This is a genomic window from Klebsiella sp. CN_Kp091 (genome assembly GCF_040065095.1).
Taxonomy (GTDB): Bacteria; Pseudomonadota; Gammaproteobacteria; order Enterobacterales; family Enterobacteriaceae; genus Klebsiella; species Klebsiella aerogenes.
In genome coordinates, this window is sequence record NZ_JBEAIO010000044.1 from 1 (window position 1) to 57,671 (window position 57,671).

Sequence of the window (57,671 nt, forward strand, 5' to 3'; positions counted from 1 at the left end):
GGAGGCCGGGTGGCTTCAAAATCCCCGGTGGCGCTGTCGCTTACCGGGGCTACAGAGTTGTGCGATTTGGTAGCCCGGATGAGCGCAGCGCAATCCGGGAAGGCCAGGTGGCTTCAAAATCCCCGGTGGCGCTGTCGCTTACCGGGGCTACGGCGCTGTGCGATTTGGTAGCCCGGATGAGCGCAGCGCAATCCGGGGACCTGCTCGTTTAGCGGCGAACCGGCGCGTCGCCGGCGACATAGTACGCTGCGGTGCTGCGCGGTAACGGCTGACGCCCGCGAATGGCATCGGCCATCTTCTCGCCAATCATGATTGTGGTGGCGTTCAGGTTGCCGGTAATAATCTGCGGCATAATCGACGCGTCGACGACTCTCAACCCTTCCATGCCGTGGACGCGGCCTTCGCCGTCGACCACCGCCATGTCGTCGTACCCCATTTTACAGGTGCCGCACGGGTGGAACGCGGTCTCGGCGTGATTACGCACAAACTCATCTAACTCCGCATCGCTTTGGCACTCAACGCCAGGGCTGATTTCGCGTCCGCGATACTTATCCAGCGCCGGCTGGTTCATGATTTCGCGGGTAATACGGATGGCGTCGCGGAACTCCTGCCAGTCCTGTTCGCTCGACATATAGTTAAACAGGATTGCCGGATGGGCATGCGGGTCGCGCGATTTCAGACGCACATGGCCGCGGCTTGGTGAACGCATCGAGCCAACGTGGCACTGGAAACCATGCTCTTTAACCGCATTGGATCCATTGTAGTTAATCGCCACCGGCAGGAAGTGGTACTGAATATTCGGCCAGGCGAATTCCTCGCGGCTGCGGATAAATCCGCCCGCTTCAAACTGGTTGCTGGCGCCGATCCCGGTGCCGCCGAACAGCCATTCCGCGCCGATTTTCGGCTGATTCCACCACTGTAGCGCCGGATACAGCGACACCGGCTCTTTGCACTCGTACTGCAGATACATCTCAAGATGGTCCTGCAGATTTTCACCGACGCCGGGCAGGGCGTGGACCAGCGGAATATCAAACTGGCGCAGGAGTTCTGGGTTACCGACCCCGGAACGCTGCAGAATTTGCGGCGAGGCGATGGCGCCGGCGCACAGCAGCACTTCTTTATTGGCCATTGCTTTCGACGGCGCGCTGCTGTCGCCTTCCAGCCACTCGACGCCGACGGCGCGTTTGCCGTCAAAAATAATGTGATCGGTCATGGCGTGGGTGCGGATGGTCAGGTTCGCGCGGCTGCGGGCCTGATCGAGATAGCCGCGGGCGGTGCTGGCGCGGCGTCCCTGCGGCGTCACGGTGCGATCCATCGGGCCAAACCCTTCCTGCTGATAACCGTTGAGATCGTCAGTACGCGGATAGCCCGCCTGCACGCCGGCTTCCACCATCGCATGGAACAGTGGATTATTATTCTGTTTCGGCGTAGCGACGCTCACCGGGCCGTCGCCGCCGTGATAGTCGTTAGGGCCGATGTCGCGGGTTTCCGCTTTCCGGTAATAGGGCAGGCAGTCGAGGTAGCTCCAGTGTTCCAGCCCCGGCGCGGCGGCCCAGTTATCAAGATCCATGGCGTTGCCGCGGATGTAACACATGCCGTTAATCAGCGAGGATCCACCGAGCCCTTTACCGCGTCCGCACTCCATGCGGCGGTTGTTCATATAGGGTTCCGGTTCGGTCTCATAGGCCCAGTTGTAGCGTTTGCCCTGCAGCGGGAAAGCCAGCGCGGCAGGCATCTGGGTGCGGAAATCAAAGCGGTAATCCGGACCGCCCGCTTCCAGCAGCAGGACGGTGGTGTTGGGATCTTCCGTTAAACGCGTCGCGAGGACGTTGCCAGCGGAGCCGGCGCCAATAATGATGTAGTCAAACTGCAAAAATGACCTCCTGGTTAAAATATGGATTGAAACTGACCCATCTCAACCTGGATGGATTTCACTTGGGTATAGCTCTGTAGCGTCATCACGCCGTTTTCTCGGCCAATGCCGGAGTGCTTATAGCCGCCGACCGGCATTTCCGCCGGCGATTCTCCCCAGCTGTTGATCCAGCAAATACCGGCTTCCAACTGGTGGATGATGCGGTGAGCGCGGTTCAGATCCGGCGTGACGACGCCAGCGGCAAGGCCGTACTCGGTGGCGTTGGCGCGACGAATCACTTCCGCTTCGTCGTCATAGCTGAGAATCGACATCACCGGTCCGAAGATCTCTTCGCGTACGATAGTCATGTCATCGGTGCAGTCGGTGAAGACCGTCGGGGCGACCCATGCGCCATTATCGAAGCCTTCGCCTTTCAGCACATCGCCGCCGCACAGCAGGCGAGCGCCTTCGCTTTTGCCGCTCTCGATATAGCGCAGTACATTCTGGCGATGCGGGAAGCTGACCAGCGGGCCGAAGTTGGTATCGTCGGCAAACAGGTCGCCGGCGCGGATACGGCCCACGCGCTGCAGGATCTTGTGTTCAAATTCGGCTTTAAACTTCGCGGGCACAAACACGCGGGTGCCGTTGGTGCAGACCTGACCGGAGCTGTAGAAATTGGCCATCATGGCGATATCGGCGGCGAGGTCGAGGTTGGCATCTTCCGCGATAATCAGCGGTGATTTACCGCCCAGCTCCATGGTCACCTCTTTTAAAGAAGAGGCGGCGGAGTTGGCCATGACTTTTTTGCCGCTGGCGACGCCGCCGGTGAAGGAGATTTTGGCGATATCCGGATGCTCGGTCAGGTACTGGCCGGTTTCGGCGCCGATCCCCGGCAGGACGTTGAAGACCCCTTCCGGCAGACCCGCTTCGCGGTAGATTTCCGCCAGCTTCAGCGCGGTGAGCGGAGTGACTTCGCTCGGTTTAAAGATCATCGCGTTACCGGCGGCCAGCGCCGGGGCCGATTTCCACAGCGCTATCTGGATCGGGTAGTTCCAGGCGCCAATACCGGCGACTACGCCAAGCGGCTCGCGGCGGGTGTAAACAAAAGAACTGTCGCGCAGCGGGATCTGGCTGCCTTCCAGCGCCGGGATCAATCCGGCGTAGTACTCCAGCACATCGGCGCCGGTCACGATATCGACGGCGGCGGTTTCGCTCAGCGGTTTGCCGGTATCAAGCGTCTCCAGACGCGCCAGCTCATCGTTACGTTCGCGCAGGATATCAACCGCTTTACGCAGGATCCGCGAGCGCGCCATCGCGCTCATCGCCGCCCACACTTTTTGCCCCTGTTGGGCGCTTTTTACCGCGCGGTCGACGTCTTCACGCCCGGCGGCCTGGACGGTTGCCAGCACTTCCCCAGTGGCAGGGTTGATGGTCTCGAAAGTTTTACCGCTGGTGGCGGCGACAAACTTGCCGTGAATATAAAGCTGCTGTTCGGCCATTCGGGACATGGTTTCCTCCATTATTGCGAAGTCGGTGGCAGATACTGCCTGATGAAATGATCCGCGAGCGCCTCAGCGCGGGCTTTGTCGAGCGGTTTACCGCTTAACGCCGCACGCAGCCACAGGCCATCGATTAGCGCCGCCAGGCCATAGCCCGCTTCCTGCGCCTGCTCGCGCGGCAGCTGGCGCTGAAACTCATACACGATGTTCGACAACAAACGCTTGCTGCTGACCTGCTGCAGGCGGTAGAGCATCGGCTGGTGCATACTGCTGGCCCAGAAGGCGAGCCAGGCCTTCATCGCCGCGCCGCTTATCTGGCTGTCATCGAAATTGCCGGCGACGATGGCCCGCAGACGCCGTTCAGCGCTGGCGCCGGGTAGCGCCCGCAGCCGCTGTAACACCGCATGGCGTAGCTGGCCGGTGATGTCGCGCATCGTCGCTTCCAGCAGTCCGTTTTTATCCTTGAAATAGTGGCTGATGATGCCCGTCGATACGCCCGCCCGGCGGGCGATCTGCGCGATGGTGGCGTCATGCATGCCGACCTCATTAATCGCCGCCAGCGTGGCGTCGATCAGCTGCCGCTGACGTATCGATTGCATCCCCAGTTTTGGCATTTCCCGGACTCCATTCATCAGATTTGTTTATCTATTAAAGCGGTTTTTGATTGGACGTTCAATATAAAATGTGTCTTAATTGTTGCCAATTTGCTTTTTAATAGTTGCAATAAATGTAAGGAGAATGGATGACAGACCTTTCGCCGAGCAGAGAAAAGGACAAAATCAATCCGGTGGTTTTTTACACTTCCGCAGGACTGATTTTGTTGTTTTCCCTGATGACTATCTTCTTCAGCGATTTTTCCGCGGCCTGGATTGGCCGTACCCTGAACTGGGTTTCTAAAACCTTCGGCTGGTATTATTTACTCGCCGCCACGCTGTATATCGTGTTCGTCGTCTGTATTGCCTGTTCGCGATTCGGTTCGGTGAAGCTGGGGCCGGAACACTCGAAGCCGGAGTTCAGCGTGCTGAGCTGGGCGGCGATGCTGTTTGCCGCCGGTATCGGCATCGACCTGATGTTTTTCTCGGTCGCCGAACCGGTCACGCAGTATATGCAGCCGCCGGAAGGGGCGGGACAGACCATGGAAGCGGCACGCCAGGCGATGGTGTGGACGCTATTCCACTACGGCCTCACCGGCTGGTCGATGTACGCCCTGATGGGAATGGCGCTGGGATACTTTAGCTATCGTTATAATTTGCCGCTCACCATCCGCTCCGCGCTCTATCCTATCTTCGGGAAAAAGATTAATGGCCCCATCGGCCACAGCGTCGATATCGCCGCGGTGATCGGTACGATTTTCGGCATCGCCACTACCCTCGGTATCGGCGTGGTGCAGCTCAATTACGGTCTGAGCGTGCTGTTCCATATTCCTGATTCATTGGGCGCAAAGGCGGCGCTGATTGTATTGTCGGTGATTATCGCCACCATTTCGGTGACCTCTGGCGTGGATAAGGGCATTCGCATCCTTTCCGAGCTCAACGTGGTACTGGCGCTGGGGCTGATCTTATTCATTCTGTTTATGGGCGATACCGAGTTCCTGCTCAATGCGCTGGTGTTGAACGTCGGGGATTACGTCAATCGCTTTATGGGAATGACGCTAAACAGCTTCGCCTTCGACCGCCCGGTTGAATGGATGAATAACTGGACGTTATTCTTCTGGGCCTGGTGGGTGGCGTGGTCGCCGTTTGTCGGCTTGTTCCTGGCGCGTATTTCGCGCGGGCGCACCATTCGCCAGTTTGTGGTCGGTACCTTAATTATTCCGTTCACTTTCACCCTGCTGTGGCTGTCGGTATTCGGCAATAGCGCGCTGTATGAAATTATTCACGGCAATGCGGATTTTGCCGCCGAGGCCATCGCTCACCCGGAGCGCGGTTTCTATAACCTGCTGGCGCAGTACCCGGCGTTTACCTTTAGTGCTTCGGTCGCCACCATTACCGGCCTGCTGTTTTACGTCACCTCAGCGGACTCCGGCGCGCTGGTGCTCGGCAACTTCACTTCGAAGCTGAAGGATATTAATAGCGATGCGCCGAACTGGCTGCGCATTTTCTGGTCGGTGGTGATTGGCCTGTTGACCCTCGGTATGTTGATGACTAACGGCATCTCCGCGCTACAGAACGCGACGGTGATCATGGGGCTACCGTTCAGCTTTGTGATTTTCTTCGTGATGGCGGGATTATATAAGTCATTGAAGGTGGAAGATTATCGCCGCGAAAGCGCCAATCGCGACACTGCGCCGCGCCCGCTGGGCGTGCAGGATCGTCTGAGCTGGAAAAAGCGCTTGTCACGCTTAATGAACTATCCCGGCACGCGCTATACCCGCCAGATGATGGAGACGGTGTGCTTCCCGGCGATGGAAGAGGTGGCGCAGGAGTTGAAGCTGCGCGGCGCTTACGTTGAGCTGAAAAGCCTGCCGCCGGAAGAGGGCGATAACCTTGGTCACCTCGATCTGCTGGTGCATATGGGCGACGAACAAAACTTCGTCTACCAGATTTGGCCGCAGCAGTACTCGATTCCCGGTTTTACCTACCGGGCGCGCAGCGGCAAATCGACCTACTACCGTCTTGAGACTTTCCTGCTGGAAGGAAGCCAGGGTAACGACCTGATGGATTACAGCAAAGAGCAGGTTATCACCGATATTCTCGACCAGTACGAGCGACACCTGAACTTTATTCATCTACACAGGGAAGCGCCGGGGAATAGCGTTACCTTCCCTGGAATGTAAAACTTTCTTTTACCAGGGCGTCATGTAATAAATGACGCCCTTTTTTGCAATCTAATACATTGTCAATTTACAGCTTTAATTATTAAATAGCCATTTAATGTACTATTTGTGCTTAATTAAATTTTTATCTTTGTGTTATTACTGGTTGTCATATAGTCATGGGTGGATATCTACGCTTAAATATCGTTATTTGCAAATAATGGAATGAAATAATGAGTCCTGTAGGATTGTTTCCTGGGGCGACAACGATATCCTGTTTTAAACTCGCATAAACCGCACTATTAAAAATAACAATCATTACATGAGAAATATAATGGAAAAATATTCAAGGATTATTATTCGTGGGCCCTTCTATGCGATGATGGCCGCGGTTATCTTCTGTTTTTCCAGAGGTTTTTTCCTCTACTGGATGATCAAAAGGGATCCTGTAGCGACCCGCGCCAGTATCGTGACTTACTACCCTAAAACGCCAAACGATCGTGGTGAGGTGAGTATTGTATTAACGTATAGCTTTAGTGCTAAAGGTAAAATTTATAGCAAGGCCAATCAGTTTATGACTATTAATACGGTGGATCTCGATAAGGTTTACGTGGGAAAAGAGGTGCCTGTGATCTATTATCGAGCTAATCCGAAATTCAGTAAGTTAGATTATTATCATCATGAGTTAAGGCATAGATGATCATCTTTGGGGGAAAAAAATCAGAAACCAGGTAGACCCGGTTTCTGTTGTAGTATTATAGATAATACACTGCCGATGATTATTTCGCCGCCAGCTCCCGGCGAATGATTTCCGCCCCGGCGCTTAGCGCATGAAGCTTACCGTTGGCGACCTGACGCGATAACGGCGCCATGCCGCAGTTGGTTGATGGATAGAGCTTGTCGGCGTCGACGAACTGCAGGGCTTTGCGTAGCGTGCTGGCCACCTCCTCTGGCGTCTCAATGGCGTTGGTCGCCACATCGATTGCTCCGACCATCACTTTCTTGCCGCGGATGAGCTCCAGCAGGTCCATCGGTACGCGCGAGTTGTGGCACTCCAGCGAAATAATATCGATAGAGGAGGTCTGGAGTTTCGGGAACGCCTCTTCATACTGGCGCCATTCGGAGCCGAGCGTTTTTTTCCAGTCGGTATTGGCCTTAATACCGTAGCCATAGCAGATATGCACGGCGGTTTCGCATTTCAGACCTTCAACGGCTCTTTCCAGCGCGGCGATTCCCCATTCATTGACTTCATCAAAAAAGACGTTAAATGCGGGTTCATCAAACTGAATAATATCTACCCCGGCGGCTTCTAATTCCCGCGCTTCCTGGTTGAGAATTTTGGCAAATTCCCACGCCAGTTTTTCACGGCTTTTATAGTGATTGTCATACAGGGTATCGATCATCGTCATTGGCCCAGGCAGAGCCCATTTAATCGGTTTGTTGGTGAGTTGACGCAGGTATTTTGCATCTTCCACAAATACCGGCTGCTGGCGTTCGACGGCGCTGACTACGGTCGGCACGCTGGCGTCATAGCGGTTGCGAATTCTCACCGTTTGCCGTTTCTCAAAATCGACGCCGCTGAGATGTTCAATAAAGGTGGTGACAAAGTGCTGACGCGTCTGCTCGCCATCACTGACGATATCAATGCCTGCGCGCAGCTGATCGTCCAGGGATAAACGCAGCGCATCGCGTTTGCCTAGTACTAACTCTTCATTCTGTAATTTCCACGGTGACCACAGCGTCTCGGGCTGCGCCAGCCAGGTTGGTTTCGGTAAACTGCCTGCGGTGGATGTCGGGAGCAATGTTTTCATACAGGTGACCTTTATTTTTTTATGATTTAGAGAGCGTAATGAGCTGACCATTGCTCAAGAATATGCTGGTACGGCTTAATAAACTGTTGTTCGGTAAATTTGCCCTGTTCAATCGCCAGGCGGCTGCGCTCTTCGCGGTCATAAACAATCCGGGTCAACGAATGATCCTGATTATTCAGGTTCGGCTGATAGCACTGCCCGGCCGCGGAGTTAGCGTTATAAATTTCCGGGCGATAAATCTTCTGGAAGGTTTCCATGGTGCTAATGGTACTAGCAAGCTCAAGGTTGCTGTAATCGCTGAGCAGATCGCCCGCGCAGAAGAAGGCCAGCGGCGCTACGCTATTGGTCGGCATAAAGTAACGCACCTGCAGGCCCATCTTATTGAAATAGGCCTCGGTCAGCGCCACGCCATCCTGCTGGTACTCGACGCCGAGAATAGGGTGCTGATTACCGGTCCGGCGGTAGGTATGCTTATTGGATACGCTCAGGCAGATGACCGGCGACTTTTTAAAACATTCATGGTATTCGGCAGAGCGTATGAAATGTTTGAAAATATTGCCATGCAGAACGCCATAATTTTCCGGCACGCTGAATGTGGCTTTATCTTTATTATATTCCGGCAGTAATACGCTAAAATCATAATCGCGCACATAAGAGGAAAAGTTATTCCCAACAATACCTTCGATTCGCGCGTTGGTGGCTTTATCAATAATATTGGTTTGCAGAATCTCAATCACCGGGAATGCCGCATTGTGGCCGTTATCGGTAATATTCATCTCGACCGAAATAATATCGAGTTCGACGGAGTAACGGTCGCCGTGCGGATTATCCCACTGCACCAGGTTATTAAAGCGATTATCAATCATTGCCAGCGCATTGCGCAGGTTCTGCTGACGGTTTTCGCCCCGCGCCAGGTTGGCAAAATTGGTGGTAATACGCGTATTTTCCGCCGGGTTATAGTGTTCATCAAAACGACTACGTTTAATCGTAAAGGTAAAGTCTGTCATCGTCTCTTTCCACCCTGGGTTCTGATATAAAAATGCAGGTATTTCACATTCCCAGAATGACCTTGCGATTTATCTGGATTTATTATTCAGTAGCATTCATATTGTCTGCAGTTGCTGAAGACTATTTTTGCCAGAGTCATTGAGTGAGTGAAAGAGAGTTAATTTCAATACTGCATGAGCCATCTTCATGATCCGTCATGTACTCTGCGTAGATGTGCAAGACGGCTGAAGAAAACGCCCCGGCTTGTGCATCGTTAGCCGGGGCAAGACCGGTTTTACCAGCAGACAAACCCACCGTCGACCACCAGATCCACGCCGGTGCAGAATGAGGCGGCGTCGCTGGCGAGGAATAGCGCCGGGCCGGCCATCTCTTCTACCTTCGCCATGCGCTGCATCGGGGTCTGGCTTTCAAACTCGCGGGTCTGATGCACCATCTCCGGGCGGGTATTCATCGGCGTGGCGGTATAGCCTGGGCTGATGGCGTTGACGCGGATCCCTTTATCAACCCACTCCATGGCCAGGCTTTTCGACAGATGAATAACGCCGGCTTTCGAACAGTTGTAATGCGCCTGATCGAGGCCGCGGTTCACGATAATCCCCGACATCGAGGCGATATTGATAATCGACCCGCCGCCAGACTCCTGCATTAATTCCGCTTCTGCTTTGCAGGAGTTCCATACGCCGGTGAGGTTGATATCGATAACCCGCTGCCACTGCTCGCTTTCCATCTTCAGAGCCGGATTGGCGTTGGCGATCCCGGCGGCGTTGACGGCGATATCGAGGCGGCCAAAGCGGCTTTTTGCCAGCGCAACGCCGGCGCGCAGGTCGGCAAGCTGGCGGACATCGCCGGTATAAGAACAGGCCTGACCGCCGATGGATTCAATATGGCTGACCGTTTCCGCCAGCCCGCCGTCGTCGCGAAGATCAAAACAGACCACCCGCGCGCCGGCGCTGGCGAGCGCGCAGGCGATGGTTTGGCCGATGCCGCTGCCGGCGCCGGTCACGAAAGCGACGCGCTCCTGCAGGTTAAACAGCTGCTGTGCAAAGTCTTTGCCGATCATAGTGATTACTCTCTTCAATATAGTGTCGAACCTCGGGAGCCCGGTTTCCCGGATGGCGGCGCGTAGCGCCTTATCCGGGCTACCGCGTTCAGGACATAATCAAACCGCCATCGATATTGATGGTCTGCCCGGTGAGGTAACGTGCATCGTCGGAGGCGAGGAAGGCCACCAACCCGGCCACGTCTTCCGGCTTACCGGCACGCTTCATCGGGATCCCTTCGACCCATTCCGCCATCAGTTCGCCCTTGCCGTAGCGCTTCTGCTCGGTGCTGAGAATTTCTCCCCACACGCGATCGTTGTAATCCCACATTTCGCTTTCGATGATGCCGGGGCAGAAGGCGTTGACGGTGATGTTCCACGGCGCCAGCTCGTGCGCCAGGCTTTGGGTAATACCGATCACGCCCATTTTGCTGGCGGCGTAGTGCGGCGTGTAGATAAAGCCCTGACGCCCCTGGCCGGAAGAGGTGTTAATCAGGCTGCCGTGATTCTGTTTCACCATATATTTAGCGGCCTCGCGGCAGCACAGCCACACGCCGGTAGTATTAACCGCGAGCACTTTTTCAAAATCGGCTTTTGGCATCCGATCGTAGTAATCAATGGTGATCACCCCGGCGTTCTGAATGGAGACGTCAATGGTGCCGAAGCGCGCGGCGGCCTGCTCATACAGGGCCTGCACCTGCGCTTCGTCGGTCACATCGACCTGCAGCGATAAAATATCCGCCTGATAGCGCTGACGCAGGATTTCGGCGGTCTCGTGAACGCGCTCGGCGTTGGAGACCATCACCAGATTAGCGCCGTCGCGGGCAAAGCGCTCCGCAATACCTGCGCCGATGCCGCGGCAAGCGCCGGTGATAACCACCGTTTTATTATGGAAATCTCGTTGCATATTTTTTCCCTTTCGATAAGCCGGGCGCCAGGCCCGGCGGAATACGTGTATACGGTTGCCGATTAGCTGGAGGTGGCGCCGTTCGGCGGGATGGCGGCCAGCTTCTCTTCATGGCGGCGCATCAGGATGACTTTGTTCTGCAGCTTCTGCTGGAACTGGTCGACGACAACGGCGGTGACGATCACCAGGCCCTTAATGACCATCTGCCAGAAGTCGCTAACGCCCATCATCACCATGCCGTCGGCGAGGAAGACGATCACGAAGGCGCCGATAATCGAGCCGGTCACCCGACCGCGGCCTCCTGCCAGCGCGGTTCCGCCGAGCACGGTGGCGCCGATGGCGTCCATCTCAAACATGTTGCCGGTCATCGGGTGGGCGGTTTGTAGCTGAGAGGCGACGATCAAGCCGACGAAGGCGGCGCACAGACCAGAGAAGGCATAGACGAAAATTTTGGCTTTGACGATCGGCACGCCGGCGAGGCGAGCGGCGGATTCGTTGCCGCCGATAGCGTAGATGTAGCGGCCAAGCGGCGTTTTAGTCGTCAGCCAGTAGCCCAGTACCAGGAAGCCGATCATCAACCAGATCGGCAGATAAACCCCAAGCAGGGTACCGGAGCCCAGCGTGGCGAAACCGGTGTTGCCCAGCGCCTCCATACCGTTGAGGTTCGGGTAGGTGCTGCCGTTGTTAAACAGCAGGGCGGAGCCGCGGGCGACGTACATCATCCCTAAGGTACAGATAAACGGCGCGACGCCGAAGCGGGTAATCACCGCGCCGTTAACCAGCCCTACCAGCACGCCGAAGACCGCGACGCAAAGGATCACTTCAGGGACGTTAAAGAAGATGATGTCGCCGTTCCATAGCGGTAGCCCGTTGGTCAGCAGCGCGCCCGCGACCATCCCGCAGATACCCGCCACTGCGCCGACGGACAGGTCAATGCCGCCGGTGAGGATCACCAGCGTCATACCGATGGCCAACAGGCCGGTAATCGCCACGTGCTGGGTCATGATCAGCAGGTTAGAGGCGGTCAGGAAGTTCGGTACCATCACGCTGAAGAATGCGATCACCAGCAGCAGGGCGATGAAGGTTCTGGCCTTCAGCAGGTACATATAAATCATATATTTCTGGTTCATGATGGATTCCAGCCTGATTAATCTTGAGGTGTTGAAGCCGCGATTAACTTTTCGCGGGTCACCGCATGGCGCGGTAAATCGGCGGTAATGCGGCCATCGGCCATCACCAGGATGCGGTCGGCCAGCGCCATCACTTCATCCAGCTCCGAAGAGGAGAACATGACCGCCAGCCCCTGCTGGGCCATTTTGCCGATCAGGTGATAGACGTCGGTTTTCGCGCCGACGTCGATACCGCGCGTCGGTTCATCAAGGAACACCACCTGCGGCTGGGTCATCAGCGCCTTACCCAACACCACTTTTTGTTGGTTGCCGCCGCTCAACGAGGTGATGGGCAAATTGGCGTCGCTCACTTTGATCGCCAGTTGCTGAATCATCTCTTTTACGCAGGACTCTTCTTTCTGCGGATTCAGCCACCGCCAGGCGCGGCGAAACCCCTGCAGACTAAAATCAGAGAGCGTCATGTTGGATTGAATTGACATCATCTGCACCACGCCTTCGCCCTGACGGTCTTCCGGCACCAGCGCCAGCCCCTTTTTCAGGCGGTGTTGAAAGCGCGATTTGCCGATGTTTTCGCCGTTAAGATGTACCTCGCCGCTCTGACAGGGCATCAGGCCGACCAGCCCTTTAAACAGCTCGGTGCGCCCGGCGCCAAGCAGGCCGTAAATGCCGATCACTTCGCCTTTGCTGAGGGTGAAGGTGACATCATTGAGTTTGTAGCCGCCGCTCGGATGCAGCGCGGTCAGCCCCTTGACGTCAAGCACCGCGTTGCCTTTTGGCGCGGGCTGATAATCAAAGTGCTTTTTCTTATCGCCGACCATCTGTTCGATGATCCACGGCACGCTGGCGTCGCTGACGTTGCGCTCGCTGATAAAGCGACCGTCGCGGAAAATGGTGATATTGTCGCCAATCTCCATCAGCTCTTCGAGGCGATGCGAAATATAGATAATGGTGACGCCGCGGCGCTTAAGCTGCTCGATGACCTTAAACAGCACTTTGACCTCGGACTGGCTCAGCGCCGAGGTGGGTTCATCCATAATCAGCACGCGGGTGTCTTTCGATAGCGCACGGGCGATTTCAACCAGCTGTTGATGGCCAATCCCCAGTTCGCCCAGTTGCGTGTAGGGATCGACGTCGAGCTCCAGCCGCTCCAGCAGCGATTTGGCTAACGCATATTGATATTTTTCGTTGATGCGTCCTTTCTGAAAGAATTCATTAGCCATGAATATGTTGTCCATCACATTCATATTGGGGAATAAATTCAGTTCCTGGAAAATAATGCTGATGCCGACTTTCTCTGCCTGATGGGTAGAGTTTAAAGTCACCGCCTCGCCATCGAGAATAATTTGACCGGAGGAGGGCGTTTCAACGCCGGCAAGCATTTTCATCATGGTGGATTTACCCGCACCATTTTCTCCGATCAGAACGTTAACCTTATTTCGATAGACCCGGTAGTTCACGTTATCCAGCGCGGTCACGCCGGGATAAATGCGCGAAAGGCCGCGGGTTTCGATAATCACTTCAGATTCGACTGGTTGGGGAGCGACGATATCTTGCGGCGTCATATTATTGACCTCCCGGATGAACGATTTTCGCCGGCGTGATTTCTGGAATAGTTTGTGGAATATCCCAGGCCGAGAAGACGCCATACACTTCTATGTTGTCGCCGGTTTTCAGGTTGGCCGCCTGAATCATCTTGACCGCCTGACTGTTAATATTTTTGCTGTATTCGCCAAACAGCACTTGGTCGTTAAAGTCCTGGTAGCTGGCGCCGCGGTAACCGTCGCGCAGCAAGGTGCCGCGCAGGGTAGGGCCAATCTGCACCATCACATTACCGATACTGCCATCGGCGAGGGTCATCTTGCCGCTGCGCGAGGCGCTATCCAGCTTGCTGACGGCGCCCGCCACCTTAACGTAAAAGATGCACGGGTTTTCGTCCTGGGCGCGGTAGCCCAGCGCTTTGCAGGCGCTATCGATATCTTTTTGCGCCTTCAGCGCGCTCATCAACTCCGCCGCCGGGCGGGCGTTGGCGACCACCTGCGGCACGATGCTCTGCTGCCAGGTTTTATCGATGTTCGCCATATGCGGATTGGGCGGGGATTTCAGGTCTGCCAGCTCCTGCTGCGAGACGATGCGGCAGCCGCCCAGCGCCAGAACGGCCAGCGCGAGACAGGTTTTCTTGTACATAATGCTCTCCTCTGCGCCCCCGCAGGGGCGCAACCACCCGAACTCAGGACTTGATGTTGAAGTCCTGAACTTTATCTGCGTTATCCTGGGTAATCAGAATGCCGCGGAACATCACGCGCTGCTTCGCCGGCTTCTCTCCTTTTTGCAGGTAGTTATCCAGATCGGTAACGCCCTGGGCGGCGATGGCCTGCGCCTGGAGCATCACGGTCGCCTGCAGTGTGCCCGCCTTCACCGCATCGCGTTCGTCGTTGCTACCGTCGATACCGACGACGATCACATCGTTACGATTGGCCGCTTTTAGCGCCGCGATGGCGCCAAGAGCCACCGGGCCGTTGCCGCAGATCACTCCTTTGACATCCGGGTGAGCCTGGAGAATGCTATCCATAATGCGTTTGCCGTCGATCAGGGTGCCTTTGGCATCCTGTTTTGCCACGCTGACCATATCCGGGTACTGGTCAATCACCTGGTGGAAGGATTTAGAACGGGTGACGCAGTTATTATCGGCGAGGTTGCAGGTCAGTTCGGCGTATTTGCCTTTTTCCGCCATTTTCTCAACAAATACGTTGGCGACTTCTGAACCCGCCTGGAAGTTATTGTGGGTAATCTGTTCCAGCGCGACATCATCAACCGGAATTTCACGGTTAATTAATACCACCGGAATACCCGCTTTTTTGGCTTTTTCAATGGCGGCGACGCTGGCGGTGGAGTCGGCGTTATCGAGAATAATTCCCTGCACCTTTTTACCAATGGCGGTATCGATCAGCTCATTTTGCTTTTTCACATCTTCGCCATGCGAGAGCACGGTCGTTTTATAGCCGAGGGCCTGCGCTTTTTCGCTGGCGCCTTTGGCTTCCGAGGCGTAATAAGGGTTATCCAGCGAGTTAACCATTATCATAATGGTGCCTTTTTCGGCGCTATGCGCGGCAAAGGAAAAGGCGGTCAGGGTCGCAGCGGTTAAAAGAGTTAAACGTAATTTCATGACTCTGTTCCTGTATTTTTATATTCGAACAAATGATCCCTGAGCGGGCAGGGTTTACGGTCTGAAATTTCCCCAGAATAAATTCGGGGGTTGCGATACATCGTTATGGGCCGGGGTTCTCCTGTAGTGGGTTAATAAGGTTCGTCGCCCAATCTGACGCCGATGGGCATCAGGCCGGCGAATCCGGTTTCCATAATGTTCTGTTTACCGCATGGCGCCACTCCTGCCAGCGCTGCTGTAGGCGCTGGTGGCGGGCCATGTCGGGTTGAAAAGCGCTGTGTTCGGTTAAGAAGGCTTGCAGGTCGGCGGTTTCACCCGGAGTGAGGGCTTTTCGCGCCAGCAACGCCGCGCCGATGGCGGACAGCTCCGGGATATCGCTGCGCATCACCGGGCAGCCGAGCAGGTCGGCCTGGTATTGCATCAGCCAGTCGTTGTTGGTTGGGCCGCCGTCGACCATTAACGCCGTCAGGGTGAATTCAGCGTGCTGGCGCATCGCTGCCACCACGTCGGCGATTTGATAGGTAATTGATTCCAGCGCCGCGCGGATCAGGTGCGCGCGCTTGACGCCGCGGCTCAGACCGCAGATCACCCCGCGGGCGCTGTCGTCCCACCAGGGGGCGCCGAGCCCGGTCAGCGCCGGTACGAAGTAGACCCCTAAAGTCGAATCGACAGAGGTGGGCAGGGTATTCAGCTCATGGGCCAGATCGGCGGCGGAGAGTTCGCTCAGTCCGGTGCTGTCCGCCATCCATGCTACCGCATCGCCGGTATGGGGAATGTTGCCTTCCAGCCCCCACACCAGCTGGTCGCCATCGTGCCAGGCGACGGTGGTCGCCAGAGCGGCAATATCGCACTGGGCCGATTTGACCGGCGCCATCACCGAGGAGCCGGTGCCGTAGGTGGCTTTCACACAGCCAGCTTCGCCAAGCGCGTGGCCGAATAGCGCGGCGTGTGAGTCGCCGATCATCGCCATCACCGGGATACCGTCGGGGATCGCCGTTAGCCCTTTGGTGTAGCCAAACAGACCGCTCGACGGTTTAATCTCCGGCAGCGCCGCGCGCGGAATACCAAACAGCGTCAGCATCTCGTCATCCCACTCGCCGCGGTGCAGATTCAGCAATTGGGTGCGGGCGGCGTTGGAGTAATCGCAGAAGAAGGATTGTCCGCCGGTCAAATTCCACAGTAGCCAGCTGTCGATAGTGCCGAGGCAAATCTCGCCGCGTTCGGCAAGCTGATAGCCGTCGGGAGTGGCGTCCAGCAGCCAGCGCATTTTAGAGGCGGAAAACAGCGGCGCAATCGGCAGGCCGGTGGCGTGCTTAATGCGCTGTTCCTGACGATCGCGACGCAGGGTGTCGCAGAACGCGGCGCTGCGGGTGCATTGCCAGGTGATGGCGGCGTTAATCGGTTCACCGCTGGCGCGATACCAGCCGATGGCGGTTTCTCGTTGATTGCTGATAGCCAGCGCCGCGACGTTTTCCGCGCCAACGTGAGCCACCGCTTTGGCGATCACCGCCAGCGAGGCCGCCACCAGCGCCTCGCCGGATTGTTCCACCCAACCTTCGCGAGGGGTTTGGATCGCCAGCGGCTGCGAGAACTTGACGCTAACTTTGCCTTTGCCGTCCAGCACCACGGCTTTCGCGTTGGTGGTGCCTTCATCCAGCGCAATGATGAACTCTTTGGCTGTCGCCTGCATATGATGCTCTCCTCGGTCACACATTGTCCTGGAACGGCGGAGAATGGTTTATCTCCGGCCATTGCATGCGTCTACGCAGGCCATGATGTGACATATCGTTATCGCTTTTTAATCACTGAATATATATTCGATAGTGATTATTTATTTGATACCTTAAGCCACAAACCCAGTGATGGGCTACCTGAAAAATCATCAATTGTGCTGGCAATCACATTTCACAGATTGGGAATATGACACGAAGGCGGGGAGGGTGGTTGTTTAATGCATTGAATTATAATGAGTTATTTTGCAATCCCTGTTGCTGAAAAACAGCCTCAGGGATTGTCGAGGCGGGAAACTGCGGTGGGTTAGTCGCTAACCAGTAGTCTGGCGGTGGGGTAATCGGTGATTAAAACGTCGATATAGCCGCCGGTAAGCGCGCCTTTAATTGCCGCGACTTTGTCGGTGCCGCCGGCCAGCGCGACCACGTTCGGGCATTTTTTGACTTTCTCCAGCGCCATGCCGATCACTGGATCTTCATCATCACGCAACACCGGCTGGCCGTATTTGTCGTAGTAGTGCAGGCAGATATCGCCAACCGCGCCGCGCGCCGCCAGCACCTGCAGCATATCTTCGTGATAATAGTTACCCGACGTTTTCAGCAACTGGGAAGGTTCGAGAATGCCAATGCCGACAATGGCGATATCGACCTCGTCAAAGCGGGAAACCACGTCGGCGACATCTTTACTGGCCAGCAGGCGGTTGCGCTCTTCCATGGAGCCTTCGATGCTCTGCGACGGCAGCAGCCAGGCATCGCAGTTAAGACGCTGGGCCAGCGTCTGGGTGAGGATCGTCGCCTGCACGTTGCCGTTGGGCCCGACGCCGCCAAGCAGCTGGATGACGCCGCTGGCCTTCAGATTTTGTGCGTGGACCTCATCAACCATCGCGCGGATGGTCGAGCTCCATGAAGAGACGCCAATTAGATCTTTTGGCCGCAGGCGGGTTTCCAGGTAGTGCGCGGCGGCCGAACCTATCGCCCGCTTGATGGTATGGTCGCTGGCCTCTTCTTCGGTATCGACCACCACCGCCTGTTTAAGCCCGTAGCGATCCTCAAGCCCCTTTTCAAGATTGAGGAAAATATTCGATGGCTGCACGACGCTGATTTTCACGACGCCCTCTTTTTGGCAGCGGGTAATCGCGCGAGAGACAAATGACTGAGATAGCGAGAGAAGTTGGGCGATATCAGACTGCTTTCGTCCTTCCAGATAGTAAAGCGTGGCAATCTTCACCAATAGCCGTTGTTCATCCTGCTTAGCCATATTTATCCTCGAAAATCATTTATCGCCTTTCTTCAGGCGTTTAGCTGCAGCCATTATCGTAGTGACTTTTATCATACGCGAAAAAAAATCACACTTAAGTGTGATGGTGGTCAAATTTTTGCCACTCATCAAAATCGACTATGGACAAAAACAAAACAGCCAGGTCATAATCGAATAAGGAATCATCATTGAATATATATTCAAGGTGGCTTTGAGTCAACGAGTTTATCCGGGCTTCGCCTGGAGCGGGAGGCAGAATGTTCCTGAGTACGGCGCTGTGGTGGAAGGTTAACCACCGGCATGGGGATATCTGGTTTTTTTAGTCCCTGACGGAATAAATATTCCATATTGAAAATAAATTCAGAGGTATTAAATGAATCCCTACAGATTTGATGTCCAGGCGCTTGAGCGCAAAGCGCGCGCCGTGCGCCGCCACATTGTCCGCTTAAACGCCCATAGTCCGGCGGGCGGGCACACCGGGGCCGACCTGTCGCAGGTCGAGCTGTTAACCGCGCTCTACTTCCGTGTGCTCAATGCGGCGCCCGATCGTCTTGACGACCCGCAGCGCGATATCTATATCCAGTCGAAAGGCCATGCGGTGGGCTGCTACTACTGCGTACTGGCGGAAGCGGGTTTCTTCCCGATCGAATGGCTGGAGACCTACCAGCACGCGAACTCGCACCTTCCCGGCCATCCGGTGCGGCAGAAAACGCCGGGCATTGAGCTAAACACCGGCGCGCTGGGCCACGGTTTGCCCGTTGCGGTGGGGCTGGCGCTGGCCGCAAAGAAAAGCAATAGCTCCCGCCGCATCTTTTTAATCACCGGCGACGGCGAACTGGCGGAAGGCAGTAACTGGGAGGCGGCGCTGGCGGCGGCCCATTATGGCCTCGATAACCTGGTCATTATTAATGATAAGAACAATCTTCAGCTGGCTGGGCCAACCCGCGAAATTATGAATACCGATCCGCTGGCCGATAAATGGCGCGCCTTCGGCATGGAGGTCAGCGAATGCGAGGGTAACGATATGGCCTCGGTGGTCGCGGCTATCGAAGGGCTGCAGCAGAACGGTAAACCTAACGTCATTATTGCCAACACCACGAAGGGCGCGGGCATCTCCTTTATCCAGGGGCGCCCGGAGTGGCATCACCGGGTGCCGAAAGGCGAGGAAATCGCACTGGCGCTGGAGGAACTGAAAGATGAGTAATGCAGAACACCTGGCGAACGTGATGGTCGAGGCGTTTATCGCCGCGGCGGAAAAGGGCGTCGATCTGGTGCCGGTGGTCGCGGACTCCACCTCAACGGCCAAGATCGCTCCTTTTATTAAGCAGTTTCCCGGACGGCTGGTTAACGTCGGTATCGCCGAGCAGAGCATGGTCGGCACCGCCGCGGGGCTGGCGCTCGGCGGTAAAGTGGCGGTGACCTGTAACGCCGCGCCGTTCCTTGTCTCCCGCGCTAACGAGCAGATTAAAGTCGATGTCTGCTACAACAACACCAACGTCAAGCTGTTTGGCCTTAACGCCGGGGCCAGCTATGGCCCACTGGCCAGTACCCACCATGCCATAGATGATTTGGCGATAATGCGTGGTTTCGGCAATATCCAGATTTTCGCCCCCTCTACGCCGCGCGAATGTCGGCAGATTATCGACTACGCCCTGGCGTATCAGGGGCCGGTTTATATCCGCCTTGACGGCAAGGCGCTGCCGGAGTTGCATGACGAAGCGTACCGTTTTGTGCCCGGCGCGGTACTGACCCTGCGCGAAGGCGAAGCGGTGGCGCTGGTAGCGACCGGTTCAACGGTGCACGAAGCGGTGGAGGCGGCGCAGCAGCTTGCCGACCTCGGCATTGAGGCGAAAGTGGTCAGCGTGCCGTCGATTCGTCCCTGCGATACCACGGCGCTGCTGGCGGCGCTGCAGTCATGCCGTTCAGTTATTACCGTCGAAGAACATAACGTCAACGGCGGGCTGGGGAGCCTGGTCGCCGAAGTGCTGGCGGAAGCGGGCGCGGGGATTGCCTTGCAGCGTCTGGGGATCCCGGATGGCGAGTATGCGGCGGCCGCCGATCGCGGCTGGTTGCGTCAGTATCACGGTTTTGATGCGGCGTCGATTGTCGCGCGGGTACAGAAAATAGCGCAGTGTTGAAAAAAACGCCCTCCCGGCGGGGAGGGCGTCAGACACTAATATTATCAGAAGTGGGTGTTGACGCTCATATACCAGGTACGGCCGGATTCGTTATAGGTCTCAGCGCCAGCGCCGTACATACTCCCTTTGTCGCCGCCGGTCGTTTGGGCGTTACCCGCGCGCCAGTGGCGCTTGTCGAAGACGTTATCCACGCCGCCGGTCAGGCTGACGTTTTTGGTCACGTCCCAGGTCGCGCTCAGGCCGAGAATGCTATACGGGCTGACCTCGTTCTTCTCGCTGCCGGTGACCGGCTGGCCTTTGTAGTTGTACTTCTTCGGTTCCTGCTTGCCGTACCAGGTGAAGGTCGATTGCACAGAAACGTCCTGATAAACCTGCCAGCTCAGCGTCGAGTTCAGCGTGTATTCCGGAATAATCGACAGGCGATCGCCGGTCTCTTTGTTCTTACTCTGCAGCATGTAGGTGATGTTGTTGGTCCAGTTCACCGTCTCGCTGACCGGCACGTTCAACGTGCCTTCCAGCCCTTCAACTACCGCTTTCGGCACGTTTTCCCATTGGTACAGGTCGGTCCCTTTAGTATTGCGATAAACTGGGGCATATCCCGCTTCAATCTTGTTGCGGTAATCGTTACGGAACCAGGTAACCCCCGCCAGCCAGCCGTCGCGTTTGAACTCGAGGCCGATCTCTTTGTTGATGCTGGTCTCTGCTTTTAAATCGTCATTCCCTTGCAGGTAGCAGCCTGCTTGGCTGGCGTAGCAGCCCTGACCTTTACTGTAGAGAATATAGTTGGGGTTGGTTTGATACAGGCTCGGCGCTTTATAGGCGCGGGCGATACCCATTTTCAGGGTAAAGTCGTCGCCCAGGCCCTGCGACAGGTTCAGCGACGGGCTCCAGTTATTACCGACAATACTGTGGTGATCGAAACGCAGCGCCGGCGTCAGCATGGTGGTATCGGTCACTTCCATGTTGTTCTCGGCGAACAGCGAGAAGATTTCCGCTTTCGAATACGGGCTGCGGCCGGTGCTGTCATAGCCCGGGATTTCACCGCCGGAGAGTTCCTGGGTATTAGAGGCGTTGTCCTTCATGCGCTGCTGGTTCCATTCGGTACCCAGCGTCAGATTCTGGTTAACCCACAGGTCGAACGGAATATTGACTTCGCTGTGCAGCATCACGTCGGAGAGATCGATATCCGAGAACTGGTTGCTGCTGAAGATCCCCTCGGTGCCGCCCGCCAGGCCTTCGCCTTTACGCGAGTTGCGGGTGTGTTCGTACTGCGCCCAGTTGCTGGTTGTCACGCCGTTATCCCAGCCGCCGTTCCAGGTCACGGAGTAAGTATTGCGATAGAGACGGTTGGTCTCTTTACCGTAGTTCTCTTTCACCAGATCGTTGCTGTTGGTGTTTTGCGTATCACCGGCGTACAGGTTGCCCTGGCGGCTATAGCCAGCTTCAAACTCCAGCGACTGCATCGGCGCGAAATCCCAGCGCACCACGCCGTTGATGTTTTTGTTTTCTACCCCTTCACGCCCGGCGGGCAGGGTATCGGCGTAAATGCCGGTACGTTCAGACTGGTGGCCCTGGTTGATATCCCAGGCGTCAGCTTGGGTTTTATCGAGGTTACCGTACATGCGGAAGCTGAAATCGCCGCCCAGCGGGCCGCTGAGGCTAAAGTCGGTACGCTTGGTCGCGCCTTCGTCTTTATGCTCCGGCATGTTCATGTAGGCGTTCCACGAACCATGCCACTGGTTGTCGAATTTTTTCGTAATGATGTTGACCACGCCGCCCGCCGCGCCGTTACCGTAGCGCGCCGCCGCCGGGCCGCGGATAACGTCTATACGTTCGATCATTTCCGGCGGTACCCAGCTGGTATCACCGCGGGTGTCGCGTTCGCCGCGCCAGCCGAGACGAACAGAGTTACGGCTGGTCACGGGCTTACCATCAATCAGGATTAAAGTGTTTTCCGGGCCCATACCGCGAATATCAATCTGGCGATTGTTGCCGCGCTGGCCGCTGGTGGAGTTGCCGGTCAGGTTGACGCCCGGCATGGTACGGATGATTTCAGAGACGTCGCGCGCCGGCGGACGTTTGCGAATTTCATCGGCGGTAATAGTGGAAACGCCCGGCGCCTGTAGGTTTTGCACCTCGGCGGTGACCACCATCGTTTCTTCACCGGCGGCTTGTTTACTGTCGGTGGTTTCTTCCGCCGCGCACAGCGGGAATGCCACCCCGTAGATACCCAGATTGACCATTAAGGCCAGGGACTTAATCCTGTTATTCATTGTAAGTCAGTTCCGCTTTTCTTTGCCGCTTTCCCCAGAAGCCCCTTCCCACCGGGAGAGGAGGCGGCATAAATGTAGCCAGTAGAAGGTGAACGCTTTCCGTAGCCGACCGAGCCAAACGCTCTGAAAAGACCCTCTCTGACCTTGATTTAATGTAATGAGAAGACGCGCTACCCATAGGCGCGTTAATACGCTATTGCAAATGCAAATAGTTATCAATAATATTATCAATAAATATTACCTTTGTTGATAAAAATCACGGTAAACATAGGGTTACTGACGGAATGCAAATAACGGGAAGTGACGACTGGTGGCGGGGGATCGCCGGCCCGCAGACAGAAGCGCTGGGCGACGCATATCGGGTGACCTTCTGGTGGCGCGATCCGGCGGGCAGCGAAACCACGTCGCCGATTCGGCGGGTGTGGATTTACATTACCGGCGTCACCGATCATCACCACAATGCGGCGCCGCAAACCCTGCAGCGCATCCCCGGTACCGATGCCTGGTGCTGGCAAACCACGCTCCCCGCCAGCTGGCGCGGCAGCTACTGTTTTATTCCCTCCGAACGCGACGACGATTTTTCCCCGCAGCTCTTTAACGGTGAAGCGCCGGACCGCGCGCTGCTGCGCGAAGGCTGGCGCAAACTGCTGCCGCGGGCGGTTGCCGATCCCCGCAATCCGCAAAGCTGGAAGGGGGGGCGCGGCCACGCGGTCTCGGCGCTGGAACTGCCGCAGGCGCCGGAACAGCCGGGTTGGCATTATCGCGAGCCAGTTTCGCCAGCGCCGCGCTGTATTGAATGGCGCAGTCAGCGATTAGGAAACCAGCGACGAGTGTGGATTTACACCACCGGCAGTGGGGCGGATCGCCCGCTGGCGCTCCTGCTTGACGGCCAGTTCTGGGCCGAAAGCATGCCTGTCTTTGCGCCGCTGGCGGGGCTGACGCGGGAAGGCCGCCTGCCGCCGGCGGTCTATGTGCTGATCGACGTTATCGACAATCAACACCGCAGCGTCGAGCTGCCCTGCAACCGTGATTTCTGGCTGGCGGTACAGGAAGAACTGCTGCCGCAGGTGCAGGCCGTGGCGCCATTCAGCGATCGCGCCGACCGGACGGTAGTAGCGGGGCAGAGCTTCGGCGGTCTGGCGGCGATGTATGCCGCGCTCCATTGGCCGCAGCGTTTTGGCTGCGTTCTGAGCCAGTCGGGGTCGTACTGGTGGCCGCAGCGCGGCAGTAGCCAGCCGGGAGTGATACTTGAACAACTGCAGCGCGGCGAACTTCGGCCGCAGGGGCTGCGCATCTGGCTGGAAGCCGGCGTGCGCGAGCCGATTATTTTTCGCGCTAACCAGGCGCTTTTCGCGCAACTACGGCAGACCACGCCGTCCGTTTTCTGGCGCCAGGTTGACGGCGGTCATGACGCGCTATGCTGGCGCGGCGGGCTGACGTCCGGGCTTATCCAGCTGTGGCAGCCTTTGCGCCGCGGGCAACAACACGCGCTTAATGAGGAGTGAGAGATGCAATTCAGCAACCCCTTCGACAATCCGCAAGGGCAGTTTTACATTCTGCGCAACGCACAGGGGCAATATAGCCTGTGGCCGCATCACTGCGCGCTGCCAGCAGGCTGGACGGTGGAGTGTCCGCCGCAGTCATTAGAGGCCTGTAACGCCTGGCTTGCCGCCAACTGGTCAACCCTTATTCCAGCGCACTACGCCTCCTGAGGAGCTTTCGATGAGTACACGTTTACCGCTGGTTGCGGCGCAGCCGGGAATTTGGATGGCTGAACGCCTCTCTACGCTACCTGGCGCGTGGAGCGTTGCCCACTATGTTGAACTGCGCGGCAATCTCGATCCGGCGCTGTTGAGCAAGGCTATCGTCGCCGGGCTTAAGCAGGCCGATACCCTGAGCATGCGCTTTTGCGAAGATAACGGCGAAGCGTGGCAGTGGGTTGATGACGCGCGCGAGTTTGCCGAGCCGCAAAGTGTCGACCTGCGCCAGCAGGCCGATCCGCACATGGCCGCGCTGGCGCTGATGCAAAGCGATCTCGGGCAGAATCTGCGCGTCGATAGCGGTAATCCGCTGGTCTGCCATCAGCTCATGCGCGTTGGCGACGACTGCTGGTACTGGTATCAGCGCTATCACCATTTGCTGGTCGATGGCTTTAGCTTCCCGGCCATTACCCGCCAGATCGCCGCTATTTATCGCGCCTGGCAACGCGGAGAAGAGACGCCGGATTCACCGTTTTCGCCGTTCGCCGAGGTGGTAGAAGAGTATCAGCGCTACTACGGCAGCGAGGCGTGGCAGCGCGATAAAGCCTTCTGGCAGGCGCAGCGTCAGGCGTTGCCGTCTCCGGCTTCACTATCAGACGCGCCGCTGGCCGGGCGGGCGACCAGCAGCGATATCTGGCGCCTGAAACTGGAGGCCGATCCGGCTGTCTTCAGCCAGCTCGCCGCCAGCGCGCCGCAGTGCCAGCGTGCCGATCTGGCGCTGGCGCTGACGACGTTGTGGCTGGGGCGGTTGTGTGGCCGAATGGATTACGCGGCTGGCTTTATCTTTATGCGACGCATGGGATCGGCGGCGCTGACTGCCACCGGCCCGGTACTCAACGTACTGCCGCTGGCGGTGAATATCGACGCGCAGGAGACGCTGGCGCAGCTGGCGACGCGACTCTCCGGGCAGCTGAAAAAAATGCGCCGCCATCAGCGCTACGATGCCGAGCAAATTGTCCGCGATAGCGGTAAAGCGGCGGGCGACGAACCGCTGTTTGGCCCGGTGCTGAACATCAAAGTCTTTGATTACCAGTTGGATATCGACGATGTGCAGGCGCAGACGCATACACTCGCCACCGGCCCGGTGAATGACTTCGAGCTGGCATTATTTCCGGACGAACACGGCGGCCTGTCGCTGGAGATCCTCGCCAATAAAGCACGTTATGATGACGTCACGCTGAACCGCCACGTATCGCGTCTGACATCGTTACTGGCGCAGTTTGCCGCCAATCCGGCGCTGCGCTGCGGCGAAGCGGAGATGTTGTCGGCGGAAGAAGGTGCGCAGCTGGCGTTGATCAACAATACCGCGATGCCACTGCCGACCACTACCCTCAGCGCGCTGGTGGCGGAACAGGCGCGGAAAACGCCGGATGCCCCGGCGCTGGCGGATGCCAACTGGCGCTTTAGCTACCGCGAAATGCGCCAACAGGTGGTGGCGCTGGCCAACCTGCTGCGGCAACGCGGCGTGCAGCCGGGGGATAGCGTGGCGGTTGCCTTACCGCGTTCGGTCTTCCTGACGCTGGCGCTGCACGGTATCGTCGAAGCCGGCGCCGCCTGGCTGCCGCTGGATACCGGCTACCCGGATGACCGTCTGCGGATGATGCTGGAAGATGCGCAGCCATCGCTGCTGATTACCTCTGACGATCAACTGGCCCGGTTTAGCGATATTCCGGGACTGACCAGCTTGTGTTATCAGCAGCCGCTGGCTGCTGAAGATGATACGCCGCTGGCGCTGTCAAAACCGGAACATACCGCGTATATCATCTTTACTTCCGGTTCCACCGGACGGCCGAAAGGGGTGATGGTCGGCCAGACCGCCATCGTGAACCGCCTGCTGTGGATGCAAAATCACTATCCGTTAACCGCCGCCGATGTGGTGGCGCAGAAGACGCCGTGCAGCTTTGATGTCTCGGTATGGGAATTCTGGTGGCCATTTATGACCGGCGCCCAGCTGGTGATGGCGGCGCCGGAGGCGCATCGCGATCCGCTGGCGATGCAGCGGTTCTTCGCGCAGTACGGCGTGACCACCACCCACTTTGTTCCGTCGATGCTGGCGGCGTTTGTCGCCTCGCTGGATAGCGATAATGTGTCATCCTGCCGGACGCTAAAACGTGTTTTCTGCAGCGGCGAAGCGCTGCCGACGGAATTGTGTCGTGAATGGGAGCGTTTAACCGGCGCGCCATTGCATAACCTGTACGGGCCGACGGAAGCGGCGGTGGACGTCAGCTGGTATCCCGCCTGCGGGCCAGAGCTGGCGGCGGTCACCGGCAACAGCGTGCCCATCGGCTGGCCGGTATGGAACACCGGATTACGTATTCTTGATGCCGCCATGCGCCCGGTGCCGCCGGGCGTGGCGGGTGATTTGTACCTCACGGGCATTCAGCTGGCGCAGGGGTATATGGGCCGCCCGGATCTCACCGCCAGCCGCTTTATTGCCGACCCGTTTGCCCCCGGCGAGCGCATGTACCGCACCGGCGATGTGGCGCGCTGGCTGGATAACGGCGCGGTGGAATATCTTGGCCGCAGCGACGATCAGTTGAAAATTCGCGGCCAGCGCATCGAGCTTGGCGAGATCGACCGGGTGATGGCGGCGCTGCCGGACGTCGCGCAGGCGGTGTGCCACGCCTGCGTCTTCAACCAGGCCGCGGCCACCGGCGGCGATGCCCGCCAGCTCGTCGGTTATCTGGTGAGCGAATCCGGCCAGCCGCTGGACGTGGCGGCGCTGAAGGCGCGTCTTAGCGAACAGCTGCCGCCGCACATGGTGCCGGTGGTGTTGATCCAACTGGAATCTTTCCCGCTCAGCGCCAACGGTAAGCTGGATCGTAAAGCGCTACCGCTGCCCTCCTTAAGCAGCGAGCGCAGCGGTCGCCCGCCGCAATCGGCTACCGAAATGGCCGTTGCCGCGGCGTTCAGCCAACTGCTGGGCTGCGAGGTAAATGATATCGACGCCGATTTCTTCGCCCTCGGCGGCCATTCGCTGCTGGCGATGCGTCTGGCGGCGCAGCTGAGCCGCGAGCTGGCGCGGCAGGTGACGCCGGGGCAGGTGATGGTTGCTTCGACGGTCGGCAAGCTGAGCGCGCTGCTGGCTTCCGACCTGAGCGACGAGCAGGCGCAGCGCCTGGGCTTCGATGCGCTGTTGCCGCTGCGTGAGAGCGACGGTCCGACGCTGTTCTGCTTCCATCCAGCCTCCGGTTTTGCCTGGCAGTTCAGCGTGCTGGCGCGTTATCTTAGCCCGCGCTGGTCGATTACCGGTATTCAGTCGCCGCGTCCGACGGGGCCGATGGCCTCCGCCGCCAACCTCGACGAAGTCTGCGAGCACCATCTGCGCACGCTTTTAGCGCAGCAGCCGCATGGGCCTTACTATCTGTTTGGTTATTCGCTCGGCGGAACGCTGGCGCAGGGGATTGCCGCCCGTTTACGTCAGCGCGGCGAAGAGGTGGCGTTCCTCGGCCTGCTCGATACCTGGCCGCCGGAGACGCAAAACTGGGCGGAGAAAGAGGCGAACGGTCTGGATCCCGAAGTACTGGCGGAAATCGCCCGCGAGCGCGAAGCGTTTCTCGCCGCTCAGCAGGGGCAGGCTTCCGGCGAGCTGTTCAGCGCGATCGAAGGTAACTACGCCGATGCGGTGCGCCTGTTGACGACCGCGCACAGCGCAAAGTTTGACGGTAAAGCAACGCTATTTGTGGCGGAGAAAACGCGCCAGAAAGGGATGGATCCGCAGGTCGCATGGGGGCCGTGGGTTGGCGAACTGGAGGTGTTCAGCCAGAACTGCGCTCACGTCGAGATTATCTCGCCGCAGGCCTTTGAAGCGATAGGCCCGGTAGTGCGGGAAATTCTGGGGTAACGATAGAGCTCGGGCTACCCGTTTTTGGTAGCCCGGCTCAGCGCAGCGCAAGCCGGGAATGCGATGGTTGAGATGGTATAGAAAAGATTATCGACGTCCCAGCGGCACCACCAGCGGCGTATGCGCCACCGGATCCTCGATTATCGTGCAGCGCAGGCCGTAGATACGCTCAATCAGATCCGCCGTGACGATCTCTTTCGGCGCGCCTTCGGCAACGATCTTACCGTCACGCAGGGCGATCAGATGGGTGGCGTAACGGCAGGCCTGATTGAGATCGTGCAGTACCGCCGCCAGCGTATATCCCTTCTCGCGATTCAGCTCGCTTAACAGTTCCAGCAGGTCGATCTGATGGCTGATATCCAGCCAGGTCGTCGGCTCATCAAGCAACATAATCTCCGTCTCCTGCGCCAGTACCATCGCAATCCATGCCCGCTGGCGCTGGCCGCCGGAGAGGGTATCCACGCTCTGCAGCGCGAGGTCGACAATACCCGTCGCCCGCATCGCGTTATTTACCGCTGTTTCGTCTTCTTTACGCCAACGGGTAAACATCGGCTGGTGCGGATAGCGCCCGCGCGCCACCAGCTCTTGTACGGTGATATCGCCGGGCGTGGTGGCATTCTGCGCCAGCAGGCCAATCCGCTTCGCCACCTCTTTGCTGGCGTAGCGCTGGATCTGCTCGCCGTCGAGATAAACGTGTCCGCTGGACGGCGTCATCAGACGGCTAAGGGTCCGCAGCAGGGTTGATTTACCACAGCCGTTGGGGCCGATAATCGCCGTGAAATGGCCGTCAGGAATTGTGACATTCAGCGATTCGGCGATGGTCTTTTTGCCGTAGGCCAGGGTCAACTGGTCGCCGCGCAAACGGGAAGTTACAGCGGTCATTTTTTGCGGGACTCCTGAATTAATAACGCGATGAGGTAGATACCGCCAAGACTGACGGTGACCACCCCTACCGGTAACTGATAAGGCATGAACAGGCGCTGAGCGCAGTAATCGGCCAGCGCCAGCAGCAGCGCGCCGCACAGCGCCGACTGGGTTAATCCCCAGCGTGCGGTACCGCTTATCCGCCGGGCGATATGCGGCGCGACCAGCGCGACGAAAGAAATAGGCCCGGCCAGCGCGGTGGCGGAAGCGGTCAGCAGCACCGCTACCAGCATCAGCAGCAGGCGCGAACGTTCGACCCGAACCCCCAGCGCGCAGGCGGTATCGTCGCCCATCTCCAGCAGCCGCATCCGCCGCGCCAGCAGCGCGCCGCACGCCAACATCAGCAGAATCAGCGGCGCCGAAGGCCAGGTTTTGCCCCACGTCAGGCCGTTGAGCGAACCGGCATTCCATAATCCGGCGGAAAGGGCGGTCTCAAGCGACGCGCGCAGCAGCAGCCAGGTATTGAATGCCACCAGCATGGCGCGCACGCCGATGCCGATAATGATCAGGCGGAAGGTTTCAATGCCGTTGCGCCACGCCAGCAGCCACACCACCAACGAGGTCAGCACGCCGCCAAGCATCGCCGCCAGCGCGATGGCGGTCAGGTTCTGGCCGAACATCACCATCGCTACCAGCACGCCGCTCCAGGCGCCGGTGTTGAAGCCCATTACGTCCGGGCTACCCAGCGGGTTACGCATCAATGACTGAAAAATGGCGCCGCTGACGCCAAGCCCGGCGCCGATAAGCAGCGCCATCAGCACGCGCGGCAAGCGCCATTCGGTGACCACCATGCTGACGTTACGCGGCGCGTCACCGAGTAGCGCCGAAACCACCTGTTCGATGCTGAGCGGCACCAGGCCATTACCCAGACCGAGCAGCGACACCAGCAGACTGGCGGCGATCAGCAGCAGGCAGCAGAAAATCAGGCGGCGGGAAGGGGCCATCACAGCGCACCTCCTCGCGGCTGACGGCGAACCAGCCAGATCAGCACCGGCGCGCCGATAAAGGCGCTGACCACCGAAACGCGCAGTTCACCGGGCACCAACAGGCGGCCAAGCACGTCGGCAAACAGCAACAGGGCGGGGGTGGCGAGTAGCGTGACCGGCAATGACCAGCGGTGATCCGCTCCCACCAGCCAGCGCGCCATATGCGGCATCATCAGGCCGATAAAGGCGATAGGGCCGACCAGCGCCGTCGCGCTGCCGCACAGAACGGTGATCGCCAGCAGGCCGATAAGCTGGGTGCGCGCGACCCGGCTACCGAGCGCGGTGGCGGTGTCGGCGCCGAGACTCAGGCTGTTTAGCGCCCGGCTGAGAAACAGCGTTACCACGGCGGCAATCAGCACCGGCAGCAGGACGATTTTCAGCGTTTGCAGGGTGCGAATATCCAGCGAGCCGGCTTGCCAGAAGCGCAGCTGGTCATATACGTCCGGGTTGAGCAGGGCGATGCCGTTAGATAAGCCTTCCAGTACCGCCGCCAGCGCCACGCCCGCCAGGGTCAGGCGCACCGGGCTAAGCTGGCCGCCGCCCTGGCTGCCGGTAAACGCGACCAGTAGCGACGCGGCGAAGGCGCCGCAGAAGGCCATCAGCAGCTGCTCCTGCGGCGAAGTGATACCCAACAGCGCCGCGCCGAGCACGATGGCGAAGCTGGCGCCGGAGTTGACGCCGAGCAGGCCCGGGTCGGCCAACGGGTTACGGGTGAGGGTTTGCATCAGCGCGCCGGCGAGACCGAGCGCGCAGCCGGCGAGCAATCCGGCCAGCGTACGCGGCAGGCGGGCATCCAGTACGATGGTACAGTCGGCGCTCTGACAACTGCCGGAAAAGGCATCGACAATCACGGAAGGCGGCAGAGGTTTGGCGCCGATAAGCAGGCTGAGCGCAATCGCGAGAGCTAAAAGTAACAAGAGACCAGGCACGGCGACGGCGCGCACCGTGGTCGTAGAAAACGACATAGTTCAAATCCCTGATATGATAATGATAGTAATTATCGTTATCGATTTTATTCAGGTATGTTACCATGAGAAACCATAAAAATGGTATGAAAAATAACGACAAGGCCCTTGCATGAACCGACCTTCCCGGCTGCTTGATGTCAGCCTCCTGCGCACCCATCCGGCGTTCCGCGCCGTCTTTATCGCTCGCTTTATCTCGATCCTGTCGCTTGGCCTGCTAGGCGTGGCGATCCCGGTACAAATCCAGATGATGACCCATTCGACCTGGCAGGTGGGGCTCTCGGTGATGCTGACCGGCTGTTCGATGTTCATTGGGCTGATGGTCGGCGGCGTGCTGGCCGACCGTTATGAACGCAAACGCCTGATCCTGCTGGCGCGTGGCACCTGCGGCGTGGGCTTCGTCGGCCTGTGCCTGAACGCCATGCTGCCGGAACCCTCGCTGGCGGCAATTTACCTGCTGGGGATCTGGGATGGCTTCTTCGCCTCTTTAGGCGTAACCGCGCTATTGGCGGCAACGCCGGCGTTAGTCGGCCGCGAAAATCTGATGCAGGCAGGGGCGATCACCATGTTGACCGTGCGTCTCGGTTCGGTGATCTCGCCGATGATTGGCGGGCTATTGCTGGCGACCGGCGGTGTTGCCTGGAACTATGGCCTGGCGGCGGCAGGGACGTTCATTACCACCCTGACGCTGCTACGCCTGCCGCTGCTGCCGCCACCGCCGCAGCCGCGCGAGCATCCGCTGAAATCGTTACTGGCGGGGCTAAAATTTCTCTTTAATAGCCCGCTTATTGGCGGTATTGCGCTGCTCGGCGGCCTGTTGACGATGGCCAGCGCGGTGCGGGTGCTTTATCCGGCGCTGGCGGAAGGCTGGCAGATGTCAAATTCGCAAATTGGCCTGTTGTACGCCGCCATCCCGCTTGGCGCGGCGCTGGGAGCGTTAACCAGCGGGCAACTGGCGCATACCGCCAGGCCGGGAGCGTTGATGCTGATGACAACGGTAGGGTCATTTGTGGCGATCGCTTTATTCAGCGTGATGCCGTTCTGGGCGCTGGGCGCGCTCTGTCTGGCGCTGTTTGGTTGGCTGAGCGCGATAAGCTCGCTGCTACAATACACGCTTATCCAGACGCAAACGCCGGAGAATATGCTGGGGCGCATTAATGGCCTGTGGACCGCGCAGAACGTCACCGGTGATGCCATTGGCGCGGCGTTGCTTGGCGGATTAGGGGCGGTGATGACCCCGGTGGCTTCCGCCAGCGCCAGCGGCTGGGCGCTGGTAATTGTTGGCGTATTACTGGTTGGCTTATTACGCGAGCTACGTCGTTTTCAGCGTCCGGAAATGGTCAGCGAAAGTTAAGTGCAACAATAGCGAAAGGCCCCGGATTGCTCCGGGGCCTGGTGACATTTATCGGTACATATTAATGCTTAGTACGCGCCGAGATCTTTCCAGACGTCGAACTGGCCGCAGTACAGGTCAGGCTGGTTGCCCTGAGACCACCATTTCACCTGATAGTTATGGCCTTTCCAGCTCACGGTTTCAAAGGTTCCCCAGTTGCCGCCATAAACGGTTTTAGCATCCCACAGCGGGTAAGGCGTAGCGTCGTCAGACGGTACCACGTCATCATCCTGCGCAGGCGTGGTGTCATCAGTCTCTTTTTCTTCGTCAGCAGGTTCATCTGCCGGCTCATCGGCTGGCTTGTCATCACTCTGACCGTTTCCGGAAGCCACGACGACGGAGAGGATAAAGCGCTGCTGGGTTGACGGTTCGCCCCAGGTGTCGCGAACGAACAGGGTAAAGGTAAACTCGGTATCCGCGGTGACGACCGGGACATCGAACTCAATAACCGCGGCGGTTTTATCCACAACATCAATCGCTGCCGGCACGCCCCAGCTGTAGCTCAGCTCGTCGCTATCTTCATCAGACGACTTTTCCCCGGACAGACGAACGCGGGAGCCGCCTACGACCATCATCTCAATTGCCGCCTCTGGCGCATGGTTTACCGTCGGTTCAGTCTGGTCTGTATCTTCTTCCTCCTGTTCATCAGCTGGCGCAACGTTGATGCCTTCGAAATAGAACGGGTCCATATCGATAACTTCAGAAGCGATTTCATATCCCAGACCTTCACGTGCGGCGTTAACCAGCACGCCGTTGTCCTGGTCGATAGTCCAGGTGAACATGCCGCCGAGGCCCAGCTTCGCCGCGTATTCGCCTTTGGCTTTCACGGTGCGCGGCGTATCCAGCGACATAAACAGTTTGGATTCCGGGTTGTAGAGGTAGTCAGCGTCAGCTACCTGGTCGGTATAAACGTTAAAGCCGTTACGCCCTTTCTGGTTTTCCAGGTCCAGGTAGTTATAAATGACGTCATACCATTCGGTGGTACCCGATTCAAAGGTACCGACGGTGGTGCCGTTACCCGGGTTATAGGTACCTTTCAGCGGAGACAGCGACTCCAGCTCGGCGTTGCGGCCGTTACGGGTATAACCGGCGTAACCGATGTTGATACGTTCAGCGGGGAAACCTTCCGCCAGCAGATGTTCAACGATGGTGTTAACCGCCCAGCCGCCTTGTTCAATGGCGTTCAGGTTGCTGTGGTGAGCAATGCTTTCGGCCCACGGGGTGCCGAAGAAGTCATAGGTCATCAGGTTGATGCCGTACAGACCGGCGCTGAGCAGCGCTTTGACGTTAGAATAATCGAAAGTCTTCACCACCGCCGAACTGGCGATAGAGATTTTGACATCGCTCAGGCCGGCGGAATCCAGCTGCTTACGCAGTTCGGCAATGAGCAAGGCGTAGTTTTCGCCATCTTCCGGGCCATAAGGGTTACCGGCGCCTTCAGCGTTCGGGTACTCCCAGTCGATATCCACTTCGCTGAACATCGGGAACTGTTTGAACAGCTTCACCACGCCTTTAGAGAAGGTTTTACGTGCGGAATCAGACGCTGCGGTTTCATGGAAGCCGTTACTCATGGTCCAGCCGCCGATGCTCATGGACAGCACCAGGTTGTGGCCCTGCTGTTTGGCTTTTGCCTGCAGGTCGCGCAGGCCGCCGAGCAGGCCTTTGGTGTTCGTCTGGGTTACGGTTTTCGGATCGACATCCCAGCCGCTGACGCTGTGGCCAACGTTAATGTAGGACTGGAAGTCGCCCCACGGGTCGAGGAAGGTCGGTTCATATTTGACTTTGCCGCACTTCTCAGCCCCGTCGGCCACCACATCGTGATACAGACCATCCACTTTATGGAAGCCGGTCACGCCGACGAAGCCAACGATAATTTTATCGTAAGCGGTAGGGGAGACGTTGGTCAGATCATAGCCGCGGCCGCGGTTATCTTTCGCATCGCCGCCCTGCAGGCGACCATCATACTGAGACCAGTCGGTGTAGTAACCGAATACCTTTGGTTTGGTAGTTGCGCTTTTGTATTTGTTATAGACCGGTTTGGCGACGCGGTCTGATGTGTAGCTGTAGTTGCTGACTTCAGTTGCCGGGTTAAAACCATCTGCGGCGTTGCTGGTTTCGGTCAGGGTATCGCCCTTGATCAATTTGCTAGTGGTCACGGTAAGTTCCTTCTGAGTTGAATGTCCACCTCAAGTGGTGTGGGGCAGATATTCGGGGAAGGCGGCGACGATGGCTAATCACAAAACAACACCTCAAATGATGATGTTTCGCATGAGGAATGGATGAGATAGCAAAGGGGAAAAGGAAGAAAAAGTCTTTTGTAACAGATAGATGATGTGTTTGATGATATGAAATGAGATCCCGGCGCCAGGCGCCGGGAAGGGAGACTCAGGCAAAGAGCGCGGATAAACGCTGCAGGACCAGCATGGCGCTGTAGTAGTCAAGACGGAAGGTTTCGGTACCCAGCGGATAAACGCGCTTCGCGGCAACCGACGGCAGGTGCGCCAGCAGCGGGTTAGCGTAAATGGCCTCAGCGTCTTTCTGGTCGCCGGCGAACAGGAACAGGCTTTCGCCGTTGATACCCGCCGCCAGATTCTCGCCGCCCAACTGCACAATGTCGTGACGCTTACCCTGGCTCTGGCTGGCGTGAAGACCGCCCGGCAGCGCCGCCAGCTTAAAGCCTAACTGTTCCAGCATCTGACCCTGCGCTGATTCCGGCGTCCAGATATTGGCGCTATGCGCCGCGGCGGTATAAACCAGCGCGGTGACCGGCTGCGGCGGCAACTTCAGTTTCTCTTTTAACGAAACGAGCTGTTTATTGAACTCGGCAATGCGCGCGTCCGCCTGCTTTTCGTGACCGGTGATATGCCCTAATTGGGTAAGCAGCGTCTGCCAGCTTTTATCGTCGTAGTTGATGACAAGCGTCGGCGCGATAGTCGAAAGCTGGTCGTACAGGGCGAGAGCGGAATCGCCGCCGGTGGCGCTAATCAGGATCAGATCCGGCATCTGCGCCGCCACCGCTTCGGCGCTGGGTTCGCCAATATACAGTCGCGCCAGTTTGCGCTTTTTCGCGACATCGCCCCACTGGCGCAGAAAGCCCTGCGCGTCGGCCACGCGGTTATTCGGCGTGGTTGCGCCGCTGGCCACCACCGGCGCATCAATAGCCAGCAGCGAGCCGGTGAGGGTAACGCTGGTTGAGACTATGCGCAGCGGCTGGCTTTCCAGCGTATGGGTGCCGCGGCTATCGGCGATCTGACGCGGCCAGTCCGCCGCCAGCGCTGAGGTAATTCCTAAAAGGCACAGCCCGCTGGCGAGTAAAGTACGACGGCAAAAAGTGGCAAAATTCACGAATTCGCATCCTGAGTCAGTTGTAGTAAATACGTCTCATTTTCAACATTGTGTTGCCTGGATGCAAGTTTAAGTTGCATAACCTGCTGTTTGTGCGGTTGACAAGGAGAGCAATACCTTTTAGGTTAGCCAACAAAAATATAAATGATAATTATTCTTAATATCTTTATCGTTTTTGGAGGATGATATGGAAACGTCACTGGCTGAGGATGTACAGGAAAAAACGCAGACCCTGTCGCCGCAAAGCTTCTTCTTTATGTCGCCGTACCGCAGCTTCAGCACCACCGGCTGTTTTAGCCGTTTTTCCCAACCTGCCGTCGGCGGTGATTCGCTGAACGGCGAGTTCCAGCAGAAAATGGCGGCCGCTTTTGCCGAAGCCCGCGCGGCGGGGATCCGCAAGCCGGTAATGGTCGGGGCGATTCCGTTCGACACCAATCAGCCTTCCGAGCTCTATATCCCCGAACGCTGGGAAACCTTCTCCCGTACCGACAAACAGCAGTCCGCGCGTTACGCGGCGCCGCTCAAGGCGATGGATGTTGTCGATCGTCAGGAGATCCCGGAACAGGACGAGTTTTTGGCGATGGTGGAACGTGCCGCCGCGCTGACGGCGACTCCGGAAGTCGACAAAGTGGTGCTCTCAAGGCTGATTGATATCACTACCCGCGACCGGGTCGATAGCGGCGCGCTGCTGGAGCGGCTGATTGCCCAGAACCCGGCGAGCTTTAATTTCCATGTCCCGCTGTCAGACGGCGGGGTACTGCTGGGCGCCAGCCCGGAACTCCTGCTGCGTAAAGAAGGGCTGCATTTCAGTTCGCTGCCGCTGGCCGGCTCTGCCCGCCGCCAGCCTGACGACGTGCTGGACCGCGAAGCAGGCAATAAATTGCTGGCCTCCGGCAAAGATCGCCATGAGCACGAGCTGGTGACTCAGGCGATGAAGAGCGTGCTTGGCCCGCGCAGTAGCCAGCTGTCGCTGCCGGAATCACCGCAGTTGATTACCACGCCAACCTTATGGCACCTGGCGACGCCGATCGAAGGTACGGCGCTGGCGGAAGAAAACGCCATGTCGCTGGCCTGCCTGCTGCACCCGACCCCGGCGCTGAGCGGTTTCCCGCACCAGGTGGCGAAGCGCCTGATTGCCGAGCTCGAACCGTTCGATCGCCAGCTGTTTGGCGGCATTGTCGGCTGGTGCGATGACGAAGGCAACGGCGAATGGGTAGTGACCATCCGCTGCGCGCGCCTACATCAACGCTCGCTGCGCCTGTTTGCCGGCGCGGGGATCGTCCCGGCCTCCTCGCCGCTGGGCGAATGGCGCGAAACCGGCGTCAAACTCACCACCATGCTTAACGTATTTGGCTTGAATTAAGAGGCAAGGATGATTGCATTTACCCGTTGGCCGGAAGAGTTTGCGGCCCGCTATCGTCAAAAAGGCTACTGGCAGGATCTGCCGTTAACCAATCTGATTACTCGTCATGCGGAAAATGACGCCGTGGCGATTATCGACGGCGAGCGGCAAATTAGCTTCCGCCAGTTTAACCTGCTGGTGGATAACCTCGCGTCTTCCCTGCAGCATCAGGGACTTAAGCGCGGAGAAACCGCGCTGGTGCAGCTTGGCAACGTCGCCGAGTTCTACATTACCTTCTTTGCGCTGCTGCGCATCGGCGTCGCTCCGGTTAACGCTTTGTTTAGCCATCAGCGTAGCGAACTCAACGCCTACGCCGCGCAGATTAAACCCTCACTACTGATTGCCGACCGCGAGCACGCGCTGTTTGCGGACGATAGCTTCCTTAATGGTTTTATCGCTGAGCATCCTTCACTGCGCGTCGCGCTGCTGCGTAACGATGGCGGCGAGCGCGACCTGGCGACGGAAATTAACCGTACGGCGGATAACTTTGTCGCCAATCCGACCCCGGCTGACGAAGTGGCTTTTTTCCAGCTCTCTGGCGGCAGCACCGGGACGCCGAAGCTTATCCCGCGTACCCATAACGATTACGATTACAGTATCCGCCGCAGCAACGAGATCTGCGGTATTAACGCCGATACGCGCTATCTCAACGCGCTGCCGGCGGCGCACAACTATGCGATGAGCTCGCCGGGCTCACTGGGCGTCTTCCTCGCCGGCGGCCGGGTGATCCTCGCCGCCGACCCGAGCGCCACGCTCTGTTTCCCGTTGATTGAAAAACATCAGATTAACGTCGCGTCGCTGGTGCCGCCGGCGGTCAGCCTGTGGTTGCAGGCTATTCATGAATGGGGCAGCAACGCGCAACTGCAATCGCTGCAGTTACTGCAGGTTGGCGGAGCGCGCCTGTCCGCGACGCTCGCCGCGCGCATTCCGGCGGAAATCGGTTGCCAGCTGCAGCAGGTGTTCGGCATGGCGGAGGGGCTGGTTAACTACACCCGTCTCAACGATAGCCCGCAGCGGATTATCAATACCCAGGGTTGCCCGATGTGCCCTGACGACGAAGTGTGGGTGGCGGATGCCGACGGCAACCCGCTGCCGCGCGGCGAAGTGGGCCGTCTGATGACCCGCGGCCCTTATACCTTCCGCGGCTATTACAACAGTCCGCAACATAACGCGGAAGCCTTTGATGCCGATGGATTTTACTGCTCCGGCGATCTGATTTCGATCGATGAAGATGGCTATATCACCGTCCAGGGCCGGGAAAAAGATCAGATCAACCGCGGTGGCGAGAAGATCGCCGCTGAAGAGATAGAAAACCTGCTGCTGCGCCATGAGGCGGTGATCCACGCCGCGCTGGTTAGCATTGAAGACAATCTGCTGGGCGAGAAAAGCTGCGCTTATCTGGTGGTGACATCGCCGCTGCGCGCCGTCGCGGTGCGCCGCTTCCTGCGCGAGCAGGGCGTGGCGGAATTTAAATTGCCGGATCGCGTGGAGTGCGTTGCCGCGCTGCCGCTGACGCCGGTGGGCAAAGTCGATAAAAAACAATTACGTCAGTGGCTGGCCGAAGGCAAGCTGGGCTGAAGGAGAACAGAAAATGGCAATCCCTAAATTACAGGCTTATGCGCTGCCGGAAGCCAGCGATATTCCGGCGAACAAAGTTAACTGGGCCTTTGAGCCGTCGCGCGCCGCGCTGCTGATCCACGACATGCAGGAGTATTTCCTCAATTTCTGGGGCGAAAACAGCGCGATGATGGCAAAAGTGGTGGCCAATATCGCCGCCCTGCGCGACTTCTGCAAACAAAACGGTATTCCGGTGTACTACACCGCCCAGCCGAAAGAGCAGAGCGATGTAGACCGCGCCCTGCTGAATGATATGTGGGGGCCGGGGTTAACTCGCTCGCCGGAACAGCAACAGGTGATTGCCGCGCTGGCGCCGGATGAACAGGATACGGTGTTGGTGAAATGGCGCTACAGCGCGTTTCATCGCTCGCCGCTTGAAGAAATGCTGAAAGAGACCGGCCGCGACCAGCTGATCATCACCGGCGTTTACGCCCATATCGGCTGCATGACTACCGCCACCGACGCTTTTATGCGCGATATCAAACCGTTCTTTGTCGCCGATGCGCTGGCGGACTTCAGCCGCGAAGAGCATTTGATGGCGCTGAAATACGTCGCCGGCCGTTCCGGACGGGTGGTGATGACCGAAGAACTGCTGCCGCTGCCGGCCTCCAAAGCGGCCCTGCGCGCACTAATTCTGCCGCTGCTCGACGAATCCGACGAACCGCTGGATGATGAAAACCTGATCGACTACGGGCTGGATTCGGTGCGTATGATGGCGCTGGCCGCCCGCTGGCGCAAAGTGCACGGCGATATCGACTTCGTGATGCTGGCGAAAAACCCGACCATCGACGCCTGGTGGGCTCTTCTTTCCCGCGAGGTGAAATAATGGCGGCGCTGGATTTTCACGGCCAGACCGTGTGGGTGACCGGCGCAGGTAAAGGCATTGGCTATGCCACCGCGCTGGCTTTCGTCGAGGCCGGGGCCAACGTCACCGGTTTCGACCTTGCCTTTGACGGCGAAAGCTACCCGTTTGCCACCGAAATGCTGGACGTCGCCGATGCCGACCAGGTACGCGACGTTTGCGCGCGTCTGCTCAACGATATCGAACGACTGGACGTGCTGGTGAATGCGGCCGGGATCCTGCGCATGGGGGCGACCGATCAATTGAGCGCGGAGGACTGGCAGCAGACCTTCGCGGTGAACGTCGGCGGCGCGTTTAATCTGTTTCAGCAGACGATGGCGCAGTTCCGCCGTCAGCAGGGCGGGGCGATCGTCACCGTCGCCTCCGATGCCGCGCATACTCCGCGTATCGGCATGAGCGCCTATGGCGCCTCGAAAGCGGCGCTGAAAAGCCTGGCGTTGACCGTCGGGCTTGAGCTGGCAGGCAGCGGCGTGCGTTGTAATCTGGTATCGCCGGGCTCCACCGACACCGATATGCAACGTACCCTGTGGGTCAATGAAGATGCTGAACAGCAGCGGATCCGCGGATTTGGCGAGCAGTTTAAGCTTGGGATCCCGCTGGGCAAAATCGCCCGTCCGCAGGAGATCGCCAATACCATTTTGTTCCTCGCCTCTTCTCACGCCAGCCATATCACGCTGCAGGATATTGTGGTCGATGGCGGCTCGACTCTGGGGGCGTAGATGGCCTGGAAACGAGAGCTCACGCTTGCGGCATTGAACGCCAGCAGCGAAAACACCATGGTGGCGCATCTTGGCATCGTCTACACCCGGCTGGAAGAGGGGCTACTGGAGGCGGAGATGCCGGTGGATGCGCGCACGCATCAGCCGTTTGGCCTGCTGCACGGCGGCGCTTCCGCGGCGCTGGCGGAGACGCTGGGCTCGATGGCCGGTTGGCTGATGACGGAGAATGGGCAGTGCGTGGTGGGCACCGAGCTTAACGCTACCCACCATCGTCCGGTCTCCAGCGGTAAAGTGCGCGGTGAATGCCGACCGCTGCATCTTGGCCGCCAGAGTCAGAGTTGGGAAATTGTAGTGTATGACGAAAAAGGGCGGCGCTGCTGCACTTGTCGTCTGGGTACCGCGGTGCTTGGCTAAGACGCCGCTATTTCCCCGGCTTTCGCTGCGCTGAGCCGGGCTACCAAATCGCACAGCGCTGTAGCCCCGGTAAGCGGTAGCGCCACCGGGGGTTTTGAGGCCGCTACCCGACAAAAAAACGGCACCGTTCACGGTAATCCTTTCATTAATTTTCCTGTCTTAAGTGATCCCGCTAGCAATGTGAGACAAATCTCCGCCGCGGCATGGCATCTGCGCTGTTTCGAAGTTGTTAAATTCTGCGTTGTGTTCTAGAAACAAACTGTAACATCCTGATTACCCTACCGGTGGACCACAACAATGAATAATTCAGGGAAATACCTTATCTGGACACTGCTCTCCGTAATCGGAGCCTTTGCCCTCGGCTATATCGCCTTAAACCGGGGTGAGCAGATAAACGCGCTGTGGATTGTCGTCGCGGCGGTCTGCGTTTATCTGATCGCGTATCGTTTCTACGGCCTGTATATCGCCAAAACCGTCCTCGGCGTTGACCCAACGCGGATGACGCCGGCGGTACGACATAACGACGGCCTCGATTATGTTCCGACTGACAAAAAAGTGCTGTTCGGTCACCATTTTGCCGCGATTGCCGGCGCAGGGCCGCTGGTTGGCCCGGTGCTTGCCGCGCAGATGGGCTACCTGCCGGGGATGATCTGGATCCTCGCCGGCGTGGTGCTGGCCGGCGCCGTGCAGGACTTTATGGTGCTGTTTGTTTCGACCCGCCGCGATGGCCGTTCGCTTGGCGAACTGGTTAAAGAGGAGATGGGGCCGACCGCTGGCGTACTGGCGCTGGTGGCCTGTTTTATGATCATGGTGATCATCCTCGCGGTACTGGCGATGATCGTGGTGAAAGCATTGACCCACAGTCCATGGGGGACATACACCGTCGCCTTTACCATCCCGCTGGCGATCTTTATGGGCATCTATATTCGCTACCTGCGCCCGGGGCGCATCGGCGAGGTGTCGGTGATAGGCCTGGTGATGCTGGTGTTCGCGATTATTTCCGGCGGCTGGGTGGCGGAAAGCCCGACCTGGGCGCCGTGGTTTGATTATACCGGCGTACAGCTGACGTGGATTCTGGTGGGTTACGGCTTTGTTGCCGCGGTACTGCCGGTCTGGCTACTGCTGGCGCCGCGCGACTATCTCTCCACGTTCCTGAAAATCGGCACCATCGTTGGGCTGGCGATTGGCATCCTGATTATGCGCCCGACGCTGACTATGCCGGCGCTGACGAAGTTCGTCGATGGTACCGGCCCGGTCTGGACCGGCAACCTGTTCCCGTTCCTGTTTATCACCATCGCCTGCGGCGCGGTTTCTGGTTTCCACGCGCTGATCTCCTCCGGCACCACGCCGAAGATGTTAGCCAACGAAGGCCAGGCCTGCTTTATCGGCTACGGCGGCATGTTGATGGAATCCTTCGTGGCGATTATGGCGCTGGTGGCGGCCTGTATTATCGACCCGGGCGTCTACTTCGCGATGAACAGCCCGATGGCGGTGCTGGCGCCGGCGGGGACGACTGACGTCGTGGCCTCGGCGGCGCAGGTAGTGAGCGGCTGGGGCTTTAGCATTACCCCGGATACGCTGAATCAAATAGCCCATGAGGTCGGCGAACAGTCGATTATTTCACGCGCCGGCGGCGCGCCGACGCTGGCGGTGGGGATGGCTTACATTCTGCACGGCTCGCTGGGCGGGCTGATGGATGTCTCTTTCTGGTACCACTTCGCCATTCTGTTTGAGGCGTTGTTTATCCTGACGGCGGTCGATGCCGGCACCCGCGCGGCGCGGTTCATGCTGCAGGATCTGCTGGGCGTGATTAGCCCCGGGTTGAAAAAAACCAGCTCGCTTCCGGCTAACCTGCTGGCGACCGCACTGTGCGTCCTGGCGTGGGGCTACTTCCTGCATCAGGGGGTGGTTGACCCGCTGGGCGGCATCAATACCCTGTGGCCGCTGTTCGGTATCGCCAACCAGATGCTGGCGGGAATGGCGCTGATGCTGTGCGCGGTGGTACTGTTCAAGATGAAACGCCAGCGCTATGCGTGGGTGGCGCTGCTGCCGACAAGCTGGCTGCTGATTTGTACGCTGACTGCCGGCTGGCAGAAATCGTTTAGCCCGGATACCAAAGTCGGTTTCCTGGCCATCGCCAATAAATTCCAGGCGATGATCGACAGCGGCGCCATTCCGCCGCAGTATACGGAATCGCAGCTGGCGCAGCTGGTGTTTAATAACCGTCTCGATGCCGGGCTGACTATCTTCTTTATGATTGTGGTGGTGGTTCTGGCGCTGTTCTCGATTAAAACCGCGCTGGCGGCGTTGAAAGAGGATAAACCGACGGCGAAAGAGACGCCGTATGAAGCGATGCCCGCGGATGCGCAGACCTTAACGGCGCAGGCGAAGCGCGCGCATTAACCTGTTTGGCCTACCTTTCTTCTCCTCCCTCTCCCTGTGGGAGAGGGCTGGGGTGAGGGGAATAAGCGAGAAACTCATTATGTTCGACACCCTTTCAAAAGCAGGAAAATATTTAGGCCAGGCGGCGAAGATGATGATCGGCGTGCCGGATTACGACAACTACGTCGAACACATGCGGATCACGCATCCGGACCAGACGCCGATGACCTATGAAGAATTCTTCCGCGAGCGCCAGGACGCACGCTACGGCGGTAAGGGCGGGGCGAAGTGCTGCTAGCCTTCTTTCGGTAAATAAAGGCTGATTTGCTCCTGGGTACAGCCGTAAATCGCCGCCAGTTTTTCGCGGGTTCGCTTCTGCGGACGGGAGTCCAGCGCTTCCAGCTGTGACACCGCGGACTGGCTGATGCCGAGTTTAGCCGCGACCTCCCGCTGTGAGAGTCCGCGCAGGATACGCCACGCGGCCTGCAGGCTGACGTTTTCTTTATGCATCACGTCGCAGACATCCCCTGGCAGCATTACGTTATCATAGATATCTGATTCATAAGAAATATCTTCCCAATTGTTTTCATCCTCGTCGTCGTACTCCAGCAGAGCCAGGCGCATACGAAAGTAATCACTGTAAGGAATGACGACATACTGGTCTTTTCCTTCTTCATCCTTGATGTACTGAATAGTCATATTCGGTATGTTCCTCATGAAGGTAGGTGGTGGTGGTTCGGCGTTTAACCGCCACTACGTAGCAGGTATCGTCCGGCGGATCCCCAAAGGTGTAGATGACTCTGTAATCACCTAATCGCAGCCTGTAGTGGTTTTCGGGAAAGGACAATTTTTTGATATCCGAGATAGGTGAAGCTTTATCATTCATCTTCTCCAGCCTGGATTTAATGCGGTTCTTATACCGATTATCGATTTTAGAAAATTGCTTATTTGCCGTTTTTGACCAGACAATCTTCATCCGTACCTCCACTGTACGCCCATACAAAACATAAGGAAATAATAAGACTATTAGATAAATTCCGAATTTCTTATGGAGTACAGTAGAGCGGAGAAAAAACGCAGGTAAGAGGCAAAGCGTAACCCGTCGAGGCGGCGCGGGAAGGCCTCTGCCGGGCGACAGAGGCTTGCAGAAAATATGCGATCAGGCGTTCAGGCCGCCATCCACGTCGAGCCCCGTACCGGAGATCTGCCCGGCGGCCGGGCTGGCCAGGAAGGTGACCGCCGCGGCGATGTCTTGCGGCTGGCCGTAGTGACCGACCGCAATCATCTGGCGCTGGGCTTCCGCCTGTTCCCCATCCTCCGGGTTCATATCGCTGTTGGTCGGCCCTGGATGGACAAGGTTAACGGTGATCCCGCGAGGGCCTAAATCACGCGCCAGACCACGGGTCAGGGAGTTGAGGGCGGACTTGGTCATGGCGTAAACCGCGATGCCCGGCATGGCTACGCGGTTGGCCAGACAGCTGCCGATGTTGATGATCCGTCCGCCATCGGACATATGCACCAGCGCTTCCTGGATAGCGATGACCACCCCACGAATATTGACGTTGATAAGGTCGTCAATGTCCGCCAGCGTCATGGATTCCAGTGGACCGCCGCGGGCGATGCCAGCGTTGTTGACCAGAATGTCCAGCCCGCCGAGGGCCCGGGCTGCATGGGTGACGGCATCCTGAATGGCCTGCGCGCTGGCGCTGTCTGCCTGCACCGCTTCGCTGTACCGACCCAGCGCCTTAATTTCATCAGCGACTGCCTGGGCTTTATCGGCCGATTTTTCATACGTAATAACCACATCGGCGCCGGCGCGCGCCAGCGACAGCGCAATAGCGCGACCCAACCCACGGCTGGCGCCGGTAACCAGCGCCTTCTTACCTGTTAAATCGATCTGCATGATGACCTCGTTACGAGAGTGGTGAGAATCATCATTAGGTATAGATGGTCTGGGTGATTAACGGCTGAAGTATTCCACCTTCTCAAACGTCGCGCGCAAAGCGTCAGGGGTTAACGTCGCCGGCAGGCTAAAGCGCTGCCAGGGCGGGAAGCGCTCCTTATGGGTGTTGGGCTAACCTGATGTTATATCTGGACATCCAGATGGCTAATATTATTTGGTTTTATCTTATGCTTTTTACGCAGTTGTCAGGCATCGGCAGCTGTGAAAAATTCGTTAAATCAGAATATTAATTGCCCTGGGGAGGGTGATGAGCGTGAATCGCCTTGAGATGCATAACATTAGCCTGGCCTTTTCCGGCTTTCAGGCGCTGAGCAAGGTGAATTTTACCCTTAAGGGCGGAACGGTGCATGCGCTGACCGGCGCCAACGGCGCTGGCAAATCGACGCTGATGGCGGTGTTGTGCGGGACGCACGCCGATTACGAAGGCGAAGTCGCGATCAATAACCAGCCGGTTAGCATTCGTTCGCCGCGCGATGCAAAGCAACTGGGGATCCATCTGGTACAGCAGGAGGTGGATGTTGCGCTGGTTCCGGGGCTGAGCATTGCCGAAAACATCATGCTGGACAGGCTGGCTGAGCCAGGTGCGGTTTTTCGCTGGTCGCATGTGCGTCAGCAGGCGTGCGAAGCGCTGGCGCAGCTTGATATTGCGCTGGATGTTCGACGTTCAATCGATAGCTGTACCCTTGCCGAAAAACAGCAAATTCTGCTGGCTCGCGCACTGTCGCACCATTGCCGCTTTTTGATTCTTGATGAACCCACCGCGCCGTTGGATCAGCACGAAAGCGAACGCTTATTTGCGGTGGTTCGTCGTCTGCAGCAGCAGGGGATCGGCGTGGTCTTTATTTCGCATCGTATTCATGAACTAAAAGCGATTTGCGACACCCTGACGGTACTGCGCGATGGCCGTTTAATCGAAAGCGGCCCGATGGCGCAGCTCAGCGGCGAGCAGATCGTCGAAAAAATGCTCGGCCACGAGTTGAGCGATATTTTTCCGCCTGCGCGTCCGCCGCATGGCGAAGAGGTGCTGCTGCAGGTTGACGGTTTGCATGACGAAGCGCTGTTGCAGGATATCTCGCTACGTCTGCATAAGGGCGAAATTCTCGGTATCGCCGGCTTAGCGGGCGCGGGGAAAACTGAACTTTGCAAAGCCTTATTCGGCGCCAGTAAAAGCCGGGTTCGCTACGGCGAACTTAACGGCCAGCCGTGGCGGCCGCGCGATCCGGGCGATTCCGTCCTCCAGGGGCTGGCGCTGGTGCCGGAAGAGCGGCGCAAAGAGGGGATATTCATCGATGAGGCGATCGCCATGAATCTGGCGGTCAGCGCCGATAACAGCTTTTCGCGCTGGAGCCTGTTCGGCCATCGGCAGGCGTGGCGGTGGGCGCAGGAGGTTATTGCCCGTATCGGCGTGCGCGCCACCGGGCCGGGGCAGACGCTGCGCCGCCTCTCCGGCGGTAATCAGCAAAAAGTGGCCATCGGCAAATGGCTGCGCAGCGGTGCAAACGTGCTGATTTTCGACGAGCCGACGAAAGGGGTGGACGTGAAAGCGAAAACCGATCTGTTTCAGTTGATTGATGGCCTGGCGCGGGAAGGCCGGGGCGTGATTTACGCCTCCGGCGAATTTTCCGAGCTGGTAGGCCTGTGCGATCGCATCTGCGTGCTGTGGGATGGGCGCATTGTGGCGGAAATTCCCGGCGCCGAGGCGCGGGAGGAGACGATTCTTTATTACTCCACCGGAGGAGCGGCAGCGTGAGTAAGGCCCTGGCAGTTAACGCGACGGTATCGGGCCGTCAGCGGTTTTTCGATTTTCTCTATAAATGGGGCATGTTGCTGACCGTGGTGCTGCTGGTTGGCGTCTTTGGTTTAGCCTCGGATAACTTTCTTGACCCGTTTAACATCATCAACATTCTGCGCTCCATCGCTATCGTGACGGTGATTGCCATTGGGGTATCGATTTCTCTTACCATCGGCGGCTTTGATCTGTCGGTGGGGTCGACGGCGTCGCTGGCGAATGCGTTAGTGATTTCGTTGTTTGTCTGGCACGGCCTGAACACCACTGAAGCCATTCTGATCACCCTCGCGCTCTGTACGCTGGTTGGGCTATTCAACGCGTTTCTGATCGTGGTGCTGCGCATTCCTGACATGCTCGCCACGCTTGCCAGCCTGTTTGTGATTCAGGGCGTGGCGATGACCTACAGCTACGGCGGCTCGATCACCGAAAATATGGTGCTGCCGAGCGGCGAGATGGCCGAAGGTACGATCCCGGCGGCGTTTGGCGCGCTGGGGCAGGTACCGACCATCGTCATTATCATGCTGGTGGTAACGCTAATCGCGCAGCTGGCGCTGTCGTTCACCACTCACGGGCGGAGGATGTACGCCATCGGCGGCAACCCGGAGGCGGCGCGACTCTCCGGCCTGCGGATCACGCGCTATAAAGTGGCGGCCTACGTGATTGCCTCGCTGTTGGCCGGGCTGGGCGGCATTCTGCTGGCATCTAGGATTGGTTCTTCCCAGGTGAACGCCGGGGGCGGTTACCTGATGGATGCGGTCGCGGCGGCGTGGATCGGCTTTTCGCTGGCGGGCTCCGGCAAGCCGAATGCGCTGGGTACATTGGTGGGTGCGGTGATCCTCGGCGTGCTTTCCAATGGCCTGGTGATGCTGTCGGTGCCCTATTACGCGATGGACATTATTAAAGGGCTGGTGCTGGCTGGCGCGCTGGCACTGACCTATTTTCAGCGCCGGACCTAACACTTTACAGGGTAAACAAAATGAAAAAGATAGCACTTTCTCTTATAGCGCTGGGCCTGCTGCAGTCGATGGCAGCGCTGGCGCAGACCCCGACGCCGGTTCCGGCGGCGATCGCTGAGCATAACGGCCCGATCCGCATCGCGGTGATTCGCAATCTCGGTTCTGACGATAACACTACCCAGTTTGTCGCCGGGGCGATTCAGGAAGGTAAAAAGCTCGGTTTTAAAGTCAGCGCCTTCCTGAGCAACGGTGATGACGCCAAATTCCAGGACTTCGTCAATCAGGCCATTAGCCAGAAATATGACGGTATTATTCTTTCCCAGGGGCGCGACCCGTACTCGACCGCGCTGGTGAAAAAGGCGGTCGATGCCGGGATCAAAGTCGCGGTGTTCGATACCGCGGTGCAGGGATCCATCCCCGGCGTGACGGTTAGCCAGCAGGATGACGCCTCGTTGACCGAGCTCTCTTTTGGCCAACTGGTGAAAGATTTCAACGGCAAGGCCAACATTATCAAGCTGTGGGTGGCCGGCTTCCCGCCAATGGAACGCCGGCAGGCGGCCTACCAGACGCTGCTTAAACAAAATCCGGGGATTAAAGAGCTGGAGTCTATCGGCGCCGTTTCATCCGACGTGCAGGGTGACACCGCTAACAAAGTCGGCGCGATTCTGGCCAAGTATCCGAAAGGGAAAATCGACGCCATCTGGGGCACCTGGGATGCCTTTAGCCAGGGGGCCTATAAGGCGCTGAAAGAAAACGGACGCAGCGAAATCAAACTCTACAGCATCGATATTTCCAATCAGGATTTACAGCTGATGCGGGAAGCCGGTAGTTCGTGGAAGGTTAGCGTGGCGGTCGACCCGAAACTCATCGGCGCCACCAACGTGCGCTTGATTGCCAATAAGATTGCCGGAGAAAGCACCCCGGCTACCTACGATTTCAAAGCGGCGGCGATCCCGCAGGCGCTGTTGGCGGCACAGCCGGGGGCGGTCAACGTGGCGTCGCTGGGGAAAATAATCCCGGGCTGGGGGCAGACCGAAGATTTTATTGCCCCGTGGTTTGCCACGCTGGAAGCTCAACATAAATAATCACGCGTTTAGCTGTACTGACGCACGCGGGCGATAAGTTCGTCCACGCTATCGATACGCTCGGCGATGACGATCAGCGCTTTGCCGAGCGTAATTGCGTGGCGCAGACATTCGTGGCGCATGGCCGTGTCCTGAATAGAATCGATATCGGCGACGTGTGAAAGCCCGACGCTGCGGCGTATCAGTTCGGTTCCGCAGAATCCAATAGCATCGCACCAAACCTTTTTGAGGAATACTGAGGCGTAACCGGGGCAGGCCAGCGCGGTATCGCGGGTTTTCTCCGTCGCTAACGCCTGGAAACGCTCGCTGAAGGTATGCCACAAGGTCTGAATATCGTTGAGCCGCTGTTCGCGCGCGGCGGCGGCATCGCGAATGCCGAGATGACCGGGCAAACCGCAGTAGTTAAGCAGCAAGTTGCCAATGGCGGTGCCGACGTCAAAACCGATTGGGCCGAAATAGCCAAATTCGGCATCGATGGCTTTAAGGCTATTTTCAGCGACGAAGATGGAGCCGCTATGAATATCGCCGTGCAGCAGGGCTTCGGCCTGTGAGAAAAAGCGGTGCTTCAGCGCCGCGACAGCCAGTTTAAGCTGAGCGTCCTCACGCAGGGCGGCAACCTCTTCTTCCAGCTCCGCCGGGTAGTTATTGCGCTCGTGGATCTGATACGGATCGTTAAAAAACAGATCCTCGGTGATCTCGCACATTTCCGGATTAATAAATTGCGCCACCTGCGCTTTTTTCTCATGCGGATGGAGATAGAAATCGCTGGTGTGGAACAGCGTCTGCGCCAGATATTCGCCCAACTGGCTTGCTGCCTGCGGATAGTAGACGTTGCCGATAAGCTCGCCGCGCCAGATACGGTGGTCGGAAAGGTCTTCCATTACCATCACCGCCAGAGCGGGATCGAAATGAAGAATCTGTACCGTATGCTGCGGGCTGTGCTGATAGTGGGCGACCAGGGTCTGCGCTTCGAGGCGCGCGCGGTCCAGTGTCAGCGGCCAGGATTCGCCGACGCAGCGCACGTAGGGCAGCGCCTGCTTAACAATAATTCGGCTCACGCCCTGAGCATCGAAAATTTTGAACACCAGATTGAGGTTGCCGTCGCCTACCTCCTGCGCCGACACCAGCTCAGACGGATCGTCGAGCCCGCCAAATTGTTGTGCGTAAGCCACCGCATCGCTGGCCGTGAAGGTATGGTATTGCGACATTGCCTCGATCCTCAAAAGTGCTGAATTAAGCCGTTCAGACGTCTATACATCTGGATTTCATCCTGACACAATGTGATACAACAACGCAACAGGGATTTAACGATATGCAGACACTACAGACCACCAGCCTGCGGGTAAGCAAAAATCAGCTTTTTATTCTCGATCAACAGGCATTGCCGCAGGAAAAACGCTGGCTGGCGGCGGATAACGTTGCGCTGCTGGTGGACCATATTCATGCTTTGCGGGTGCGCGGCGCGCCGTTGATTGGTCTCTCCGCCAGCCTGTTGCTGGCGCTGTTGGCGCAGCGCGGCTTATCCCGCGACGAGCTCGCTCAGGCGCTGGAAACCCTGCGCGCGGCGCGGCCGACGGCGGTCAATCTGATGAATAATCTCGATCGTATGAAGCAGGCGCTGGCGCAGGAAGACTATCCGCAGGCGCTGGAGACTGAAGCGCTGCGTCTGATTGCGGAAGATAAACAGCTGTGCGCCAGCATTGCCGAAGCTGGCAATGCGCTGGTCACGCCGGGTAGCCGTTTGTTGACCCACTGTAATACCGGTGGTTTGGCGACGGCGGGGGTTGGCACCGCGCTGGGGGTTATCGCTTTGGCCCATGAACAGGGCAAGGTGGCTAACGTCTGGGTCGATGAGACGCGGCCGCTGCTGCAGGGCGGCCGCCTGACCGCCTGGGAACTGGGGGAGCTGGGCGTGCCGTATCAGCTTATTACCGACTCCATGGCCGCCAGCCTGATGGCGCAGGGGCAGGTTGATGCGGTATGGGTCGGTGCGGATCGTATCGCCGCCAACGGCGACGTGGCGAATAAAATTGGGACCTATTCGCTGGCGGTGCTGGCTCACTATCATCGCATTCCTTTCTACGTGGCGGCGCCGCAAACCACTCTCGATCGCCACTGCCCGAACGGCGCGGCGATCCCGATTGAACAGCGTGCGGCGCAAGAGGTGACCGGCGTAAAAGGCAGCTTTGGCGCCGTGCAGTGGGCGCCAGAAAACGCGCCGGTTTACAACCCTGCCTTTGATGTGACGCCAGCGTCGTTAATCAGCGGTTGGGTGCTGGATAGCGGCGTGGTCACGCCACAGCAGGTGGCGGACGGCATATTTGCGCCGCTGGCGTAACGGTTAACATCGATAAGGAACGATTATGTGGCAAGAGCGACTCGCACAACTGGTGACCACCTGTCACTGGATTGGCGCGAAAGGGTGGGCGCCGGCAACCGGCGGCAATATGTCAGTACGCGAGGATGCGCGCTGGTGTTGGTTAAGCGAATCGGGGCGCGATAAGGGCAGCCTGACCCGCGACGATTTTTTGCAGGTGGACATCGCCAGCAATCGCGCGCCGTCGGGACGTAAACCGTCGGCGGAGACCGGGTTGCATACGCTGGTTTATCGTCTGTTTCCGCAAGCGAACGTCGTGCTGCACGTGCATACCGTGCACGCCACGGTGCTCTCACGTCTTGAAACCAGCGATACCCTGCAGCTGCAGGGCTATGAAATGCAAAAAACGCTGAGCGGGCAGCATAGCCATCTCGATAGCGTACCGGTGGCGATTTTTGATAACGATCAGGATATTGAGGCGCTGGCGGCGCGGATTGAAGCGTATGCCCGTAGCCATCCTTTACGTTATGGATTTTTGATCCGCGGCCACGGTTTAACCTGTTGGGGCAGGGATGTTAGCGAGGCGCGGCGTCAGTTGGAAGGGCTCGAATTTCTCTTCGAATGCGAGCTGCTGCGCCGCCGCTATGCATAAAGGTTAGGGTAAGCGCGGGTAGGCATTGGCGATAGCATCGCCGGTGAACTGCGCTATCCAGCCTTCCGGATTGTCAAAAATACGAATGGCGGTGAAATTCGGCTCCGAACCCATATCGAACCAGTGTGGGGTATTTGCCGGGACGGAGATCAGATCGTTCTTTTCGCACAGCACCTGAAAGACTTCATCGCCGATATGCAGGCAAAACAGCCCGGCGCCTTCGACAAAGAAGCGCACTTCATCTTCGCCATGGGTATGCTCATTGAGGAATTTTGCCCGCAGCGCCTCTTTCTGCGGATTATCCGCTCGCAGGCTAATGACGTCCCAGCTCTGATAGCCCTTTTCAGCCACCAGTTTATCAATTGCGTGCTGATAGGCCGCAATAACGGTTTCAGCGCTTGGCGCCGGGCCAAGGTTGCGATCGGCCTGCCAGCGCTCGAAGCGCACCCCTTTCGCGCGCAATTGCTGTTGGATCTCATCGGCGTTGCTGCTTTGCCAGCGTGGATGGCTGGCATCGTTAACGGAAAAAATAGTTAATGCGCTCATGAAGGAAGTTGCTCCGGGTCGATGTCGTCAAAACGCTGAACCTGTGGATGATGGCTGGCCGGATCGCGGTCGCCGCGTACTAGCTGCAGAGTGCGGAAACCCGCTTCTTCAGCGGCGTCCAGTTCCTGATGAATATCAGAGAGGAACAGAATGCGCGCCGGGCTATGCCCCAGTTGCTCAGCGATGGTGCGATAGGATTGAACTTCGCGTTTGGCGCCGACCAGGGTATCGAAATAGCCGCTAAAGAGATGAGTAATATCACCTTCGTCGCTGTAGCCAAATAACAATTTCTGCGCGGCGACCGAGCCTGAGGAATATACATATAAATCAATGCCCATTGCCTTCCATTTCTCCAGCGACGGCAGAACATCGGGGTAAAGATGGCCGGTAAAATCACCGTTCAGATAGCCTTCGCGCCAGATAATGCCCTGCAGCGCTTTCAGCGCCGTCGATTTACGATCCTCATCCATGAAGCGGAATAGCGTCTCGATAAGCGCTGCGGTGCTGGCTTCGGGGGCGGCGATTTCCGTACGCAGATTGTCGAGAATGGTACTGACCGGCTCGACATATTGCTGCGCGGTGACAAATGCGGCCAGCCGCTCGCGGGCGTAGGGGAATAAGACGTTATGGACGAAGCGAATGTCGCTGGTGGTGCCTTCAATATCGGTCACGATAGCGCGGATCATGGTATCTCCAGAGTGGATAGTGCGCCGTGCTGCCGGTGGCGTCGGTTTGCCGCCTGCCTGCGGCAAGCGAAATAACGTTAGCATTTAGACGTCTAAGCGTCTTGATTGCCAAATATTAACATCGTGTTATAGTGGCTTCAACAACAGCATTACAATCGGAACGAAGATAATGAGCAATAAGCCACTGATTCCTGAGAGTAAACTCCCTGCATTAGGCACCACCATTTTTACCCAGATGAGCGCGCTGGCGCAGCAGCATCAGGCCATCAATCTATCACAAGGTTTCCCGGATTTTGACGGCCCGCGCTATTTACAGGAACGCCTGGCGTGGCATGTCGCCCAGGGAGCCAACCAGTATGCTCCGATGACCGGCGTACCGGCGCTGCGCGAAGCCATTGCCGATAAAACCGCTGAACTTTATGGCTATCGCCCGGATGCTAATAGCGAAGTGACCGTGACCGCCGGCGCGACTGAAGCGCTGTATGCGGCGATCACCGCGCTGGTCAGAGCCGGCGATGAGGCGATCTGCTTTGACCCGAGCTATGACAGCTACGCGCCGGCGGTAGAGCTTTCCGGCGGCGTGCTGAAGCGGATTGCTCTGCAGCCGCCGCATTTCCGCGTTGACTGGCAGCAGTTTGCCGCCACGTTAAGCGACCGCACCCGTTTGGTCATTCTTAATACGCCGCATAATCCATCAGCCACCGTCTGGCAGCGGGAAGATTTTGCCGCGCTGTGGCAGGCGATCGCCGGGCGGGAAATTTACGTTATTAGCGACGAAGTGTATGAGCATATCTGTTTTGCAGAGCAGGGGCACGCCAGCGTGCTGGCTCATCCGCAGTTGCGTGAACGGGCGGTAGCGGTCTCTTCTTTCGGTAAAACCTTTCATATGACCGGCTGGAAAGTGGGTTATTGCGTGGCGCCTGCCGCCATCAGCGCCGAGCTGCGTAAAGTGCACCAGTATTTAACCTTTGCCGTTAATACGCCGGCTCAGCTGGCGCTGGCGGATATGCTGCGCGCGCAGCCGGAGCACTACCGCGAGCTGCCTGCGTTTTATCAGGAGCGCCGGGATCTGTTTATTGATGCGCTACGCGACAGCCGGCTGGAGATCCTGCCGTGTGAAGGCACCTACTTCCTGCTGGCGGACTATAGCGCCATCTCTGACCTTGATGACGTCAGCTTCTGTCGCTGGCTGACCACGGACGTCGGCGTGGCGGCGATCCCGCTATCGGTATTCTGCGCCGATCCGTTCCCGCATAAGTTGATTCGCCTGTGCTTCGCCAAGCAGCCGGAAACCCTGCTGGCGGCGGCAGAGCGTCTGCGCAACCTGTAGCTATTTCACCGTCCACGCCTGGGAAAATTGACGGTCGCCGAACATCTCGGCCAGACCGTTAATTTGCTTCAGGCGCAACACTTCATCGGCATCCATCCCCAGCTCTTTACTGATTTTTGCGTTGCTCCAACCGAGATTGGCCAGCTCGCGGACAATTTCCGACATCGCGTGAATCTGATGACGTCCGCGGGCCCGATTGTGGCGAATAGTGGCGGCCATCAGGGCATCGCGCGGATGGCTATTCTCCGTCAAACAGGTTACCGGTAAATATCCCTTGAGCCGCTTTTTTAATGACACTTTGCTGCTAACCAGTTCGTGGCGGTGAAAACCGTCAATGATGGTATAACGCTTTGGCTGCTGATGCTGCACCACGATAGGTTGCGTAAAGCCGTTGGCCTCCAGCGAAGTTAACAACAGCCGCTTTTCCGGCGGTGCAAGATTGTTAGGGTTGTAGTCATTGGGAACCACTTCTTCCTCTTTAACCCATAGCACGCAGTCAACCGGCTGGTTGCGAAAAGGGCTATGGCGGTGCAGAGCCTGGCGAAACCGGTTCAGCGCGTCGATTTTTTCCTCTTCCGGCAGCGCGGCCAGATACTCTTCTATCTGGGTTATTAGTCGTTGTTGCATAACAGTCCCCATTGTTGGCGTTTTTTACTTATGCGCTCGCAGTAGTTTTTATAGCGGGTGGCCTTAGTTGGGCTAAATGAAAGCTGGCGACACCAGTAATCATTGTTTAATAACACTTTGCAGACGCGTCGCCATGAAGGGATATCCCGGGTGCCGATGTCGCTCTCCTGGCTATCGGGGATATCGTCCATTCCCTGTTTTTGATACCAATGCAGATAGACCGCGATTTTGTTGCGATAGTGCTCGGCGGTTTGCCGCGGCATGCTATCCAGCAGAAACAGGGCATAACTCTTCCAGCTGTGGTGCCCGGGTTTATCGAGCTTACGGTGACCATAGAATTTGTTGTCATATCCGGCATAAATACCGCCGCTGTGCACGCCGTTTACGCGCTGGCAGATGGCTGCCCAGCGCTCAGGTTCCAGCACGTGATACAGCCAGAGTCCCTGGCGCTGCTCCGGGCCAAAAGGTTCGCAGATCCGCATATAGCGTAGCGGCACCCCGGCCTGATACATCAGATCGTAAAGGGGGTTATAGGTATGGCCGCTTTTGCTAAACCACGTCCAGATATCGGCGGTTTTCCAGTCATAGATCGGGTAGATGTACCAGGTATGACCGCCCGGCGCCGATGTTGTCCATGGCTTGTCATCGGCAAAGCGCAGCTTGCGCTGCGATGAGATGGTCATAAAACGATTAAGCGATTCATCTGCCCGGATACCCACCATCATTGCCGCCGGGCGGTTTTGCGAAAACCAGTCGGCGAAATCACGAACGAACTCTTCAAAGCTCATTCCGCATCTATAAAACGGAAAATAGCCGGGATCGGTAATAGCGTCAGCGGGCGGCTGGCGTACCCAGTTGACGCCAGGTTCCCAGCATTGCCACTCCGGCGAAAACTGCGTCAGTGAGTTTTGCGTGGTGAGCGGCAGGGCCACCCAATAAAATTTTTCAATAACATCCTGGTATTCGGTGCGAATATTTTCGCAATGCTGAATGGTGCAGGAAAATTGCGCTTCCCAATCAATAAACAGCACGCTGAATTTCTTGCCCATTTGCCGGGCGCAAAGCGCCGCCAGGTGCAGCATAGTGGTGGAGTCTTTTCCACCGGAGAAAGAGATGCAGATGCGTGAAAAATTTTCTAATACCCACTGTATCCGCTGCTGGCTTGCTTGAAGAACGGACTCGGGTAATGGAATTTTTATTAATGACATTACCATTAATCCTTTAATGTGATAGGTACGATTTCACGGATAGTGTAGAACACATTAATGGTAAGGTTAATATATATTAGTAATGTTTCACCTGGTTCATAAATGGAGGTCCACAATATATTTGTTATGTGAATATATTGTGGGTTTAATTAATCGGTGTTTTTATGTCTGCTGATAAAAGCAGCAAATTTAGGATTGTTAAGTGATGAACGATTGTAAATCATATATGTCTTGATGGGCGGTACGGGGTGTGGCTGAATGATTTCATGAAAATCAAATGAACCTTTAAAGTACTCCAGTACGTGTCTGGCCATATAACCGATAAAATCACTTTGATGAATCATGGTTAAAATAGCTATCAACGAGTTGCTTTGGAACGCAATTCTACGATTGGTAAATATATTTTCATTTTGATTTTGAAATAATTTCACACCTGGATCATTAGAAATATAATAAGTGAATCCTTCCTTCTCAATCGCTTCCTGTGTATTAAGTAACGCCTTTCTTGGGTGATCTTTACGGCAAATCAGAACCACCTCAATTTCCTGAAATGGTTGGCATACGACACTATGATTTGAGATTGGCGTTAGACTATAAACCAGATCCGCTTTTCGATAGGCCATCAAATCATCAGCGCTCTCCGAAGATAAAAGAAGATCGCGGTGTTCAATTTGGAGGTTTGGATCCTGATATAAATCATTGATCAAATCCATTGTACCAGGGGCAACAAACAATTGTGGGCTATAAATAACAAATCTTTTACTTAATTCAGAATGATTGGCAATATTAATTGTTTTTTCTAATTGATTGAGGTTCTGTTCCAGGTGATGATGTAAATTCACCCCAACGATCGTTGGCGTTATCCCCTTGCCCGAACGGACAAATAGCGGATCGTTTAATTGATTGCGTAACCGCTGCAGCGACTGACTAACCGCAGAAGGGGTAATAAACAGCGTTTCTGCGGCTTTACTGATACTAAGGTGTTGATAAATACACTCGAAGATAACCAACAGGTTTAGATCGAATTTTTTTAAGTCATAAAGGTTGGCCATGCTTAACGTCCTGTTTATGTTGCATCGAGGCGAACGGATTACTATTTCTTCCCGTTATAAATTTGGGGCGATGCCATGAATTATCATTATTATAGCTAAATCTACAATTAATCCCTACTAAATGTATACCAACCAATCGCTTTCCGCCAGATCCTTTTTTGTCCTTAAGACTCTGGCGGAAATACGTTATTTTTTACTGCTGTTTTTCACCCATCATCACCTGCAGTTTCTCTTTATCAGGTAACCCCACTACCTGCTGCAGCATGTTGTCTTTATTCATATAG

50 protein-coding genes and 1 pseudogene (1 of these 51 running past the window's edge) are annotated in these 57,671 nt (G+C 57.3%); 21 read left to right on the forward strand and 30 right to left on the reverse strand.

Annotated elements, in window-relative coordinates; translation table 11 throughout:
* Positions 1–208: 208 nt before the first annotated feature.
* From betA to betI, 3 genes are read right to left on the reverse strand one after another with little or no spacing between them, the layout of a single operon-like run.
* Positions 209–1,873, reverse strand: a complete 1,665-nt coding sequence (gene betA, locus ABLV17_RS18400; protein ID WP_032714033.1) for a choline dehydrogenase — start codon at positions 1,871–1,873, stop codon at positions 209–211.
* Positions 1,874–1,887: 14 nt separating this feature from the next.
* Positions 1,888–3,360 carry a betaine-aldehyde dehydrogenase gene (gene betB / locus ABLV17_RS18405; RefSeq protein ID WP_048230691.1) on the reverse strand — a complete coding sequence of 491 codons (1,473 nt, stop codon included), beginning with the start codon at positions 3,358–3,360 and terminating at the stop codon, positions 1,888–1,890.
* 11 nt (positions 3,361–3,371) lie between these two features.
* Entirely contained in the window at positions 3,372–3,965 is a 594-nt protein-coding gene (betI, locus tag ABLV17_RS18410) for a transcriptional regulator BetI (protein WP_045392822.1), read from the reverse strand.
* Positions 3,966–4,093: 128 nt separating this feature from the next.
* Between betI and betT the strand changes: the two genes are divergently transcribed.
* Entirely contained in the window at positions 4,094–6,127 is a 2,034-nt protein-coding gene (gene betT / locus ABLV17_RS18415) for a choline BCCT transporter BetT (RefSeq protein ID WP_015704693.1), read from the forward strand.
* 313 nt (positions 6,128–6,440) lie between these two features.
* Positions 6,441–6,806: a hypothetical protein gene (locus ABLV17_RS18420; protein WP_308958344.1), complete on the forward strand. Its 366-nt coding sequence runs from the start codon at positions 6,441–6,443 to the stop codon at positions 6,804–6,806.
* 79 nt (positions 6,807–6,885) lie between these two features.
* On the opposite strand, the gene ABLV17_RS18425 is transcribed toward ABLV17_RS18420, so the two are convergent.
* The 10 genes from ABLV17_RS18425 to ABLV17_RS18470 all read right to left on the reverse strand — a co-directional run bounded on the left by ABLV17_RS18425 (position 6,886) and on the right by ABLV17_RS18470 (position 18,152).
* On the reverse strand, positions 6,886–7,917 hold the full coding sequence (locus ABLV17_RS18425; protein WP_213317366.1) for a methionine synthase: 1,032 nt from the start codon (positions 7,915–7,917) through the stop codon (positions 6,886–6,888).
* A gap of 26 nt (positions 7,918–7,943) precedes the next feature.
* Complete coding sequence (locus ABLV17_RS18430) at positions 7,944–8,924, reverse strand: DUF1852 domain-containing protein (RefSeq protein ID WP_308958343.1); 981 nt, start codon at positions 8,922–8,924, stop codon at positions 7,944–7,946.
* A 275-nt stretch (positions 8,925–9,199) separates the two neighbouring features.
* Positions 9,200–9,985: an SDR family oxidoreductase gene (locus tag ABLV17_RS18435; protein ID WP_348854532.1), complete on the reverse strand. Its 786-nt coding sequence runs from the start codon at positions 9,983–9,985 to the stop codon at positions 9,200–9,202.
* Between the two features lie 88 nt (positions 9,986–10,073).
* Positions 10,074–10,871 (reverse strand): SDR family oxidoreductase, encoded by a 798-nt coding sequence (locus ABLV17_RS18440; protein WP_316424395.1) that lies wholly within the window; start codon positions 10,869–10,871, stop codon positions 10,074–10,076.
* Positions 10,872–10,933: 62 nt separating this feature from the next.
* The gene (locus ABLV17_RS18445; RefSeq protein ID WP_015367789.1) at positions 10,934–12,001 is read right to left on the reverse strand and encodes an ABC transporter permease; all 1,068 of its coding nucleotides are present in this window, start codon (positions 11,999–12,001) and stop codon (positions 10,934–10,936) included.
* Positions 12,002–12,018: 17 nt separating this feature from the next.
* On the reverse strand, positions 12,019–13,563 hold the full coding sequence (locus ABLV17_RS18450) for a sugar ABC transporter ATP-binding protein (protein WP_087860279.1): 1,545 nt from the start codon (positions 13,561–13,563) through the stop codon (positions 12,019–12,021).
* Position 13,564: 1 nt separating this feature from the next.
* Positions 13,565–14,185, reverse strand: a complete 621-nt coding sequence (locus tag ABLV17_RS18455) for a DUF2291 domain-containing protein (RefSeq protein WP_213794458.1) — start codon at positions 14,183–14,185, stop codon at positions 13,565–13,567.
* Between the two features lie 43 nt (positions 14,186–14,228).
* The gene (locus tag ABLV17_RS18460) at positions 14,229–15,164 is read right to left on the reverse strand and encodes a D-ribose ABC transporter substrate-binding protein (protein WP_015367786.1); all 936 of its coding nucleotides are present in this window, start codon (positions 15,162–15,164) and stop codon (positions 14,229–14,231) included.
* Between the two features lie 169 nt (positions 15,165–15,333).
* On the reverse strand, positions 15,334–16,854 hold the full coding sequence (locus tag ABLV17_RS18465) for an FGGY-family carbohydrate kinase (RefSeq protein WP_308958341.1): 1,521 nt from the start codon (positions 16,852–16,854) through the stop codon (positions 15,334–15,336).
* Between the two features lie 347 nt (positions 16,855–17,201).
* Complete coding sequence (locus tag ABLV17_RS18470; RefSeq protein ID WP_087860276.1) at positions 17,202–18,152, reverse strand: sugar-binding transcriptional regulator; 951 nt, start codon at positions 18,150–18,152, stop codon at positions 17,202–17,204.
* A 373-nt stretch (positions 18,153–18,525) separates the two neighbouring features.
* Here ABLV17_RS18470 and ABLV17_RS18475 point away from each other — a divergent pair, with 373 nt between their 5' ends.
* Entirely contained in the window at positions 18,526–19,356 is an 831-nt protein-coding gene (locus ABLV17_RS18475; RefSeq protein WP_308958340.1) for a transketolase, read from the forward strand.
* Positions 19,349–20,290 carry a transketolase C-terminal domain-containing protein gene (locus ABLV17_RS18480; protein WP_348854533.1) on the forward strand — a complete coding sequence of 314 codons (942 nt, stop codon included), beginning with the start codon at positions 19,349–19,351 and terminating at the stop codon, positions 20,288–20,290. Before ABLV17_RS18475 ends, ABLV17_RS18480 begins: the two co-directional genes overlap by 8 nt.
* A 44-nt stretch (positions 20,291–20,334) precedes the next feature.
* Here ABLV17_RS18480 and fepA read toward each other — a convergent pair whose 3' ends face one another.
* On the reverse strand, positions 20,335–22,563 hold the full coding sequence (gene fepA, locus ABLV17_RS18485; RefSeq protein WP_087860272.1) for a siderophore enterobactin receptor FepA: 2,229 nt from the start codon (positions 22,561–22,563) through the stop codon (positions 20,335–20,337).
* Between the two features lie 236 nt (positions 22,564–22,799).
* Between fepA and fes the strand changes: the two genes are divergently transcribed.
* From fes to entF, 3 genes are read left to right on the forward strand one after another with little or no spacing between them, the layout of a single operon-like run.
* Positions 22,800–24,068 (forward strand): enterochelin esterase, encoded by a 1,269-nt coding sequence (gene fes, locus ABLV17_RS18490; protein WP_348854539.1) that lies wholly within the window; start codon positions 22,800–22,802, stop codon positions 24,066–24,068.
* 3 nt (positions 24,069–24,071) lie between these two features.
* Complete coding sequence (locus ABLV17_RS18495; protein ID WP_087860270.1) at positions 24,072–24,275, forward strand: MbtH family NRPS accessory protein; 204 nt, start codon at positions 24,072–24,074, stop codon at positions 24,273–24,275.
* Positions 24,276–24,285: 10 nt separating this feature from the next.
* Positions 24,286–28,167, forward strand: a complete 3,882-nt coding sequence (gene entF / locus ABLV17_RS18500) for an enterobactin non-ribosomal peptide synthetase EntF (protein ID WP_348854534.1) — start codon at positions 24,286–24,288, stop codon at positions 28,165–28,167.
* A gap of 87 nt (positions 28,168–28,254) precedes the next feature.
* Here entF and fepC read toward each other — a convergent pair whose 3' ends face one another.
* The 3 genes from fepC to fepD are packed head-to-tail and all read right to left on the reverse strand — an operon-like array spanning position 28,255 to position 31,042.
* Positions 28,255–29,049, reverse strand: coding sequence for an iron-enterobactin ABC transporter ATP-binding protein (gene fepC / locus ABLV17_RS18505; RefSeq protein WP_271032747.1), 795 nt, complete (start codon positions 29,047–29,049; stop codon positions 28,255–28,257).
* On the reverse strand, positions 29,046–30,035 hold the full coding sequence (gene fepG, locus ABLV17_RS18510) for an iron-enterobactin ABC transporter permease (protein WP_213317422.1): 990 nt from the start codon (positions 30,033–30,035) through the stop codon (positions 29,046–29,048). Before fepG ends, fepC begins: the two co-directional genes overlap by 4 nt.
* Positions 30,035–31,042: a Fe(3+)-siderophore ABC transporter permease gene (fepD, locus tag ABLV17_RS18515; protein WP_015704708.1), complete on the reverse strand. Its 1,008-nt coding sequence runs from the start codon at positions 31,040–31,042 to the stop codon at positions 30,035–30,037. The genes fepG and fepD overlap by 1 nt, the downstream gene beginning before the upstream one ends.
* A 112-nt stretch (positions 31,043–31,154) precedes the next feature.
* Between fepD and entS the strand changes: the two genes are divergently transcribed.
* Positions 31,155–32,396, forward strand: a complete 1,242-nt coding sequence (gene entS / locus ABLV17_RS18520) for an enterobactin transporter EntS (protein ID WP_113373831.1) — start codon at positions 31,155–31,157, stop codon at positions 32,394–32,396.
* A 68-nt stretch (positions 32,397–32,464) separates the two neighbouring features.
* Here entS and ABLV17_RS18525 read toward each other — a convergent pair whose 3' ends face one another.
* A complete protein-coding gene (locus tag ABLV17_RS18525) occupies positions 32,465–34,591 on the reverse strand; it encodes a glycosyl hydrolase family 18 protein (protein WP_348854535.1) in 2,127 nt (708 codons plus the stop codon).
* A 229-nt stretch (positions 34,592–34,820) separates the two neighbouring features.
* Positions 34,821–35,780, reverse strand: a complete 960-nt coding sequence (gene fepB / locus ABLV17_RS18530; protein ID WP_113373833.1) for a Fe2+-enterobactin ABC transporter substrate-binding protein — start codon at positions 35,778–35,780, stop codon at positions 34,821–34,823.
* Positions 35,781–35,967: 187 nt separating this feature from the next.
* Here fepB and entC point away from each other — a divergent pair, with 187 nt between their 5' ends.
* The 7 genes from entC to ABLV17_RS18565 all read left to right on the forward strand — a co-directional run bounded on the left by entC (position 35,968) and on the right by ABLV17_RS18565 (position 43,474).
* On the forward strand, positions 35,968–37,143 hold the full coding sequence (gene entC, locus ABLV17_RS18535) for an isochorismate synthase EntC (protein ID WP_045361975.1): 1,176 nt from the start codon (positions 35,968–35,970) through the stop codon (positions 37,141–37,143).
* A 9-nt stretch (positions 37,144–37,152) separates the two neighbouring features.
* Positions 37,153–38,760 (forward strand): (2,3-dihydroxybenzoyl)adenylate synthase EntE, encoded by a 1,608-nt coding sequence (gene entE, locus ABLV17_RS18540; RefSeq protein ID WP_113373834.1) that lies wholly within the window; start codon positions 37,153–37,155, stop codon positions 38,758–38,760.
* Positions 38,761–38,773: 13 nt separating this feature from the next.
* Entirely contained in the window at positions 38,774–39,625 is an 852-nt protein-coding gene (entB, locus tag ABLV17_RS18545; RefSeq protein WP_308957893.1) for an enterobactin biosynthesis bifunctional isochorismatase/aryl carrier protein EntB, read from the forward strand.
* Positions 39,625–40,380 carry a 2,3-dihydro-2,3-dihydroxybenzoate dehydrogenase EntA gene (gene entA, locus ABLV17_RS18550; RefSeq protein WP_087860262.1) on the forward strand — a complete coding sequence of 252 codons (756 nt, stop codon included), beginning with the start codon at positions 39,625–39,627 and terminating at the stop codon, positions 40,378–40,380. The genes entB and entA overlap by 1 nt, the downstream gene beginning before the upstream one ends.
* On the forward strand, positions 40,381–40,794 hold the full coding sequence (gene entH, locus ABLV17_RS18555; RefSeq protein ID WP_308957894.1) for a proofreading thioesterase EntH: 414 nt from the start codon (positions 40,381–40,383) through the stop codon (positions 40,792–40,794).
* Positions 40,795–41,091: 297 nt separating this feature from the next.
* Entirely contained in the window at positions 41,092–43,197 is a 2,106-nt protein-coding gene (gene cstA, locus ABLV17_RS18560; RefSeq protein WP_213794470.1) for a pyruvate/proton symporter CstA, read from the forward strand.
* Between the two features lie 79 nt (positions 43,198–43,276).
* Positions 43,277–43,474: a YbdD/YjiX family protein gene (locus ABLV17_RS18565; protein WP_002893903.1), complete on the forward strand. Its 198-nt coding sequence runs from the start codon at positions 43,277–43,279 to the stop codon at positions 43,472–43,474.
* On the opposite strand, the gene ABLV17_RS18570 is transcribed toward ABLV17_RS18565, so the two are convergent.
* The 4 genes and pseudogenes from ABLV17_RS18570 to ABLV17_RS18585 form a co-directional block, all read right to left on the reverse strand.
* On the reverse strand, positions 43,471–43,875 hold the full coding sequence (locus ABLV17_RS18570; RefSeq protein ID WP_015704715.1) for a helix-turn-helix domain-containing protein: 405 nt from the start codon (positions 43,873–43,875) through the stop codon (positions 43,471–43,473). The genes ABLV17_RS18565 and ABLV17_RS18570 overlap by 4 nt on opposite strands.
* Positions 43,850–44,152 (reverse strand): type II toxin-antitoxin system RelE/ParE family toxin, encoded by a 303-nt coding sequence (locus ABLV17_RS18575; protein WP_015367763.1) that lies wholly within the window; start codon positions 44,150–44,152, stop codon positions 43,850–43,852. Before ABLV17_RS18575 ends, ABLV17_RS18570 begins: the two co-directional genes overlap by 26 nt.
* A 183-nt stretch (positions 44,153–44,335) precedes the next feature.
* Positions 44,336–45,079 carry a 3-oxoacyl-ACP reductase family protein gene (locus ABLV17_RS18580; RefSeq protein WP_015367762.1) on the reverse strand — a complete coding sequence of 248 codons (744 nt, stop codon included), beginning with the start codon at positions 45,077–45,079 and terminating at the stop codon, positions 44,336–44,338.
* 57 nt (positions 45,080–45,136) lie between these two features.
* A pseudogene (locus ABLV17_RS18585) lies at positions 45,137–45,225 on the reverse strand (hypothetical protein); the annotation flags it as partial.
* A gap of 161 nt (positions 45,226–45,386) precedes the next feature.
* Here ABLV17_RS18585 and ABLV17_RS18590 point away from each other — a divergent pair.
* From ABLV17_RS18590 to ABLV17_RS18600, 3 genes are read left to right on the forward strand one after another with little or no spacing between them, the layout of a single operon-like run.
* Positions 45,387–46,889: a sugar ABC transporter ATP-binding protein gene (locus ABLV17_RS18590; protein WP_308957896.1), complete on the forward strand. Its 1,503-nt coding sequence runs from the start codon at positions 45,387–45,389 to the stop codon at positions 46,887–46,889.
* Positions 46,886–47,884 carry an ABC transporter permease gene (locus ABLV17_RS18595; protein ID WP_032714059.1) on the forward strand — a complete coding sequence of 333 codons (999 nt, stop codon included), beginning with the start codon at positions 46,886–46,888 and terminating at the stop codon, positions 47,882–47,884. The genes ABLV17_RS18590 and ABLV17_RS18595 overlap by 4 nt, the downstream gene beginning before the upstream one ends.
* A 20-nt stretch (positions 47,885–47,904) precedes the next feature.
* Complete coding sequence (locus tag ABLV17_RS18600; RefSeq protein ID WP_087860258.1) at positions 47,905–48,969, forward strand: sugar ABC transporter substrate-binding protein; 1,065 nt, start codon at positions 47,905–47,907, stop codon at positions 48,967–48,969.
* Between the two features lie 8 nt (positions 48,970–48,977).
* Here ABLV17_RS18600 and mtnK read toward each other — a convergent pair whose 3' ends face one another.
* Positions 48,978–50,177 carry an S-methyl-5-thioribose kinase gene (gene mtnK / locus ABLV17_RS18605; protein ID WP_308957899.1) on the reverse strand — a complete coding sequence of 400 codons (1,200 nt, stop codon included), beginning with the start codon at positions 50,175–50,177 and terminating at the stop codon, positions 48,978–48,980.
* A gap of 104 nt (positions 50,178–50,281) precedes the next feature.
* On the opposite strand from mtnK, the gene mtnA reads away from it, so the two are divergent.
* Both mtnA and ABLV17_RS18615 read left to right on the forward strand, forming a co-directional pair.
* Complete coding sequence (mtnA, locus tag ABLV17_RS18610; protein WP_308957900.1) at positions 50,282–51,307, forward strand: S-methyl-5-thioribose-1-phosphate isomerase; 1,026 nt, start codon at positions 50,282–50,284, stop codon at positions 51,305–51,307.
* A 25-nt stretch (positions 51,308–51,332) separates the two neighbouring features.
* Entirely contained in the window at positions 51,333–51,938 is a 606-nt protein-coding gene (locus ABLV17_RS18615; protein ID WP_087860255.1) for a methylthioribulose 1-phosphate dehydratase, read from the forward strand.
* 3 nt (positions 51,939–51,941) lie between these two features.
* On the opposite strand, the gene ABLV17_RS18620 is transcribed toward ABLV17_RS18615, so the two are convergent.
* Positions 51,942–52,484 (reverse strand): acireductone dioxygenase, encoded by a 543-nt coding sequence (locus ABLV17_RS18620; protein ID WP_308957901.1) that lies wholly within the window; start codon positions 52,482–52,484, stop codon positions 51,942–51,944.
* A complete protein-coding gene (gene mtnC / locus ABLV17_RS18625) occupies positions 52,481–53,170 on the reverse strand; it encodes an acireductone synthase (protein ID WP_087860253.1) in 690 nt (229 codons plus the stop codon). The genes ABLV17_RS18620 and mtnC overlap by 4 nt, the downstream gene beginning before the upstream one ends.
* 184 nt (positions 53,171–53,354) lie before the next feature.
* On the opposite strand from mtnC, the gene ABLV17_RS18630 reads away from it, so the two are divergent.
* Entirely contained in the window at positions 53,355–54,500 is a 1,146-nt protein-coding gene (locus ABLV17_RS18630; protein ID WP_308957925.1) for a pyridoxal phosphate-dependent aminotransferase, read from the forward strand.
* On the opposite strand, the gene ABLV17_RS18635 is transcribed toward ABLV17_RS18630, so the two are convergent.
* The 4 genes from ABLV17_RS18635 to dsbG all read right to left on the reverse strand — a co-directional run.
* A complete protein-coding gene (locus tag ABLV17_RS18635; RefSeq protein ID WP_087860251.1) occupies positions 54,501–55,127 on the reverse strand; it encodes a ParB/RepB/Spo0J family partition protein in 627 nt (208 codons plus the stop codon).
* Positions 55,112–56,335, reverse strand: coding sequence for a DUF3440 domain-containing protein (locus tag ABLV17_RS18640; RefSeq protein WP_087860250.1), 1,224 nt, complete (start codon positions 56,333–56,335; stop codon positions 55,112–55,114). Before ABLV17_RS18640 ends, ABLV17_RS18635 begins: the two co-directional genes overlap by 16 nt.
* A 149-nt stretch (positions 56,336–56,484) precedes the next feature.
* Entirely contained in the window at positions 56,485–57,387 is a 903-nt protein-coding gene (locus ABLV17_RS18645) for a LysR family transcriptional regulator (RefSeq protein WP_087860249.1), read from the reverse strand.
* Between the two features lie 193 nt (positions 57,388–57,580).
* Positions 57,581–57,671, reverse strand: partial view of a thiol:disulfide interchange protein DsbG gene (dsbG, locus tag ABLV17_RS18650; RefSeq protein WP_087860248.1) — the 3' end only. 662 nt of this gene lie beyond the right edge of the window; the window shows 91 of its 753 coding nt (coding positions 663–753); its start codon lies off the right edge, out of view; it ends in the stop codon at positions 57,581–57,583.

What these genes read in the sequence shown, in the direction of transcription:
- betB (WP_048230691.1), bottom strand. Translation starts at nt 3,360, where the DNA reads ATGTCCCGAATGGCCGAACAGCAGCTTTATATTCACGGCAAGTTTGTC.
- betI (WP_045392822.1), bottom strand. Translation starts at nt 3,965, where the DNA reads ATGCCAAAACTGGGGATGCAATCGATACGTCAGCGGCAGCTGATCGAC.
- betT (WP_015704693.1), top strand. Translation starts at nt 4,094, where the DNA reads ATGACAGACCTTTCGCCGAGCAGAGAAAAGGACAAAATCAATCCGGTG.
- ABLV17_RS18420 (WP_308958344.1), top strand. Translation starts at nt 6,441, where the DNA reads ATGGAAAAATATTCAAGGATTATTATTCGTGGGCCCTTCTATGCGATG.
- ABLV17_RS18425 (WP_213317366.1), bottom strand. Translation starts at nt 7,917, where the DNA reads ATGAAAACATTGCTCCCGACATCCACCGCAGGCAGTTTACCGAAACCA.
- ABLV17_RS18430 (WP_308958343.1), bottom strand. Translation starts at nt 8,924, where the DNA reads ATGACAGACTTTACCTTTACGATTAAACGTAGTCGTTTTGATGAACAC.
- ABLV17_RS18435 (WP_348854532.1), bottom strand. Translation starts at nt 9,985, where the DNA reads ATGATCGGCAAAGACTTTGCACAGCAGCTGTTTAACCTGCAGGAGCGC.
- ABLV17_RS18440 (WP_316424395.1), bottom strand. Translation starts at nt 10,871, where the DNA reads ATGCAACGAGATTTCCATAATAAAACGGTGGTTATCACCGGCGCTTGC.
- ABLV17_RS18445 (WP_015367789.1), bottom strand. Translation starts at nt 12,001, where the DNA reads ATGAACCAGAAATATATGATTTATATGTACCTGCTGAAGGCCAGAACC.
- ABLV17_RS18450 (WP_087860279.1), bottom strand. Translation starts at nt 13,563, where the DNA reads ATGACGCCGCAAGATATCGTCGCTCCCCAACCAGTCGAATCTGAAGTG.
- ABLV17_RS18455 (WP_213794458.1), bottom strand. Translation starts at nt 14,185, where the DNA reads ATGTACAAGAAAACCTGTCTCGCGCTGGCCGTTCTGGCGCTGGGCGGC.
- ABLV17_RS18460 (WP_015367786.1), bottom strand. Translation starts at nt 15,164, where the DNA reads ATGAAATTACGTTTAACTCTTTTAACCGCTGCGACCCTGACCGCCTTT.
- ABLV17_RS18465 (WP_308958341.1), bottom strand. Translation starts at nt 16,854, where the DNA reads ATGCAGGCGACAGCCAAAGAGTTCATCATTGCGCTGGATGAAGGCACC.
- ABLV17_RS18470 (WP_087860276.1), bottom strand. Translation starts at nt 18,152, where the DNA reads ATGGCTAAGCAGGATGAACAACGGCTATTGGTGAAGATTGCCACGCTT.
- ABLV17_RS18475 (WP_308958340.1), top strand. Translation starts at nt 18,526, where the DNA reads ATGAATCCCTACAGATTTGATGTCCAGGCGCTTGAGCGCAAAGCGCGC.
- ABLV17_RS18480 (WP_348854533.1), top strand. Translation starts at nt 19,349, where the DNA reads ATGAGTAATGCAGAACACCTGGCGAACGTGATGGTCGAGGCGTTTATC.
- fepA (WP_087860272.1), bottom strand. Translation starts at nt 22,563, where the DNA reads ATGAATAACAGGATTAAGTCCCTGGCCTTAATGGTCAATCTGGGTATC.
- ABLV17_RS18495 (WP_087860270.1), top strand. Translation starts at nt 24,072, where the DNA reads ATGCAATTCAGCAACCCCTTCGACAATCCGCAAGGGCAGTTTTACATT.
- entF (WP_348854534.1), top strand. Translation starts at nt 24,286, where the DNA reads ATGAGTACACGTTTACCGCTGGTTGCGGCGCAGCCGGGAATTTGGATG.
- fepC (WP_271032747.1), bottom strand. Translation starts at nt 29,049, where the DNA reads ATGACCGCTGTAACTTCCCGTTTGCGCGGCGACCAGTTGACCCTGGCC.
- fepG (WP_213317422.1), bottom strand. Translation starts at nt 30,035, where the DNA reads ATGGCCCCTTCCCGCCGCCTGATTTTCTGCTGCCTGCTGCTGATCGCC.
- fepD (WP_015704708.1), bottom strand. Translation starts at nt 31,042, where the DNA reads ATGTCGTTTTCTACGACCACGGTGCGCGCCGTCGCCGTGCCTGGTCTC.
- entS (WP_113373831.1), top strand. Translation starts at nt 31,155, where the DNA reads ATGAACCGACCTTCCCGGCTGCTTGATGTCAGCCTCCTGCGCACCCAT.
- entC (WP_045361975.1), top strand. Translation starts at nt 35,968, where the DNA reads ATGGAAACGTCACTGGCTGAGGATGTACAGGAAAAAACGCAGACCCTG.
- entE (WP_113373834.1), top strand. Translation starts at nt 37,153, where the DNA reads ATGATTGCATTTACCCGTTGGCCGGAAGAGTTTGCGGCCCGCTATCGT.
- entB (WP_308957893.1), top strand. Translation starts at nt 38,774, where the DNA reads ATGGCAATCCCTAAATTACAGGCTTATGCGCTGCCGGAAGCCAGCGAT.
- entA (WP_087860262.1), top strand. Translation starts at nt 39,625, where the DNA reads ATGGCGGCGCTGGATTTTCACGGCCAGACCGTGTGGGTGACCGGCGCA.
- entH (WP_308957894.1), top strand. Translation starts at nt 40,381, where the DNA reads ATGGCCTGGAAACGAGAGCTCACGCTTGCGGCATTGAACGCCAGCAGC.
- cstA (WP_213794470.1), top strand. Translation starts at nt 41,092, where the DNA reads ATGAATAATTCAGGGAAATACCTTATCTGGACACTGCTCTCCGTAATC.
- ABLV17_RS18565 (WP_002893903.1), top strand. Translation starts at nt 43,277, where the DNA reads ATGTTCGACACCCTTTCAAAAGCAGGAAAATATTTAGGCCAGGCGGCG.
- ABLV17_RS18570 (WP_015704715.1), bottom strand. Translation starts at nt 43,875, where the DNA reads ATGACTATTCAGTACATCAAGGATGAAGAAGGAAAAGACCAGTATGTC.
- ABLV17_RS18575 (WP_015367763.1), bottom strand. Translation starts at nt 44,152, where the DNA reads ATGAAGATTGTCTGGTCAAAAACGGCAAATAAGCAATTTTCTAAAATC.
- ABLV17_RS18580 (WP_015367762.1), bottom strand. Translation starts at nt 45,079, where the DNA reads ATGCAGATCGATTTAACAGGTAAGAAGGCGCTGGTTACCGGCGCCAGC.
- ABLV17_RS18590 (WP_308957896.1), top strand. Translation starts at nt 45,387, where the DNA reads ATGAGCGTGAATCGCCTTGAGATGCATAACATTAGCCTGGCCTTTTCC.
- ABLV17_RS18600 (WP_087860258.1), top strand. Translation starts at nt 47,905, where the DNA reads ATGAAAAAGATAGCACTTTCTCTTATAGCGCTGGGCCTGCTGCAGTCG.
- mtnK (WP_308957899.1), bottom strand. Translation starts at nt 50,177, where the DNA reads ATGTCGCAATACCATACCTTCACGGCCAGCGATGCGGTGGCTTACGCA.
- mtnA (WP_308957900.1), top strand. Translation starts at nt 50,282, where the DNA reads ATGCAGACACTACAGACCACCAGCCTGCGGGTAAGCAAAAATCAGCTT.
- ABLV17_RS18615 (WP_087860255.1), top strand. Translation starts at nt 51,333, where the DNA reads ATGTGGCAAGAGCGACTCGCACAACTGGTGACCACCTGTCACTGGATT.
- ABLV17_RS18620 (WP_308957901.1), bottom strand. Translation starts at nt 52,484, where the DNA reads ATGAGCGCATTAACTATTTTTTCCGTTAACGATGCCAGCCATCCACGC.
- mtnC (WP_087860253.1), bottom strand. Translation starts at nt 53,170, where the DNA reads ATGATCCGCGCTATCGTGACCGATATTGAAGGCACCACCAGCGACATT.
- ABLV17_RS18635 (WP_087860251.1), bottom strand. Translation starts at nt 55,127, where the DNA reads ATGCAACAACGACTAATAACCCAGATAGAAGAGTATCTGGCCGCGCTG.
- ABLV17_RS18640 (WP_087860250.1), bottom strand. Translation starts at nt 56,335, where the DNA reads ATGTCATTAATAAAAATTCCATTACCCGAGTCCGTTCTTCAAGCAAGC.
- ABLV17_RS18645 (WP_087860249.1), bottom strand. Translation starts at nt 57,387, where the DNA reads ATGGCCAACCTTTATGACTTAAAAAAATTCGATCTAAACCTGTTGGTT.